The sequence below is a fragment of the Klebsiella sp. 10-1 genome (assembly GCF_009758445.1).
Taxonomy (GTDB): domain Bacteria; phylum Pseudomonadota; class Gammaproteobacteria; order Enterobacterales; family Enterobacteriaceae; genus Klebsiella; species Klebsiella scottii.
On the sequence record NZ_WQRE01000006.1, the window covers coordinates 308,787 to 366,457 of the forward strand.

Here is a 57,671-nt window from a genome sequence, read left to right on the forward strand (position 1 = left end):
TGTCGGGTGGTGATAGACCCCGCTACTGTAAGGCCACAGCCCGGAGAGTACCCTTAAGAAGGTGGTTTTCCCGCAGCCGCTGGCGCCGGTAATAGCAATAGCCTCGCCGTGCTGTAAGTCGAGATTTATGGGGTTAAACAGGGGCGCGCCATGAGCGTGGCGGGCGACCAGATTACGGCAGCGTAATTTTCCGGGCTGACGGAGATATTTCGCTTTCGCCGGCAGCGCGATTAGGCCTTGCTCAAACTGCCATAGCCTCTCTACCGTCGCTGACCAGGCCACTATCTGGCGGTAGGAGTCGATAAACCAGCCGAAGGCGTCAAGGACGTAGCCGAAAGCGGCGCGCGCCTGCATGACGCCGCCAAGCGAGATCTTTTTGGCGATGTACAGCGGCAGGACTGCAAAAATCGGGATCATCAGGCTCAGGCGGAAATAGGAAGTGGTGAACGTATCTAAGCGAAACTCGCGGGACATCAACAGCTGCCAGTTCCGCGCAATCGCCGAAAAATGACGGTGCACGCGGCGCAGTTCGGCACGCTCGCCGCCATAGAAGGCAATCTGTTCGGTATTTTCGCGGATACGCAGCAGGCTGGCGCGGTAGTCAGCCTCGGTTTTTTGCCGATCCATATTCAGCTGATGCAGCGGGCGGCCGATCCGGTGGGCCAGCAGGCTGCTAATGACCGCATATCCCAGCGCCACCCACACCAGATAGCCATGCAGCGTGACGTCGTGGCCAGCGACGGTAAGGCTGAGCGTGCCTGAGAGCTGCCACAGAATAAAAATGAACGATAAAAGTCCCGTGATGTTTTTTAGCAGCGATAAAAATAACCCAAGGCTCTGCTCAACCAGCAGGCGGATATCCTCGGCAATACGCTGATCGGGATTATCGGGTTCCGCATGGAGGCTCAGATGATAATGGTTGTGTCGTCGCAGCCACAGGTAGTGAAATCTCATGGTCATCTTCTGGCGCCAGCGGATGATCAATAATTTTTTCAGCCAGTTCGTACTGATAATAAACGACACAAACAGGGCGGTATATCCGGCGTAGGAGAGCGCCAGCAGGCCGATCGACGCATGCTGAAAATAGTCGGTGAGGGCATCGTAAAATTCCCGGCTCCAGTCGTTGTACTGCACGCTGACCCATACCACGCCTAACGTGAGGGCGATCAGCGTCAGCAATAAAAGCCATGAAAACCATTCGCGAGGGTGCAGCCAACAGGGGGCTATCAGCTGATAAAACCGTTTCAAACTTTGCATAAAGAAGGTCGCACAGAGTGTGTAAAAAGCGTGACAGCCGCCCTCGCGGACGGCCGTCCATTATCCTTTGCGCTTAATAAGCCCATTTCACGTTGAACATGAAGTTACGCGGATCGCCGTAGAAGTTGTTGCCCCCGCGGTGACGGTTGGAAACGCCGAGATAGTATTCTTTATCCGTCAGGTTGTTGCCGTTCAGGCTCAGGCTTATATGTTTACTGTACTGATAACCGATATTGGCGTTGAAAAGCGTGTATCCGCCCTGCGACACGTTGTAGTTGGTGGTGGTATCCGTCTGCGCCGTCAGCCCTGCGCCGACGGACCATTTATCCCATTCTCCCGGCAGGCGATAGCTGTTATACAAACGGAAAAGGTGCTGCGGCGTGTGTTTGCTGAAGTTGGTGCCTTTCTGCGTGGCGGCGGCTTCGAGATATTTGCTGTTATTAAGCGTGTACCCGGCGTAGACCTGCCAGCCCTGCGCAAGCTGCCCGGATATCTCCATTTCAATGCCCTGGCTCTGCACCTTGCCGTCAGCGACGTAGCAGTCATCGCAGTCCACCCCGCTCATGGCGTTATTGGCCTGAATAATGCGGAACAGGGCGACGGAGGCGTTCAGCCCGCCGTTAAAGAATTCCCCTTTGACGCCGGTTTCGTAGTTGCTGCCGGTGACCGGCGGCAGGAAGTTGCCGCTGGCATCCAGCGAGCTTTGCGGTTTGTAGATTTCGGCGTAGCTCAGATACCAGGTGTAGTCTTTGGCAAAATCCCACAGCAGGCCGCCGTAGGGGATGATTTTACCTTTCACCTTGTAATTGCTGTGCGCGGTCATCGCCCCGGTAGTGAGATTGGTGAAATAGGAGTCGTAGGTAAAGCTGCTGTAACGGCTTCCGAGGATCAGCTTCCAGTCGTCGGTCAGGCTCAGCCGCGTCGTGGCGTACAGGCCGCGCTGATAGACGTTGTACTGATAGCGCCGCGTGTAATCCCAGTCGGGTTCGGAGAGGCTTTCGGGGTCCCAGCTATAGATATTCACCTCGCTGGTATTGCTCAGCGAACCAAATAAATTATTGAAGTTCTCTTTCTGATAATCACCGCCGAACACCAGCTGGTGATCGCGATTCAGCAGCTGGAACGGCCCGCTCAGGTTGAGGTTAACGCCGTACTGGCTGCTGCGGTTGTGTCGTTGCAGGTAGTTGTTGAGTTTCGCGCTGCCTGAATCATCCACGCCTTGAGTGCCGTTGCCGTAAACGCCGATGAATTTTCCCTGCGCGCTGGCGGCCGTGTAGTTCAGCGAGCCTTTGGCGACCCATTCGTTATCAAAATAGTGTTCGAGCTCGGCGTAGGCGTTAGTTTTCTCGAAGGTGATGTTATTCCAGCTGGTGCCGAGAAAGCTCGAGCGGGGCAGACCCAGGCTGGAGTAGCTGGTGGACATCGGCACGCCGTAAAGATTGGGCACCGTATCGGTTTTTTGCCAGGAAATACCGGTGGTCAGCGTGGTCTGCGACGTCAAATCATAGGCCAGGGTACCGAAGAGTACCTGACGATCGCTGTGCACGTAATCGGTAAAGCTGTCTCTCTTTTGCAGTACGCCAACCGCGCGGCCGCGCAGCGAGGCATCGTCATTCAGCGGCCCGGAGATATCCATTTCGCTGCGGTAGTTATCCCAGCTGCCGGCGCTGGCGCTGATGGAAGAGCGAAAATCGTAAGTCGGCCGCTTGCGCACCATATTCACCGAGCCCCCCGGTTCGCCGCTGCCCTGAGTCAGACCTGACGCGCCGCGCAGGACTTCCAGATGATCGTAAATAGCCAGATCCGGCGATTCGGTGGACGCTTCGGCATACCCCATTCCGGCGAGGCTGTTCTGAAACGAGGAGCTGATACCGTCTTCCTGAAGGTTATCCATCGTGAAACCGCGCGACTGGTAACGGGTCTGATAGGAGCTTTCGTTGATGACGTTCACCCCTGTGACCTGGCGCATAGCGTCGTCCAGCGAGGTCATATTCTGATCGTTCATCCGCTGGCGGGTAACCACGCTGACCGACTGCGGCGTTTCCCGCGGAGAGAGATTCAGGCGAGTCGCCGCCGACATGCTGCGGGTGGTGTAAGAGCCGGTATCTTCAGTCATCGAGCCGTAGTTAATGTCACCGACCACCACCATTTCGTCCCCTTCAGGGATCTTTTTCAGGGTGTAGCTGCCGTTGGGCTGACGTTCTGCCAGCAGCCCCTGATCGGTCAACAGCCGGGAAAAGCCTTCGCTAAGGCTGTAGGTGCCGTTGAGCGCCGGAGAGGATTTCCCGGCAGTCAGCTGCGCATCGCTCGCCAGATAAATACCCGACTGCGCGGCAAACTGATTCAGCTGAGTCGCCAGCGGCGCGGCCGGGATCGCATAAACGTGCTTATCCGTCGCCGTTTCGGCGGCCTGAGCAGCCGGCGCGATGGCGGCGGCAAACGTCAGTACCGGTGCGCAGAACATCATGCGCAGGAGGGCGGCCGTCGGCGTACGACGGAAAATCCGCGGCTGGCTGGTGCGTGGTGATGATGACATAGATTCCCCTGATAATTCCCAAAAGTAAAAGTGCTGCATAGGGTTAATCGGATGAGGGCCCGTAAAGGGGAACCGATGAGGCGAATTTATTTGTTATTTATCGCGCGGGGCGACCGTCAGCCACCATGAGAAGCGGCGGTTGAGCTGCACAGGCAGCGCGTTGGTGAGCATATCCAGCGCCATATCGGTATCGTGCAGCGGGAACGTACCGGTAACGGTCAGCGCTGACACGGCCGGATCGCATCCCAGATAGCCGCGGCGATATGCCGACAGCCGTTCGATAAACTCACCGAGGGGAAGATTATCGGCCTGTAGCAACCCGAGCGGCCAGGCAGGCTCCGCATTGCGCAACGGCGAAACCGGGCCAAAGGCATCCCGCCGGAAGGTCATCGCCTGACCGGCCTGCACGATCGGTGCGTCGCTGATAGCCGCCGGGGAGACTTCCACCGCCCCCTGATACACCTGCAACACGGTGGTATCGCCGAGCGCCTGCACGCTGAAACGCGTGCCGAGGGCGCGCATTTTGCCCTGCGCGGTGACGATGGTCAGCGGGCGGCGCGGATCGGCGGCGGTTTCGATCATCACCCGGCCGTTCAGCAGCTGCAGCGCGCGCTGCGTCGGGGAGTAATCGACGTTCAGCGCGCTGTCGGTGTCAAGCCAGATCCGCGAGCCATCAGCCAGCGTGAACGACGTTATTTCGCCGTGGGGGCTGTGATAATCGGCGTGCCATGCCAGTACCTGATTGCGCAGCGGCGTATGACGCCAGCTGCCCCAGGCGAGCAGGGTGCCGACGGAAATCCAGGCCGCCATTTTCAGCACCTGGCGCCGCCCGGCGCTGTGCGTTCGCTGGGTCAGCGCGGTGAGCGCCGCCGCTTGTCGCTCACCGTTTTCCCGCAGCGGCGAAAAGCGCTGGCTGATGTTCAACACGTACTGCCACGCCAGCTGATTCTCCTGACTCTCGTCAAGCCAGCGTTGCAGTGCGGCGGGATATGTCTGCGGCGACGAGATGTCCTGGACTTCGGCGTACCAGTTTGCCGCCTGCTGCAACGCGGCGAAGCCGGGCTTATTGCTCATCGTATCTGCCCGCGGCGGGGGGTAATGCATCGAGATACTCGATTTCAAGGCTCAGGCAGTGGAGCATGGCCTGAGCCATATACTTCTTCACCATGCGCTCGGAGACGGCGAGTTCGGCGGCGATGTTCGCGTAAGTCAGGCCACCGATCTGCGACATCAAAAACGCCGCGCGGACTTTCTCCGGCAGCGCCTGCAGCATGGCATCCACCTGAAACAGGGTTTCCAGGACGATCGCGCAGTGTTCCGCTGAAACCGCGGTGGACAGCGGCTGCGCCGCTAATGTTTCCAGCCAGACGCGCTCAATTTCTTTTCTGCGCCACAGGTCGATACACATGCCATGAGCCATCGAACCGAGGTAGGCGCGCGCGCCGGCAAGAGTGTCAAAGCTTCGCGGTTTTATCAGCAACCGCAGGAATACGTCTTGCGCGAGGTCGGCGGCATCGCTGGCATTCCCAAGGCGTCGTCTGAGCAACTTTTGAAGCCAGTTATTATGCTCGGAGAACAGCAGCACCATATTTTCAGCTGAACTAAAACCAGGAGATGACATGTCGCTCTAACCGCCAGAGGAGGGTAAGTTAAGAAATATTTAGACATAAAAATTTACATGAGAATGATTTTCATTTCAACATTAGATACTAAAAAATTACCATCAGCGCATTACGCATAAAAGGGTTGTCCCCCGGAAAAGGGCCTGCTTCCGGGTAAACGCTCTCTCCGGCAATGGTCCGGTAAATTCTGCAACGGTAAAGAAAGCAGTCATCTCCGCAATTAAATATAGTGAAATTCATCCGGCAGCGGATAATTTAATGGGATGAAAACATTCCCCACCCACGCGCGAAAAAAAATAACAGGCGGATTGACGGTAAAGCTGTTAATAAATTAGTCAGGTAGTGAACGGCTTGCACCGAAAGTAACCTGCGGTATGGTGCAAGGTTAATCTCAGGCTACGTCAGATAAAAGAAAGGCAATGTCTCATTTTGGTGCTTTCCGGTATCGGTGATGCATCATGATGATCCGTGACCCATTGCGGGGGGCGCTCATTCATTCGGATATCTTATTGATAGTTAATGAATAAATTAATGGCATGCTTTGTGCTTATATCTACACACCAGCGTAAAAATCGAAAGGTATACACAGGTAAACTCAGGAACCAGCGACGATAATCTGCAGCTTGCATTATATCAGTACCGATACGACAGGCCGGCAAAGAATTTTCAATGCGGTCATTATTTAACTCGCAACCGATTTAATGTTCACGTTGACGATGATTTTCAAGGGGGCGTCCGGTACATAATATAATCCGCATTGATAAACCCAAAGTTCATGCAGAGATAACGGCATTTATTATGCTGGAATTGATTTGTGCTGCAAAAATAATACCTCCTTTGTTTTGCGAAACGAAAGGCAAGAGGCTTAGTTCTGTGAAAGTAAAGCATATACTGCCCCGATCGGCGGTTTGATAAGGATACAATGCTGATGCATAAACTCATAAAAAACTACGAAGCCGACATTTATTTCGACGAGCTAATTGACCACGAGGGCAACCCCCGCCTTTCCGCACAGCGCCTGATTCAATGCCTTGATTCTCTCCCGCCGGACGAACTGGAAAAACGTCGCCTGACCGCAGAGGCGACGGTACAGGAAATGGGAATTAGTTTTACGGTATATACCGACAAAGGAAATATCGACAGGACCTGGCCATTCGATATTATTCCTCGCACCATCGATGCCAAAGACTGGGCGATAGCGGAGACCGGCCTGAAGCAGCGACTTACCGCCCTGAACCGTTTTATCGAAGACCTGTATCATGAGCAACGCTGCATCAAAGATGGCATAATTCCTGAATATATTATTAAGGAATCAAAAAATTTCCGCCCTGAGTGTATAGGTATGTCGCCTCCCTATGGCGTATGGGCTCATATCTGCGGCACCGATTTAGTGCGTGATGAAACGGGGCAGTTCTACGTACTGGAAGATAATCTCCGGGTACCATCCGGCGTCTCCTATATGCTGGAAAACCGCGCGATTACCAAGCGTGTTCTGCCTGAATTGTTTGAAAGTGACGATATCAAGCCGATTGACGCCTATCCTGCACAACTCCTGGAAACCCTGACAGCCCTGTCGCCCCGGCAGGTTGCGCGCCCGGAAATCGTGGTGCTGACGCCGGGGATCTATAATTCCGCCTATTTCGAACACGCTTTCCTTGCCCAGCAGATGGGGGTGGAGCTTGTGGAAGGCGCCGATCTGTTTGTCGGCAGCGACGACTGCGTTTATACCAAAACGATCTACGGCCCGGAACGGGTGGACGTCATTTACCGGCGTATTGACGATCTATTTCTCGATCCGGAAGTCTTTCATCCTGAATCCGTTCTCGGGGTTCCCGGCCTGATGCGGGCGTGGAAAGCCGGAAACGTCGCGCTGGCCAATGCGCCAGGGGCAGGGGTTGCGGATGATAAAGTCGTCTATGCGTACGTTCCGGCGCTGATTCGCTACTATCTGGACGAAGAGCCGATTCTGCCTAACGTCAAAACCTACCTCTGTCAGAATGATGACGAGCGCGATTATGTCCTCCAAAATCTGGACAAGCTGGTGGTGAAACCGGCCAACGAATCTGGCGGTTACGGCATGCTGGTGGGGCCGCATTCGACCAAAAAAGAGCAGCAGCTGTTTGCCGAACTGATACAGGCTAATCCACGTAATTATATCGCTCAACCGACGCTGAAACTGTCCACCGCGCCGGCACTCATCGCTAAAGATTCTCTGGAGCCACGGCACCTTGATTTGCGCCCTTTTATTTTACAGAGCAAAGAGACGTACGTGACGACCGGAGGGTTAACGCGGGTTGCGATGAAAAAGGGCTCATTAGTGGTTAATTCATCGCAGGGCGGCGGGAGTAAGGATACCTGGATCGTGGAGAGCAAGAGATAATGAACATGCTATCAAGAGTTGCCGCGCGTCTTTACTGGAGCGCGCGTTATCTGGAGCGAGTGGAAAATATCGCGCGGTTAGTCAGCGTGTACGACGATCTGCTATACGATCTGCCACGGGATATTGCCGTTTCCTGGTATAACCTGATTGAAATTAACAGCGGGGTGGAGCTGTTTAGCCAGCGCTATAAAATTAAAGACGAACGCAATGTTCTGAAGTTTTTGCTGGCTGACGATACCAATCCCGATTCTTTACTTTCGTCATTAAAAATGGTCCGTGAAAATATCCGTACCAGCCGTGATGTTGTGCCGGGAGAGATGTGGGAACTGATTAATGAACTGGATTTATACGCGAGACAAAACATCCGCCTGGGTATTAACCGCTCTGAGCGGCATACGTATATTAATACCGTCATTGAAGGGTGCCAAAAAATTAGCGGCCTGCTTACCGGTTCTATGAGCCGCGATGCCGGCTGGCATTTTCTGAACATGGGGCGCTATCTGGAGCGCGCTGATATGAATACGCGCATTCTTGACGCGGCTAATTCGCTGATGATGCAGGCTCGCGAGGAGGAGAGCGTCAAGCTTGGGCAGGTAGTGTGGTCTAAAGTGCTGAAGTCGCAAAGCGCCTATCTAAGCTTTCGCCGGGTTATGCGCTGCTCGATTAAAGGCTCCCTGGCGGTCACTCTGCTGCTCACAGATGCTCATTTCCCCCGTTCGCAGCGCTATTGCCTGGAACAGATCAAGCTCGCCGCCGCTGAGCTGCCGCGGGCGGCGGTCGTTTCGGCGCACATCGATAGTCTGTTGCTTGCTACCCGAGGCGTCGATAATTCTCACGATCTGAATCAGGAATTTAGCCACTATTTAAATGAAATCCAGCTCAGCCTGATTGCGCTACATCATTTGATTACCGATAACTGGTTTCATTTCCTGCAAGGAGATGCTGCATGACTATCCGGGTTGCGATACAGCATAAAACTATCTATGAGTTCGATCGTGTTATTAACGTGGCGCCACATATTTTACGACTGCGGCCGGCCCCTCATTCACGCACGCATATTCATGGCTACTCCCTGAAAGTGACGCCGGAAAGTCACTTTATTAACTGGCAGCAGGACCCTTTCGGCAACTATCAGGCGCGGCTGGTTTTCCCTGAAAAAATGAACCGGCTGGAGTTTGAGGTGGAGGTGATTGCGGATATGACCGTGATCAACCCGTTTGACTTCTTTATTGAAGAGTATGCCGAGAATTTTCCATTTGTTTACGATGCCTTACTGCACGAAGAGCTTACGCCCTATCTGAAGACGTCTGAGCAGAGTCCTGAGCTGGAAGAGTGGCTGGCAACCGTTGAACGCAAAGAAAAGATGCCCATCGTGCCTTTTCTGGTGCAGTTAAATAGCCGCCTGGCGAACGAAATTGACTACGGCATTCGCCTGGAGCCCGGCGTACAGAGTTGTCAGGAAACGCTGACGTTGAAAAAAGGCTCCTGCAGGGACACCTCCTGGCTGCTGGTACAGATACTCCGGAATTTGGGCCTCGCGGCTCGCTTTGCCTCGGGTTATCTGGTGCAGCTGGCCGCCGATGTAAAAGCGATCGACGGTCCGTCTGGCCCGGAGCAGGATTTCACCGATCTGCACGCCTGGTGTGAAGTCTATCTGCCCGGTGCCGGGTGGGTGGGGCTCGACCCGACGAGTGGTTTGTTCGCGGGGGAAGGGCATATTCCTTTAGCCTGCACGGCCGACCCGCTCTCTGCCGCGCCGATTACTGGCGGAACCGACCCGTGCGAATGCGAGTTCAGCTACTCGAATATTGTTACGCGAATTCATGAAGACCCGCGGGTCACGCGCCCTTACAGCGAAGAAGAGTGGCTTAATATCAACGCCCTGGGACGCGCCGTTGATGCCGACCTGCAATCTGGCGATGTGCGCCTGACGATGGGGGGCGAGCCGACATTTGTCTCTACCACCGATATGGATTCCGCGCAGTGGAATACAGAGGCGCTGGGTAAGGATAAGCTACGGCTGGCCAAAGACCTGTTACTACGGCTAAAAGCGCAGTTCGGTCACAATGGTTTACTGCATTATGGTCAGGGTAAGTGGTATCCGGGCGAGGAAGTACCGCGCTGGGCGCTGGGCTGCTTCTGGCGCACCGATGGCGAAGCCCTGTGGCGCGATCCGTCGCTGTTTGCCCGTATCGATCGGGATTATGGCCATAGCGTCGAAGATGCCGAACGCTTTGGACAGGCGCTCTGTCGGCAATTAGGCGTTGCGCCAACCTACCTGCAGCCGGCTTATGAAGATTCACTCTACTATCTGTGGCTGGAGCGCTCGCTGCCGGAAGAGGTTGATCCGAGAACGGCGAATCTGACCGATGACCTTGAACGGCGGAGGCTGGCCAGTTTACTCAGCCGCGGTATGGAAAACGCAGCGGGCTATATCCTGCCTGTCGAATTTGATGGCATACGGTGGCAAAGTAGCCGCTGGTCAATGCGCGCCGGGCTTATTACGCTGATCCCCGGCGATAGCGCGATGGGTTATCGTCTGCCGCTGAATGCGCTGCCTCCGCTAGCCGAAGATGAGATAGCCGCCGAACGCGATCCTTTTGAACCGCGTGAACCGCTGCCTGTCTTTACTCCGGATAAATATACGCCAACGACTATCGCCCGGCAGGCGGTGCAACAACAACAGCCGGCACGAAATCGGCGCAAAAGTGTGATCCGCACCGCCCTGTGTCTTGAGCCGCGCGATGGCAAGCTACATCTGTTCCTGCCGCCGGTAACCCACCTGGAGCATTATGTTGCGCTGATTCATGCCGTCGAGGCGGCGGCCGGCGAGCTGCAATTGCCCGTGGTGATTGAAGGCTATGAACCGCCAAAAGATCATCGCTTGCAGAAGCTGCTGTTGACCCCGGACCCGGGCGTGATTGAGGTCAATATTCACCCGGCCAGCCGCTGGGATGAGTTGGTCCATAATATTGAAACCCTCTATGAACAGGCGCACCAGGCGCGGCTGGGGGCAGAGAAGTTTATGATCGATGGGCGGCATACCGGAACCGGGGGAGGCAACCACGTTACCCTGGGCGGCATCACACCTGCTGACAGTCCTCTACTGCGGCGTCCCGATCTCCTGCGTAGCCTGGTGACATACTGGCAGCACCATCCGGGGCTTTCCTACTTATTCTCAGGAATGTTTATTGGCCCAACCAGTCAGGCTCCGCGCCCGGATGAAGGTCGGGATGAAGCCCTTTATGAAATGGAGATTGCCTTCCAGAACATGCCGGAAGGGCTGGTTGATACCCCGTGGCTGGTGGACAGGCTGATGCGCAACCTGCTGGTGGATATCACCGGCAATACCCATCGCTCCGAATTTTGTATCGACAAACTCTACGCGGCGGGCAGCAGCAGCGGGCGTCTGGGGCTGCTGGAGTTTCGCGGCTTCGAAATGTCTCCTCACGCGCGCATGTCGCTGGTGCAGCTGCTGCTGCTCCGTTGTCTGGTGGCGCGTTTCTGGAAAACACCCTATCACAAGCCGCTGGTCCGCTGGGGGACACAGCTGCACGATAAATTTATGCTGCCGCATTTCGTCTGGCAGGACGTTAAAGAAGTGGTGGATGACCTGCAACAACATGGCTACCCGTTCAAGCTGGCCTGGCTGCTGCCGTTCGAGGAGTTTCGCTTCCCGCACTATGGCCGTCAGCAAATTGATGATATTGAGCTGGAGCTTCGCTGGGCGATCGAACCGTGGCATGTACTGGGCGAGGAAGTCACTCAGTCCGGGACCTCTCGCTATGTTGATTCCTCCGTCGAGCGCATGCAGGTGCGCCTGTCCGGTTTGACTGAAGGACGCTATGTGCTGGCGTGCAACGGCCGCCGCGTACCGCTGCGAGCGACCGGCAAAAAAGGGGAGATGGTAGGGGCGGTGCGCTATCGAGCCTGGGCGCCGCCATCGGCGCTGCATCCGACTCTTGGGGTGAATACCCCCCTGGTGTTTGACCTGATTGATACCTGGAACGGTCTTTCCATTGGCGGCTGCAGCTATCGCGTCAGCCACCCTGGCGGACGTCACTATGAGACGCTACCGGTCAACAGTAATGAAGCTGAGGCGAGGCGCGTCAATCGATTCTGGGATCATGGCTTCACCCAAGGCGTCCTGACCCCTCCACCGGCATTTAGCGCGTTAAGGACATTCTATGAGCATGAGCAGGTTCCACGCCCTATGGCTCCGCCGGAAGAAGAGCCCGGCGACGAATACCCGCATACTTTGGATCTTCGCAGGAAGTATACTAGGATTTAGCTTTGAGCCGGGTAATCAGAATACATGACAGCTTCTTTTTCTGAATCAATCACGCCGGCCTGTGAGCCGGCGTCTTTCTCTGTCGATCTCTCTGCGACAGACGTTTATAACGAAGCTTGCGATCCGGCGAACATCATCCGCCCGCAATGGACTGAGGTCATGAACAGCGTCAGCGAGATGGGCGTGGACGGGATGGAAAACCGTCTTCGTCAGGCCAGGCGTATTTTGCGCGATGATGGCGCAACCTATAACCTCAATGGCGATCCGCTGTCGCCGAACGTCTGGTCGCTGGACATCATTCCAAATCTGCTGGCGGAAGACGAGTGGTTAACCGTTGAACGCGGGCTGGCGCAGCGTTCGCTGCTTTTCGACCTGATGCTTAAAGATTTCTACGGCGAACAGCGGCTGCTAAAAGAGGGAATTGTCCCGTCAGAAATCGTGTTCTCTCACCCAGGCTTCCTGCGTCAGTGCCACGGTATACGTCTGCCGGGGGCGCACAATCTAATCTTCCACGCTGTCGATTTAGTTCGCAGCGGCGATGGACAGTTTGTGGCTATTGGCGATCGCACCCAGGCGCCGAGCGGCACCGGTTATGTTCTGGAAAACAGAATCGCAGTTTCTCGCGTGCTGCCGTCGCTGTTTCGCAACAGCAACGTCCGGCGGCTTTCCGGCTTCTTTCATGCACTACGACATACGTTAGCCAGCCTCGCCAGCCACAAAACCGATACCCCGCGGATCGTGGTGCTGACGCCCGGTGCGTACAGCAGCACCTATTTTGAGCATGCTTACCTCGCGAACTATCTCGGTTTTCAGCTGGTACAGGGAGGCGATCTGACCGTGCGTAACGGCAGGGTATGGTTGAAATCCCTTAATGGCCTGTCGGAAGTCGATGTGATTTTGCGCCGTATGGATGATGCTTATTGCGACCAAACGGAACTACGCTCCGACTCACGACTGGGCGTGCCGGGACTGCTGGAAGTGGTACGCAGCGGTAACGTCGTGCTGGCAAACCCTCTGGGCTCGGGGGTTCTTGAAGCGCCGGCGTTACTGGCGTTTCTCGCAGAAATTAGTCAGTGTTTGCTTGGCGAACCGCTATTGATCCCGACGGTTAAGACCTGGTGGTGCGGCCGCGCTGAGGATCGCGATTTTGTGATCCGTAACCTTGAGCATCTGATAATCAAGCCGTCCTGGCGTAGTTTTGATAGCAAAAGCATTTACGGCCATAGCCTGGATGACAGCAATCGGACGCTCATTATTCAGCAAATCATAGCCAACCCGCACAACTACGTGGCTCAGGTATATGTACCGGGCTCGCGCGTACCGGTCTGGGATAAGCAACAAATTGAGTATCGCCCCGGTATTTTCCGCGCGTTTACCGTTGCCACCCCGGAGGGCTACTGCGTAATGCCCGGAACGCTATCACGGGTGGCTGAGTCCGCTGATGAATTTATTGTCAGCGATTTATCCGGCGCCCGCAGCAAAGATACGTGGATACTGGGGGAAAAACCCGACATCGCGCAGCAGCCGCTGACGGATTCCATTCCTCGTGATGAGGGAAATCTGCCCAGCCGCGTTATAGAGAACCTGTTCTGGTTTGGCCGCTATGCGGAACGCGCTGAAATGAGCCTGCGCGTGATTCGTACTCTTTTCAAACAACTTAACGGAGTTGAGTTGTTTATGCCTGAAAGCCGCGAAGTCCTGCTGGGGGCATTATTCTCGCTCACCGGCACGTTGCCTGAAAGAGACGCTATCGGCGACCAGAGTCATGAGCTTTCTTCGCTGGTTTGCGATGGTCAACGCGTCGGGTCCATTAAATTTAATATCCAAAGCATGCTGACATGCGGCGAGCAGGTAAAAGAGATGCTCTCGGCCGATACCCGAATTATTCTCAATGAGTTACGCGATTGCATCCGGACGGTGGAGGTGGCGTATCAGGATGGGCTCCCGGAACTGCCGGAAGAGTCACTGGATAACCTGGTCACCTCTTTACTGGCATTGTCCGGGCTAAATCATGAGAGCATGCTGCGCGGAATGGACTGGCGTTTTCAGGAGATTGGCCGCCGCGCCGAACGGGCGCGTCTAACCGCCATTTTGTTAAAACACACGTTGACCCGCGCTCTTCCTGGCCTGCAGCAACAGCAAATTTTAGAATCGGTACTGATGAGCGTGGAGGCATTGATCTCTTTCCGTCGCCGCTATCGAGGACGGATGAACATCATTTCCGGTCTGGATTTATTGATGCTGGACGGTAGCAACCCGCGTTCATTGATTTATCAGATCGATCGGCTGCGTAAATATCTGCTCGATCTGCCGCGACAGGAGGGTCAGACTTCCAGCCTGACGTCCGACATGCGTCCGATAATGAAATCACTGACTGATATTCAACTGGCCGAGCTGGACATGCTGGCGCAGGTCGATGAACAAACGGAGCTGCGGGGACAACTGGATGCGCTCATGACGCAGATAATCAGCCAGCTGGAGCAATTCACGACCTTGCTGAGCGACAAGTATTTCGATCACGCAGATGGACCGCAGCAGTTGATTAACGCGCAATGGAAGACCGACTTATGAAATATCGGGTACGTCATCTTACGGAGTACCAGTACAATTCCCCCGTGACGTTATGCTACAACATGACGCATCTTCTGCCGCGCGATACGGCTAATCAACGCTGTTTGCTACGCCGAATTACAGTCACCCCGATGCCCGTTTATCAGAGCGAGGGGAGTGATTATTTCGGCAATCTGACGTTTTATTTCTCGATTCAGGTTCCGCACGATACGCTAACCATTGAGATGGAAAGCTACTTTGATATCGACGAAACAAACCACGCCGACCTGCTATATAACCACCCGCTGACCTGCGGAGAGTATCGTCGATTGCTGCATGAGTCTGGGACACCGGAGCTGCGGATGGCGAAAGAGTATGTGCTGGATTCCGATCTAATCCTCCGTTCCGAACGGCTGGCCAGCTATGCTGCCGATATTTTTCACGATAATGCCGGGGTAATTCAGGCCGCGATGGACTTTACGCATCGTATTTTTACGGAGTTCACTTTCGACCCGGTTGCGACCAGCGTCACTACGCCACCCGAGCAGGTGTTGCAGGAAAAGCGCGGCGTCTGTCAGGATTTCGCCCATCTGGCGATCGCCTGCCTGCGTTCCGTCGGGTTACCCGCGCGTTATATCAGCGGTTATATTGAAACGCTGCCGCCTGAGGGGCAGGAAAAATTAGCGGGGGCCGATGCGTCGCATGCGTGGTTTGCTATTTTTATCCCCGATTTAGGCTGGCTGGAATTTGATCCCACCAATGACCTCATGCCGCAGGGGCAGCACATCGTGACGGCATGGGGGAGAGATTACGCCGATGTCACCCCGTTACAGGGGGTTATTTTCGATGGTGGAGCAACGCTCGCCCTGCAGGTGGCGGTAGATGTGCAGCGCGAGTGCTCCCCTGATTGATCGAGATGCGATAAACGAACGCTTAAATACCCTCTCAACCTCGGCTGAGGGGTATTTAAGCTTGCGGCGTTCCTTGAGCGTTTAGTGAATAACCTGCGACAGAAACGCGCGGGTACGCTCTGATTTTGGATGGGCGAAAAACTCCTGCGGCGGGGCCTGTTCTACGATTTCGCCGCGGTCCATAAAGATAACCCGGTCAGCCACCGTGCGCGCAAAGCCCATTTCATGGGTGACGCAGAGCATCGTCATACCATCTTCCGCCAGACCAATCATGGTATCGAGCACCTCTTTTACCATCTCCGGGTCCAGCGCCGAAGTGGGTTCATCAAACAGCATGATTTTGGGTTTCATGCACAGTGAACGGGCAATGGCCACGCGCTGCTGCTGACCACCGGACAGCTGTCCCGGGAATTTATGCGCATGTTCAGCAATACGTACTCGCTGCAGATAGTGCATTGCCAGCGCTTCCGCTTCCTTCACTGGCATCTTACGCACCCAGGTCGGCGCCAACGTACAGTTCTGTAAAACGGTCAGGTGAGGGAAAAGATTAAAGTGTTGAAATACCATGCCGACTTCAGTTCGCACGCGTTCTATATTGCGAACATCATCGTTGAGATGAATACCATCAACGACGATACGCCCCTGCTGGTGTTCTTCCAGGTGGTTGATGCAACGAATTGTGGTCGATTTACCCGAGCCTGAGGGCCCGCAGAGAACAATACGTTCGCGGGGCTTCACCTGCAGGTTAATATCTTTCAATACGTGGAACTGACCGTACCATTTGTTCACATTTTCGAGCGAAATCATCATTGCGTCAGCAGAATTAGTCATCGTGTGTGTCATGTAAAACCTCAGTGCGATTTACGCCCGGTGTGAAAGCGCTTTTCCAGATACTGGCTGTAGCGCGACATGCTAAAACAGAAAATCCAGTAGACGAGAGCGGCAAAAACGTAGCCCTCTGTCGACATGCCAAGCCAGGTGGGGTCAACCGTCGCCTGTTGTACGCTACTGAAAAGATCGAACAGGCCGATGATGATCACCAGGCTGGTGTCTTTAAACAAAGCGATGATGGTGTTGACCAGTCCGGGGATGGTGAGCTTGAGCGCCTGGGGAAGAATGACCAGAAACTGTGTTTTCCAGTAGCCCAGCGCCAGCGATTCAGCCGCTTCATATTGCCCTTTGGGCAGCGCCTGCAATCCACCGCGCACCACTTCCGCGATATAGGCCGACTGGAACAGAATAACCCCGACCAGCGCACGCACCAGCTTATCGATAGTGGTTCCTTCGGCCATAAACAGCGGCAGCATCACCGATGACATAAACAGCACGGTAATCAGCGGCACGCCTCGCCAGAACTCGATAAAAATCACCGACAGAGTGCGAACGACCGGCATCGTTGAGCGGCGTCCCAGCGCCAGCAAAATCCCCAACGGCAACGCCCCGGCAATCCCGACGGAGGCGATAATCAGCGTCAGCGTCAGACCTCCCCACTGGCGGGTCTCGACGCGTTCGAGGCCCAAAAAACCGCCGTACATCAGGACCCAGACGATGATGGGATAGGCCACCGCCCAACAGGCGATATAGCGGCCTCGGCGCGGCATTGATTTGATAAACATCGGGATGATGGACAGCAGACCAATCACCAGCGCGAGGTTGATACGCCAGCGGAGTTCATGCGGATAGAGCCCATACATGAACTGGCCAAAGCGCGCATGGATAAACACCCAGCAGGCGCCTTCTTTGGTACAGTCGGCGCGGGTTGTACCCAGCCAGTTTGCCTTGAAGACCAGCCAGTTCAGCGCCGGGGGGATCACGGTCCAGATAATCCACAGACACAGCAGCGTCAGCAGCGTATTGAACCAGCTGGAGAACAGATGTTTACGTGCCCAGGCCCAGGCTTTACTCGCCGGGTTTGCTGGTGCCGGGGGTGTTTCATGTGTGGTAACAGACATAATCATTCCGTTCTCTTAACGCTCAACCAGCGCGATTTTGCGGTTGTAGATATTCATCAGCAGCGAAATAACCAGACTGATGATCAGATAGACCGCCATGGTGATAGCAATGGTCTCGATCGCCTGACCGGTCTGATTCAGCACCGTACCGGCAAACAGCGAGACCATATCCGGATAGCCGATGGCCGCCGCCAGCGAGGAGTTTTTCACGATGTTGAGATACTGGCTGGTCAGCGGTGGAATGATGACCCGCATTGCCTGGGGGATGATCACCTGCCGCATGGTCACAGGATTCGGCAAACCTAGCGAACGGGCCGCTTCACTCTGTCCATGCGGGACCGACTGGATACCGGAGCGAATCACTTCAGCAATAAACGAAGACGTGTAGATCGACAGCGCCAGCGTCAGCGAAGCCAGCTCCGGGATCATGACGAATCCGCCACGGAAGTTAAATCCGCGAAGCTGCGGGACATCCCAGTGGGTGGCGGCGCCAAACAGCGTATGGGCTATCAGCGGGAAGACGATAATCATCGCGGCGGCTGTGGGCCAGGTCCGCCGCAGCTGACCGGTCTTCAGCTGGTGCTGGCGGTTGTAATGCCGTAACCCGATGCTGCCTGCAATCGCCAGCGCCAGGGCGATAACGAATGGCCAGCTGCCTGGCGCATAGGTGGGCCACGGGATGTAAAGACCGCGGTTGCTGACAAACGCCAGATCGAATGCGCTTAATGCCTCGCGTGGGCCGGGGAGATTACGCAGAACGGCAAAATACCAAAAGAAAATCTGCAACAACGGCGGGATGTTGCGGAACGTCTCGATATAAATGGTCGAGAGCCTGCGCAGCAGCCAGTTATCAGACAGACGGGCGAGGCCGATAAAGAAACCGAGAATGGAGGCGAAAACAATGCACAGCGCGGAAACCAGCAGGGTATTGGTTAACCCCACAAGGAAGACGCGCGCGTAAGTATCGCCTTCAGTGTAATCAATCAGATGCTGGACGATGCCGAAACCGGCACCACGTTCAAGAAAACCAAAACCGGATGTAATACCGCGATTGGCCAGGTTGATCACCGTGTTGTGGATCAGATATCCCACAACAGCAAACACGGCCACAATGGCGACTATCTGGTAAAGCCAGGCGCGAACCGTGGGATTACCGAACGAAAAATCCCTTTTTACGGTTGGGCGTTGAGACATGTTGAAACCTCAATGAAAAAAGCGCATTGGGTACCGCAGGGTGCGGTACCCGACTGGAAGGCAGATTAGCGTACCGGCGGTGCGTACTGGATGCCGCCCTGGTTCCAGAGCGCATTCTGGCCGCGCGCGATTTTCAGCGCGCTGTCTTTACCGACATTGCGGTCAAAGCTCTCCTGGTAGTTACCGACCTGTTTAATAATGTTGAACGCCCATTTATTGTCGAGCTTCAGGTCTTTGCCAAAGTCGCCTTCAGAACCCAGCAGGTGAGCCATGTCCGGGTTGGAGGGTTTTGCCGCCAGCTGATCGACGTTTTTCGAACTGATCCCCATTTCTTCAGCGTTCAGCATTGCGTACAGGGACCATTTAACGATAGTGAACCAGTCGTCATCGCCGCGGCGCACAACTGGCCCCAGAGGTTCTTTCGAAATAACTTCCGGCAGAACGATGAATTCATCCGGTTTGCCCAGCTTAATACGCAGCGCGTACAGCTGAGACTGATCGGAAGCCAGGGTATCGCAGCGGCCGCTGTCGAGGGCCTTAGCCGATTCGTCAGAGCGGTCAAAGGTCACCGGCGTGTATTGCATTTTGTTGGCTTTGAAGTAATCGGCGACGTTCAGCTCGGTATCCGTACCTGCCTGGATACACACGGTGGCGCCATCCAGCTCTTTAGCGCTTTTGAGGCCAGCCTTTTGATGGGTCAGGAAGCCAATACCGTCATAATAGTTGACTCCCGCGAATAAGAACCCCATCCCGCCGTCGCGTGAAGAAGTCCAGGTGGTATTACGGGACAGAATGTCCACCTCACCTGATTGCAGGGCGGTAAAACGCTCTTTTGCCGTCAGCGGGGTGTATTTGACCTTGCTGGCATCGCCAAACACCGCCGCCGCAGTAGCGCGACAGACATCCACATCAATACCGGTGAATTTACCGTTCGCATCGGCGTAAGAGAAGCCCGGCAGACCATCACTGATACCGCATTGAACAAACCCTTTCTTCTTAATTGCATCCAAAGTGGTGCCAGCATGTGCTTGCTGCGCGACGGCGAACAGAGACGCCGCGGCGACCAGGGTGGAGAACATTATTTTTTTCATAAATCATCCTGTGTGGATAAATCGTGGTGTTATGTGGTTGTGTTGAGCACTGTACCGTGCGTTTTTTCCTGTGGCGGTCCGCCATTTCCGTTAAGGCAATTTTGATGCCATGTTTTCAGATCACTGAAATTTATAGGAAGAGTTCTTCATCATCTGAATCATCAAGAAAGTTACGGTTACTATTGAGCACTAAAAGGGAACAATACGAGTCATCGTGGGCAAAAATAGTGCAAAAGTTTCACGATAAGAAAGCAGCGGGCGTGGAGAAGAAGGGCGCATGCTGATGGGTTTGGCATTTGATGACGAAACGATTCACTCGCATACAGCCGCGGTCTCAAGGGATAGCAGGATGAGGGAAGGGGGACGAGTTGGGTAATATCCCTGACGGGAGTGTGAGATTTACCGGTAAAATCTCAAGGTATTAACTGCAACTATCGTTACCATCAAGCAGGTAACTGTTTCATTAGTTGCGAATGCAAACGTGGCAAAAGGAAACCCGTTAATGCTGAAAGCGCCAGGGTAATGTTTAATTCGTATTGGCAACGTTCAGCCCCGACTGGTAATAATACAGGTAGTGGATCGCAGGTCTCCGACAAGTGCGTGAGTTCAAAGGACGGCACTGGAATTCGGTTTGGATTGTTTAGCCTGGCGTTGGCCATCGTAATAATATGCTTTGGCCTGATAAGTATTTTTCTGTTTTTACGCACTAGCGAGGGAGTGAATCTATGCCGGTACAAGTCGGGATCTATATTTTTGATAATGTTGAAGTCCTCGATTTTGCTGGACCTTATGAAGTCTTCACCTGTGCTTCCAGGGTTCATCGGGGAGAAAAACCACTGTTTAACGTCTTTACGGTAGGCGAAACCCTGGAGACCATACGTGCGCGAGCAGGACTGAAACTTACCCCTGAAGCCACGATAGATAATCATCCACCAATAGATTGCTTGATTATTCCTGGCGGGGTTGTCGATGCGGAGCTTGCAAAGAATAATGTAATTGAATGGATATACCAGCAATCGTTAAAAACGGTGATTACCTCTTCAGTGTGTACCGGCTCTTTTTTACTCGCTAAAGCGGGTATTTTGTCCGGTAAATCCGCCACCACGCATTGGGAGGATATTCCCGATTTCCGAATGATGTTTCCACAAGTCTTCGTAAAAGAAGAATTACGCTGGGTAGATGAGGGACCAATTGTAACCTCCGCCGGGATTTCAGCGGGTATTGATATGAGTCTACATTTAGTCGAACGCTTTTCTGATAGAGCGCTTGCGGAGCTTACCGCGAAACAGCTGGCATTTGACTGGACCGGGAATAAACCCACGATTTAGTTAATTCAATGAAACAGGAGACGCGGAGGGCAGCCTGTTTAGCATCATAGTATTGCGCGAACCACAGAAGAAATAAGGGTCAGGTTAGCGCGATCGTATGGTTCAACCTTTAACTGCGGTTATTTTCTTTACCCGAAAATGGCGCGGCTCCTGACCTGCTCCCTTTTACAAGAAGGGAGCAGGGTCAACTCAGGAAAGGGCTTTAGCCCGGACGCGCTGCAGGCGGCGCAGCGTAATGGTACTGGCGCCAAGGTGGGCGTCTTTGATATGCAGAATAATCAACTCTACCGCTCGCTCCTCCAGCCGGCATTCTATAGCCTCCAGCAGTTCAGCATGCTCTTCATAGGTCTGCGCAATACGCGCCTCATACTCAAAATCGAGCCGGCGCATAATGCGGATCCTGTCAGTAATATTGGTCAGAATTGCCGTCAGTTCGCGATTGCCTGCGGCTTCCGTCAGGGCAATATGAAACTGCTCATCAAGTTCCAAAACTTTATCGCACTCTAATAGTCTCGCCTCAGGCGCGACGCACCAGACTGCTTTAAGTTCGGCGAGAACGGCCCGGTTCACTTTCGGCGAAGTTGAGTTGCACAGATGCCTGACCGTATTCGCTTCAATCAGCGCGCGCGTTTCGTACAGATCTTCATACGTATCGAAATCAATGGGAAATACTTCCCACCCGTTACGAACGCAGCGCCTGACCAGGTTTTCGTTTTGTAATATCAGCAGCGCTTCGCGCACAGGCGTACGCGAGCATCCAAGGCGACGGGCAATGTCCACCTCCGTGAACCGATCTCCTGGCAGAAGAACAAACTGGTAAATTTCCTGCCGCAGTCGAAGACAGACGCGCTCCGAATGCGGAAGAAGCTGTGTAGGTTCAGATGTCATTGCCGTTATTCCTGAAAAGTTCTGAGATTAGCTATGCTGGCGGATGAATCGTGCACGCCAGGGTTTTAAAACGCACAAGGCGAGAGCGGCGGTAACAAAATCCAGGCCAATTGCGCAACTGAAGACAACGTGCCATCCCTGAGTGTATTGATACAAGAGCGCCGCAAGCGGGCCGCCGAAAATCGAACCGATGCCTTGCGAAATGTACAGCCAGCCATAGTTTGACGCGGCATTTTCGCTGCCAAAGGTGTCAGTCAGGGTCGACGGGAAGAGTGAAAAGATCTCTCCCCAGCCAAAGAACACTACACCAGACAATAGCACAAAGAGCATTGGATCTTCTCGACACGCCAGCCATAACGTCATGGCAACGCCCTCAAGCGCGAATGCGATGAACATGGTTTGCTCGCGGCCAAAACGGTCGGAGATAAAGCCAAATAGCGGGCGGGTCAGACCGTTAGTGAAACGATCAATCGTCAGAGCCAGTGGCAAAGCTGCCATACCAAATACCACCGCCTTACTGATCCCGAAATCCTCTGCGAAAACCGCCATCTGCGAGGTAACCATCAACCCGGAGGTGGACATCATCGCCATCATGGCGAACATCAGCCAGAACAGCGGCTGGCGCAGCATTTCGCGTGAGGTGAATTGCTTGCTGCTCTGCGCCAGCTTCTGGCTGACGGGGATCGATACCGTGTTCGGCGGCAGCCTCAGCCCCTGACTTGCCAGAAAACCTATAGCGGCAAAAATGATGCCGAAAACGGTCATCGTTTGTTCAAGACCGTAGCTGCCAAGCGACATTGAGATGGGGAAAGTGGTTAATACGGCGCCCATACCGTATCCTGCGGCCACCGAGCCTGCGGCGAATCCACGGTGCTGCGGGAACCATTTCACCATCAGGCCGACAACGCCTATGTAAACAATCCCGGTACCAAGCCCGCCCATACAGCCATAGATCAACCACAGCGCGGTCAGACCATGAATATGCGCTGAAAGTACCCAGCTCATCCCGGCCATTACGGTGCCGATCGAAATCAGCAGCCTGGGGCCGAATTTTTCAACCAGCCGCCCCTGAAACGGTGAAAAGAAAGTCTGCAGTATGATTAGCAGAGAAAAGGTGACCTGCAGTTCCGGTAATCCCACGCCCAGTTTCGCGGCTAACGGCTTCGTCAGCAGCGTCCAGACATATTGCGGACTTGAAATGGCAGCCATACAGATCAAACCAAGAACGAGCTGTCCCCATTTCCCATATTTAGGTGTGATAAAGGGTTCGCTGAGAGTAGTCATAATAATCTCCGATCGCAGTGTAAAATCATTCGGTAGAGGGCGCCCGTCAGGGGATATCGCCCGCCGTTGAAAAATGTCGAATAGAAAAAATGAGCGTTACCAGATCGCCACGCCGCCGTCGCTGCGCGGATCGCTCCCCCCCTCAAGCATGCCGTTGCGGCGGCGGATGATGGCGCCGGCATGACCCATGATGTCGTCATAAGGGGGATAGATTTCGACGTCATGGCCGTAACGCCTGAGGATGTCGGTTGTCGTCGGGCTTAAGCGGCTCTCAATCTTGAGCGTGTCGCTGCTTTCGCCCCAGGTGCGGCCCAGCAGCCAGCGCGGCGCGGCTACCGCTGCCTGCGGAGACATGCCTTGATGAAGAATACGGTCGAAAACGGCGGCCATTGTCTGCGGCTGGCCGTCGCCGCCCATGCTGCCGTAAACCATCACGTCACCGTTTACCAGGCGCACCAGCGCCGGGTTGAGCGTATGGAATGGCAAACGACCTGGTTGAAGCGGGTTAGTCGCGGCGGGGTCAAGCGAAAAACTGCTGCACCGGTTCTGCCAGATAATGCCGCTGTCCGGCAGAATAACGGCGCTGCCGAATTCATGATAAATACTCTGGATATAGCTCACTGCCGTACCGGAACTATCGACGACCCCCATCCAGATCGTGTCCGCCGGACCGCGGCCACCTTCCCACGCTCGCGTTCGATCGGCCGCGATTTGTTGGCTGAGCATTTCGATGTTTTCCGGCGCGAGCAGGGATTGTGGATCGACTTTCATATGCGCCGGGTCGGTGATATGACGATCCCGCAAATCAAACGCGAGCTTGATCGCTTCCACGCACTGATGAATGAAATCAGCTTCGTCAACAATGGCGCCTTTTTTACGCTGATATTCGATGACCCCGGTGATAAGCAGCGAGACCAGGCCCTGGGACGGCGGGGGCAGGTTATAAACCGTGCCGGCATCTATTTCCAGCGCCAGCGGTTTGACCAGAGAAGCGCCGAAGCTATCCAGATCGCTGAATTGCAACAGGCAGCCGGCGGCGTTAAGTTCACTGGCAATAAGACGAGCGATATCACCGTGATAGAAATCATCCAGGCCGTTTATGGCCAGCTTTTCCAGCGTGTTGGCTAACGCAGGCTGGTGCAGCAATTCATCCGTGTTCAGCGCCTCGCCTGAGGGAGCGAATAGCGAGGTAAAGCCGGGGAATAACCGCAGCTGGTTTAGCCTGGATGCGATTTGCTGGTGCAGCCCATCACTGACCGGAACGCCATAACGAGCATAGTGAATAGCATCCTTCAGCAGACGGGATAACGGCAGGCGCGCTGGCTCAGTGAGGTTCTGTTCCGCCCATTCCAGCGCCAGGCTCCAACCTGCCACCGCCCCGGCCACGGTATTGGCGGCATGCGGACCCCGCGACGGAATTTGCTGAAAACCCGCATTTTTATAAAAAGGGATATCAGCTTTTTGTGCCGCATATCCACATGCCTGAATCGCTACCGGCTCTTTACCCGGCGCCGAGATCAACCAGAAACCATCGCCGCCAATGCCGTTCATATGCGGATAGACAACGGCGATAGTGGCTGCGGCGGCAACCATCGCTTCAATAGCGTTGCCACCGTCTCTTAAAACAGCGACAGCGCTTTCTGCTGCCATCGCGTGCGGCGCAACAGCCATCCCCTGCGTGCATTTTACTGACTTCATCTGATTCATTGCATAACACCTTGTCGACATATGTGTATACACATACCAATGCAACAAATAAGCCAATTATAAAACATGATTATAATCAACAGGTTAAACTGAAATCGAATGGAGGTGGCGGGTGGGATTTCGTCGTGCGGTGGCACTGCAAAGGTGCAAATGTCAGATCCAGGTGCGTTGCATATAAAAGAACCAGACAGGCGGGGCAGGGAAGAGGACTCCCGTTAAGTCGGGGCTCTTTTCGCCCATCCGGAGCGGTTTATCACCGCAGCCCGGCGATAGCGTGGCTGCTAAATCACTCTTTGCCTGGATTGATCGCCTTCGCTGACACTGGGTGAACCTTACCGGGCGCAGGAGTGGGATGCTAAAAAAGAATGTAAAGAATGATCCGCGGCGATAAATAGCGGATCATTCTTTTCCCCGCCTTTTATATTCTCTCAACAGTTTGAATATGCCAGTTTCAGGAAAAATGCCCTGTGTCGGAAATGTGTTTTTCAACTTTGGATATGTGTTTTTCTTGTTTGTCTTTATAGACCCCGCAGCAATATAGTTTTAGTAAAGAAATAAATGCCAGTGTTGCGCATTTATCAGGGATAGCTCGCTGCGAAAATAAAATAATGATTGCTATTGATAAGATCAGTAAAAGTTTTACTGGCGAACAAATACTAAAAGAGGTTTCGCTTTCCATTAATACAGGGGAAGTTATCTGCATTATTGGTCCAAGCGGCTCGGGGAAAACGACATTATTGCGCACCTTAAATTTTCTGGAGCCTGCCGACAGCGGGAAAATAGAAATCGATGATGCGGTTGTTGACTGCGCGAAAGCCGGAAAAAAAGAGATTGAAAAAATACGCGCGAAAACCGCGATGGTCTTTCAATCCTGGAATTTGTTTCACAATCTCACCGCATTGCAAAATATTACCGAAGGCCTGATTTATGCGCAAAAACGCCCTCGTCAGGAGGCAGTGGCTGTAGCCGAGCGTCTGCTAAAACAGGTCGGGCTGTTGCATAAAAAAGACCATTACCCGAACAGCCTTTCTGGCGGGCAGAAACAGCGTATCGGCATAGCCCGTGCGCTGGCAATTAACCCGGCAGTGCTGTTACTGGATGAACCGACATCAGCTCTGGACCCGGAAAAAGTAGGCGAAATCCTGACGCTGATTCAGAACATTGCCGCCAACGGGCAAACGATGATTATCGTGACTCATGAAATGGAGTTTGCCCGCCAGGTCGCCTCCAGGGTGGTGTTTATGGAAAACGGGGAGATCGTGGAGCAGGGGCCGCCTGAGCAAATTTTTGGCGCGGCGTTGCACACGAGGACCCAGGCGTTTCTTGCCCGATTACGTTACCACGCCTGAGGCCACGCTGATGAATCCACATCCGTTATTGAGTTCCGACGATCTGCTTTTCATTGTGCCGAAATTACTGGAAAACCTGCCGATCACGCTGGGTATTACGCTTGCATCTCTGCTTCTCGGCCTGGCGCTTGGCCTGCTGGCTGCGGTATTGCAGTTTAGCCGTTCACCGGTGTTGAGTGTGTTTGCGAAAGCGTACACCGATGTGCTGCGCGGAGCGCCGCTGGCTCTGCTGATCCTGCTCTTTTTCTTCGGCGGAAAACTGATTCTCTCAGCGCTGGAACTACCGGCGTTACTGATTAGCGATATGACCTTTGCCATATTGTCTATTTCTGTTGGCATTAGCCCCTATTTTGCCGAAATGATGCGCTCGGCATGGAATGCCGTGGATCCAGGACAAAAAGAGGCCATACGCAGCCTGAATATTCCCTGGCATATTGGGATCGCGCGCATCATTTTCCCGCAAGGACTCATTATCGCCATTCCGAATTTTGGCAATATTTTAATCAACCTCGTTAAGATGACGTCGCTGGTTAATATTATTGGCATTGTCGATATTTTTGGTCGGGCGCAGAAAATCTCGCAAAACAGCTATGGTACCAAGCAGGTTGCGGCATTTATTAGCGTTATCCTCATTTACTGGTTTCTTAACATAATTATCTTTTATCTCACTACCCGTATTGAGAAAAAGTATCAATATTTACTGGAGTAAAATACGACTATGTTTAGCATCGATTTTATCCGGGATAATTTCACCTTTATACTAAGTGCACTACCGATCACGTTGCTGATCACCATTTTATCGTTATTTTTTTCGACGCTATTAGGCGGCGTCCTGGCCTGGGTGGTCATTCGCGATGTGCCTTACGTGAAATATCTGGTTGCGGTGTTTATCTCTTTTGGGCGCTCCATCCCCATGCTGGTGATGCTCTATTTTATTTTTTATGTCTGGCCGTGGCTTGCCAGCGGGCTTTTTGGCGGTCCGCAGGAGACGCCGTTCACCTACAAGCTCTCGCCTCTGGTAGCCGCAGTAGCTGCTTTTTCAGTGGTGTTCAGCGCGTACTTCGCAGAGACGTTTCGTTCGGCGTGGAATGCGGTGGAAAAAGGGCAACGAGAAGCTGCATGGTCGATTGGCCTGACCGGTTTTACCCAGTTTCGACGCATTATTTTGCCGCAGGCGGCGGTATCCGCTTTACCTAACTACACCAGCGTCCTGATTGACCTGATCAAGGATACGTCGCTGGTTTATACCATCACCGTGATCGATGTGATGGCAAAGGCGAATATCGCGGCGGCACGTGGTTTTCATTATGTGGAGGCCTATTGCATCGTCATGATTATTTATATTGCGCTCTGTCTGGTCCTTACCCGGATATTGCGACATATCGAGGCGTATCTCAGTAACCGGTGGAAAAGCCATGCACGAAAAGTGGTTCCATCTCACTCATTTTGGGGAAAGAAGTATGTTCAAAAATAAGGTGTTAATGATCGGTTCGTTGCTGTTAGCAATGCAGGTAGCGGTGGTTCAGGCGGTCGAAAAAAGCCCGAATGCAGAAACTGTTGAAGTGGTGGTGAATGCGAACGGGTTCCCGTTTAGCTTTGTGGATGATAATAACAATATTACCGGTTACGATGGTGAGTTATTAAAAGTCATTGACCAGAAGCTCGCCAACTATAAGTTCCATTTTAATGCGGTCTCTCGTGATGCGATGATCATCGGGTTATCCACCGGCGCGTATACTCTGGCGGCTGACCATTTTTATCTGACGAAAGAGCGCGCGGCACAATACGCGTACTCTGGCCAGCCTTCGGGCATCAGCGACCTGCGTTTAATTATACGTAACAATGAAAATGATATTCATACGCTGGGAGATCTGGCGAGCGGTAAGAAAAAACTGGTGCCGATCCATACGTCTGACGCACGCTATACCGTTATTGATAACTACAACAAAAAGCACCCAGGTCAGCAAATCAATCTGCAGCCGAACGGTGAGCAATCTGCGGCGGACATTTTCAAAGCCGTCGCCTCCGGAGAGTACGATGCGGCTATATATCCGATTGGCGCATTACTGGCGTTAAACAAAGCCCTGAATCTGAACCTGAAAGCCTCCGGGTCGGTCGGTTTGTTCCCCAACGTCTATTTATACAAAAAGAATGCCGACCCGAAACTGATTGAGGCCATCGACCACGAGCTTGAAGCCCTTAAAAAAGACGGCACGCTGGCCGCACTGTCTCGCAAGTGGTATGACGAAGATGTTTACGGTCTGCCGGGTGCGGAAAGCGTCAAAGTAAACACCGACTGGGAATAGTCGTTTAAGGGGAGTGCTGTCTGATGAATACAAAACAGCCCGCTTCGGCGCACAACGCGCCGACCCTGGACGACGAGGTTACTCTTGCGCTACGGGCTATCACCGAAAAGCGCGCCGCGACGCTTGGCTATTTACTTGATGAATCCCGGCTACGCAATCAGCCCGACGATTATGCGCGCGACGCTATCCGCCGTTATGGCCGTGATATCGGGCGTTCCGTACGCGCGAAGATGCGTTGTGACAACGATTTGCAGGAATTTGCTGCTGTGTTTACCCGTGGGCTGGAATCGCAGGTTTACGAAATGGAGACCGTATCGACCAGCCCGTCAGAGTTTATTGTGCTGTTCCATTATTGCCCTTACGTCAATTGCTGGCGTCAGCAGGGACGCGATGCCCGGCAGATTGAGACGCTGTGCGACATCTGCATGGAAGGGGATCATGCGTTAACCGATGCATTCGAGGGCATGCAGTTAGCGGTTGAGACCGCGCTGGCGCGGGGGGATGCCGCCTGCCGGCTGCGTTTCTACCAGACTCAGGAGGCTTAATGACAACACTAAAATGGGATCACGCCGTTCAGTTTGTGAACCAGCCGGACGAAGCGATTGCCGCGTTTGCCGGGCAGCAGCTCAGAGCGCTTGCCGGTGGGCGTCACCCTGGCTGGGGGACCTGGAATGCGCTCAGCTATTTCGGACTGACCTATATCGAATTTCTCGCCATCTACGATCGCGCCGAGCTAGCGTCGGCGCAGGCCGATTTTTTGCTCTCCCGTGACGCGGCGCAGCTGTTGCCGGAAAACCAGGCGCTGCATCGGGTGGCGCTGCGCACGGATGATATTGACCAGACGCATGCCGACCTGCGCAGCAAGGGGCTGAATGTCTCCCCGATTGTCGACGGCCGGCGTAACGATCCGCAGGGTAATACCATTAGCTGGCGTATTTTCACTATCGATGGGGATTTTAACGGTCTGCCGTATCCCTTTATTTTGCAATGGGGAGAGGGCGATAGCGCGCGGCTGGCGCGGCTACATGCTCAGGGGCTCGACGGGCCACATCCCGCAGGCGAGGTAACGTTGCAGAGCGCTATTTTTGCGGTGCAAGACCCGCAGGCCGCGCGTGCGCACTGGCACGCGCTATTTGGGTTCAATGAACTGTCGGAGGGGCTGGCAGTGGGCCAACAGCGCTTTGTTTTTCTCCAGGGGCAGGCCAACCGCTTAGTCGAACTGGTCTTTAACGTCGCTGACCCGGCGCTGAAAGGCCAACGTTTTCGCGTAGGCAACGGCGAATATCGCTTTCAATAAGGAGTCACTGCGCATGGCAAATGTACATTTTATTGGTGCCGGACAAATGGCGGAGGCCATTATTCGAGCCTCGCTGGCGGCGGGGACGCTTCGCGCGGAAGAGATTTCGCTGGAGGATATCGATTCGGGTCGCATCGCAGCGCTCACTGAACGTTATGGCCTGGCGCAGCAGCAGCGCGAGGATGTGTTGCGCGAGGCCGCCCTGGTGGTGCTGGGGATCCGCCCACAGGACGATTTATCGAGTGTGGCAGAGCGTATTCGGCCCCATCTTTCTGCCGCAACGACGGTGATCTCCCTGATTGCCGGGGTGACGCTGCACAAACTCGAAACCGTATTGGGGACGGGAAAAACCATTGCCCGGGTTATCCCTAATACGCTTACCGATACCGGATTTGGCTACAGCGGGGTGGTTCTGAACGCGCAGGCGCTTCCCGAACAGGTGGAGCCTTTTCTGAGCGGTTTTGGCAAGGTGCTTTACCTGCCGGAACGGCTTATTGATATCTTTACCGGCTTCGGCGTCGCCGGGCCGAACTATATTTATTACTTTATCGAGTCGTTTACCGATGCGGGCGTGCTGGCCGGTCTGTCGCGCGCGCAGGCAGCTGAGGTGGTTCTGGAAAATCTGCAGGGGGCGATAGAGATGCTGCGCCTGAGCCAGAAACACCCGAGGCAGCTACTCGATATCAACAACTCCCCGGCGGGAGTCGGGATTCATGGGTTGTATGAGCTTAACAACAGCGATTTCGCTGCAGGCCTGCAACGCAGCGTGCTTGCGGCGGTGAAACGCACCCGTGAGTTGGGTGAGGCACAGTAAACGTTATCAGGAGCGATCGCTATGAAGAGAAAAAATACACTATTCCTCGCCGGACTGCTCTGCGTGATGGGGACGTTGAGCACCTCTGCGGCCTGGTCGGTCACCCCTCAATCCCCCATAGCCTGGGGGGAACGTTGGAAAAATCTGCCGCGAACACCAGCGCCTGTCGCCGCGCTGAAACCGGCGTATGCCAGCGTAAACGGAATACAGCTCTATTACGCCACCACCGGAGAGGGAACGCCGGTGGTTTTGCTCCACGGCGGGCTGGCGAATTCCGATTACTGGGGTCAACAGGTTGCAGCGCTGGCGAAGCATCATAAGGTCATTGTGGTTGATAGTCGGGGCCATGGACGCAGCACGCGTGACGAGCGCCCTTACAGCTACGACCTGATGAGTGATGATGTGGTTGCGCTGCTCGATCATCTGAACATTAAGAAAGCGGATATTGTCGGCTGGAGCGATGGGGGAATTATTGGTATCGATTTGGCTATTCGCCACCCGACCAGAGTGAACCGCATTTTCTCCTTTGCCCCCAATACGAAAACCAGCGGCGTAAAACCTGATACCGAGAAAAACCCGGTCTTTGCCAGCTATATCGAACGGGCGGGCAATGAATATCGCAAGCTTTCAAAAACTCCCGACCAGTACGATGCCTTTGTCGATCAGATAAGCCATATGTGGGCAACACAGCCCAACTGGAGCGATGACGATCTCAAGAAAATCACAACCCCGGTACTGATTGTCGATGGCGACCATGACGAGGCCATTGTGCGGGAGCATCTGGAATATATTGCCAACACCATCCCGAATGCCGGATTGTTGATTTTACCAAACACCAGCCACTTCGCGTTTATTCAGGCGCCGAAAGAGTTCAACGAGGCCATCCTGAGCTTTATCGATTACAGGTGACGAGGCATGGAGGTGCAAAAATACGGCGCAGCAAAAGCAGACAGGTTGATAAAGAAACAGTGGAGAAGGGCGTGCGAAATTCATTCTGTTTTTTTGAATAACATCCACAAATTGTTTCGATTTTAATCACTCTATGGTCGTCTTATCATTTATCACATCAGGTCAACATCGCCCAATACTGAACAAATGACTTAAGGAATACGACCATGAAATCCATCAAAACTTTAGTTGTAGTTTCTGCTTTTTCCATGATGTCTTTCGGCGCTTTTGCCCAGAGCGTGACCGCCACGGCATCAACGATTGACAGCGCTGAAGCACAGATCGCCGCACAGGCAAAACAGAGCGGTACGTCGTACAAAATTACCGAGGCCAGCTTCAATAACGGCGTTCATATGACGGCGGAACTGACCAAATAATCGAGGGAACTACCGGACTGGTCGCCGTAAGAGTAAGACCGCAGGCGTTGTTCTTAATCTTATTAAAGCCCCTGAAGGGGCTTTTTTTGTCCTCAGAGCCCGGTTTTTATCATGAGACGTCTGAGCGTTTCCTTACCAATGACAATGCCGTGATTTTCAGCCAGCTTTTCTCGCGCCAGTGTGGGGCCAAAATCTGAGTAACGTTCCAGAATGATACTCAGCGCCAGTTAGGTCAGTGATTCGGGCAACAGGCGATTGAGCGATTACCAGCGCGGCCGCGACTTTGGTTATTCATTCCAGGCGGCCCGCATTGATGGTAGCGTTGCAGCAGCCGGTTGCAATGGCGCGGCGTGATACCGGAGCATTTTCGCTGCCTGACCAGGACGTGAGCTGCGATTGATAACATCGTGAAGTGAAGGATTTTGAGGCAGTTGATTTCTTTCACGGAGAAAACCTCGGCATCAGGTATAGCCATAGAAAATGCCTCATCAGGAAAAGTGAGTCGTTGACCAGACATACAGGTTTGAAAACTATAGCCAGGTATTCCTATATAGATATAGAGAAAGAGAGTTACGCCAGTTAGCCGCAAACAGACTTAGCATTGAGCCCCTACAACTTAGGTGCGCATAATGTATATTATGTTAAATTTCCTACGAAGTTCCTTTACTTCACCATTCACATCCACACACAGATAAATCAATACGTTGTGATTTCTGACTTCTCTCCCGTTTCTTTCGTTATGTTCATAGTACATTCTCTTCATATCCATGTTAATCATAAGGTCAAAGCTGTGTATTCACTAAATCAGTTGGTTATCTCGGGTTACAAACGGCAATGGATCCTGATGGACATGGAAAGCTGTCTGCCATTGTTGTATCCCCTCAGATACCACATTGACCATCTGGCTCACCGCTCCTTGTCCACACAGTCAGCTTCGCTTCAGTCTGTGAAGTTTTTTTACGAATTCTGGAAGCAAAAGTATGGCGTCACGTTTTGCTATAGCTTCTTTTCATCTAACCACAATCCAGACATTGCTGTCGGGGAAATGCCATCATTTTTGCTGTACCTTGAAAATGGTCGGGGCGTCCAGTCAAATGTTTTGTCATTATCACGAGTCCCAGGATCCAGTTGCTCAACTCAAGCAGCCAGAGTTCGTGCAGTGATTCATTTTATTTCTTTTTTGATTAGCACTTACATATCACCCGCGTACCGGGATGACTCTCCCAAAGCGTTATCACTTTTGGCTTCACGATTACACACCCGTTTGCGGCTTTGCCGGGACAATTATCGAACGCTGACACCAAACAAATCTTCGCTACGCAGTTACAACAGCCTGGGATTTCAGAGTTTGTCTGGCCCAATGGTGGTCAGCCTGTATGGGATTATAGCCCCCTCTTCTACCCAAAAACACAACCCGCTAAACCCCTTCTCTTCCGGGCATCTTCAGTTCCGCAATTTTTTGATTATTCGACTGTTATTAAATTATGGTTTACGAATAGGTGAGTTATTGTTGTTAGAGTGCAGTTCTATTAAACCAAATATAAAAGGTGATAAGTTTAGTTTGATCGTGACAACTGTCGAAGAGGGATTCGATCCTAGAAAAAATGCGCCAGCTCTCAAAAATTCATGGGCAAATCGTGTGCTGGAACTCGATAAGCAGGATTATATTTTTCTGAGCATCTATGTAGGAAAAATCCGACCAAAAACTGTTAAGCATGATTTCATCTTTATATCGAGTCAGCGGTCAGGCAAACCATTGTCATACACATCTGTTCATTCTATTTTTTTGAAAGTTGATAAGGTCTTTACTGACAAGTACCCTGAGTACAAATCGCCCTTGTACTATGACTCGTTGCAACGATTGACACCACACACAACCCGACATACCTGGGCCTTTTTGACATTACAAAAGATATGGCATTCAAAATACTTGAGAAATCAGTTAAACAGAAAACACTTTATTGCTGGCGCACCTTCTCTCTCAGGGTTAATGGAAGAAGCTAAAGATGAGCTACGACTGATGGGAGGGTGGAGTCCGACAAGTCAAATGCCTGATCTATATGCAAAACGTTTTCTTTCTGAGCAGGCTAATTCAGCCAATATACAACGTATTACTCAAGACAATGCTGCTCTGGATGATACGTTAAATACCATAATAGATGAATATAATGATGACTTCATTTGAAAATGCGCTAAAGTCTGATGAAGAGATTTTAACTTATCCTCCCGATTTGGCTCAATCTATCCTTGCTCTTGATATTCCTGAGCGAATTTATCTGAAAACAGCAATGGAGTTTGATGATAGATACATAATTAATAAAGAAAATAAATGGGCTTTCGATTATGCAGGTAGCCGTCGGTATCTTGTTTTCAATCAAGACGATATTACAAATAAATTAAATAAATACATCTGTTTCAAATATGCTTCGACGAGGTTTCCAACACTTCTTCCATTGCTCCTGCTTGACTGGAAACATGCGATTGATTACTGCAAAAAGAATTGCATATTTTCATTTTCTATACTTCGTAGTTACCTGGAAAGCGACAGTGTCAACAGAAGAGCTTTTTATTCCGTTATGTTTGGACTTAAAATTCTTTGTGCTGAAGAATTTCCGGGTTTCAACCTCGAAGAATACGAAGATCTTGAGTTAATCCCTCGACCGTATCTCGATCATTGGGGAGTTTATCAGGAAATCGATAATGTTCTTGATCCTCTTGAAAAAAACATGATCAGCAATGGACTGTTTGAAATGGCTTCGTTGTTACGCCATGGCAAAAGTTTCGGTCAAAGCGAAGTGCGAAACGCAGCTATCCTTGGCCTGGCTTATGTAACAGGAGCGCGCCCTGTACAGCTCGCCAGGCTGGCTGTCAAAGATGTTCGTATCAATCGTGAAAGCAGTTAAAATTAATACAGTCATCCCGGTAGAACATTTTCTGGCTCCACATCTGATTACGGAGTTACACGACCAGAAAAAGAATCAATGAGCTAAGATAATTAAGAGTAGACACCATGTTCTATACGCAAAATGAGCGTGGCAACCATCAACGCCCCCTCTTCTGAATCCATTATCTCTGATGGAGGCTTCCACTGTAATGCCCTGTTTGGTTCGTTAAACCAGTTTAACGCTGCACTTTCATTGCCTTCAAAAAGTTCAGTAGCCTTTTGTATAACATCATTTTTTGTCAGCATGTTTTAAACCTGAAGACATTTTGAGTGCTTCGATAAGGTTACTTCGCTCTTCCTCTGTCATCCGGGATATGAGTAATGCAAGTTCTGCTGTTGTCTGATCATCACAAAAAAAGTAGTTCAACGGCACGTTTAACTCTGCCGCCATCCGTCGAAGTGTATCAATATCGGGGACATGGCGTCCTTTCTCATAATGATTCATACGACTGCTAGCCGATGCGGGATCAAAGCCAACAAGGAGACCCAGAGAGCGCTGTGATAATCCCGCCCTGCATCTCGCTTCCTTAAGTCGTTCTGGTATCGGATTTTTTTCAGACACTGATTCATCTTCATTTGCCTCGGGTGCTTAGATTGTCTAAGTATCTGCCATTGTTGTATACTTAGCAATCCTAAGTTAACAGCCTTGTTTTAGTCATATGAATAGTCGAGTAACCAACCCTGATTCGTACATATTTTCTGCAATCATCTATATTGGCAAAGATACCTTCACGAGTAACGATGTAGCAAAAATTCTTATCGAGCGATTTTCATTTCCGAAAACGTATTTAAAAGCTAAAGCTTTTACTTATAATCAAATTCAACATTTGGTCAGGAAAGGATTATTAAACAAGGTAAGAAAAACAGGGGTATATCAATATTTATATTCAACCACATCTGAATTCAATGTCGCAATCGAACACGTGGAGTTAATTGAGGCAACCCCCGGGACTTCCTGTCAACTTGTTTCAAGTGCTATCAACCATGAACACAGCAATGTAAACATCCAAATAAAATCTCTTATTGAAAAATACAGCAGTGAGTTGGCAAAAGTATCAGGAGCAAAGGAGATTTATGAAGAATTGATAATTGCTGTGCCGAGCAGGGAGAATGAATTCAGAAAGCTTTCTCTCGAGCAAGAGAAAAAACATATTAAGATAAATGAAAAAATAAATACGTTGATTGGAATTGTTAATAACACTATTGCAGTCAGGCAATGAGTTTTAGAAAGGATTTTAATTTTAATCGATTCATGAAAAAGAGAGGGCAAAGCCGAGTCCGCCCTCTCCCTTCATGCACTGACAAGCCTCATTAAAATGAGAATAACAGCGCGCACCACTATATGCTAGACATCATGAATATAATCTCAGTCAGTCCCAGATGCAACATTTAAAATTTCAATGCTGCAAACTAAACAATGTGTTCATCCTTACACCCTGTAGGTTGTAAAGTAATAAAACACCCTACAGGCTGTTTTTACTCAGAGTGAACTTATTTTGAAGTAATCGACATGGCCACCTACTTATGGATACTGTTTTTCCAGTTAGACTTCTTAGCCAGTTACGCCCACTTTTAATTGGTTTTCGTAAATCAAAAGGATTAACTCAAAGAGAATTATCTGCCAGGTTGGGTGTAACTCAGCAGACTTATGCTCGCCTTGAGTCAAATCCTTCAAAAGCAAGTTTTGAGCGTCTATACAAAGTGTTAAATATTTTAGGGGTGAAAATTTCGCTTAGTTCTGTACTACGTTCAACTTATACAAAGCCTGCAAATTTTGTAGAAAATGAGTTTGATTCACCGGTAAGGCGTGAAGAATGGTGATAGAAGCCAGGCTATTTGGACTGACCCCACACCCGTAGACATATCCTGTCCTCACGACGAGGCCTGTTCAAAGGCCTCCGGACTGACGCCGCCGAGATGACTATGACGCCGGGCCCGGTTGTAGAACACTTCTGTGTAATCGATGATATCAGCCCGGGCCAGATCCCGGGTTTTATAGATGCGCTTTCTGATACGCTCCTTTTTCAGTGAACTGAAGAACGACTCTGCCACAACATTATCCCAGACGTTGCCACGCTGGCTCATACTGGGAGCAAGGTTATGCGAACTCTTGGTTGAAAGTCCAGGCATGTTTTAGCGCCGTTTTAAATTCATCAGACTCTATCTTTTCGAGCTCATCTCTGAGCATTTCATTCCAGTCATCTTCGTCAAACTCTTCGAGTAGAGAATACAAATATTCGACATTAGGCATGATTGCTTGCACTGCAGTTCTGCGACTGCCAAGCAACTTTATGTCACCGTTCAGGTTAAAAACACGGATAGTTTCTTGCGCTTTTTTAAGCGCTCTCCCCGTGAGTCCGGTAGCCGGTACTACCTCTCCAGTAGTGAGAAATAGCAGGTAGTCGTCAGGGTTTTCTTCATCAGGTTTTATAAGATCATCAGCATTGTAGGCGTCAGCACTATTGTCCTTATATATACCGCAACGTGACCACCCGCCACTTTTTCTTGAATCGCCACAAGAACCAAACAGGTTATTCCAGATAAACGTCAGAGCAGGAAACTTTCCCCTTGGCCTGAAATGCTCAATATGACATCTGTTCAACCGGCACTCACAATAGGCACAAAATCCACCCTGCATTTCAGTTAATTTCGGCCATACCGCAGACTGATCTATCTCCATCCAGTCATTTTGACCGGCTGTATACTGATCCAGAATCTCCGGCCTTTCCAGCCGAGCTAACTCTTTCATTCCTATTTTCCCTTCTCGGCCCTTATCTTGTTTATTTTATTCTTCATCTTATTAATGCGAATAAGGCTGTCTGCTTTCTTCAACTCAGCACTATCGATGCCAAAGTGCTCCTTTATTTGGTCGTAAAGCACTTGAGACTGGTTATCAAGCTCTCCTGAATTATCTAAAAGCAATAGTTCAAAATTACCTAACCAATGAGATTCCGCAATACCAGGCGGTGTAGGATGTACGTTCATTACCTGCTCAAGAATTTGAGCATTCTCACTTCCCTTTGTTTGCATATCGGGAGAATCAAGGAATGATTGGTCGCCATCATTGTGGGGATCAAACTCACGAATACAGCGTTTCTCAATAGTAGAAAGAACAATGGGACTGTGTGTTGTAATAATAAATTGAATGTTAGGGAATGCACTGCGCAGGTTCAGGATAACTTCCTGCTGCCACTTAGGATGAAGGTGAAGTTCTATTTCATCAATTAAAACAATGCCACGTCCCTCTAATGGATTTTCCAGTAGGGGATTCAGCATAACCATTCTTCGCGCAAGATCGGCCACCAACGACAGAAATACACGCTGCCCGTCAGACAATTGGTCAATAGTGACATCATGACCATCATTGGTAACTTTGACTAAATCAGAACCCGTTATCATTTCAACCCATATATTGCTGATACTAGGGACAACCGAGCAGATTGCTTTCTCAACAATACTTTTTTGAACAGACTCAGTTAACATTTTCGAGGAAACCGCAGCATCATTTCTTTCTGTAGCTTCACTAAGCTTTACCTTCATCTGTTCCAGAAGTGATTTTACCGAAACCATACCGCCATCAACGGAACGCTGTAAGTCATTAACCTGTTGTTCAAGTTCTTTAATTGAACTTGAGATATCTGATACAGTACGCTTATGCAGGTAAATGTACCACTCAACGAAATGATCGAAACGACCTGCGCCACCGAGCGCTTGACTATAGGCATCAAAACGCTCTTCTCTGCGTCCGGTATTATCTTTTGTGTTGCGGTTAAAGGGTTGCGATCGCTCAACGTTGTAAAGAGCAAACGTCGGCAAGTTGATCGTCTTCACCTCATTGATGACTCGCCATATATCAGCTAAATCCCTGGCAGGTTTAACCTCGCTGTCCCGCCTTTCCGCTGTACCAAGGGCTGAGCGTGACAATCTAATCGGCACACTCTTAAGTCCTTTGCCAAAGAAGAAAGTGCTACTGACATCTGAATACCTGTCTTCAGCGTCATTTTTTATGTCAGTCAGTTCGCTTAACCTTTGTCCACTACCGCCTTCCTTCAGGATGTTCGCGACGAACCAACTCAGCGTTTTTGCGATCGCATATAAGATGCTTGTCTTCCCTTTACCATTGTTGCCAATAATGACTGTCAGATCTTCTTCGAGTTTGATTTCCAGAAGAGAGAAACGGCGAAAGTCCTTTAACGTCAGTCGGCGAAGATAGAACGCATTCTCTGGACGAAATGTTCCTGACTCATCAACATGTCCATCCTGAATGTAATCCCTGCAGATTTCGAACCACTCATCCACCAACATTTCACCCAGACCAGGCACTTCATCAGTATTATGTTGGTAAAGTTCGAATGCTGACAGTAAATTTCCACCCTTTGCTTTTCTTTGATATTGTTTGGTCATCTCTGTCCTCTCAGGCGCTCCATGAGTTCTAATGAGTATTTTTCGTTCATCCGTATGATGAACCCGGGCTCAATATGGTTGGCAAATGCTAACAGCCCGGTCAGATAAGCTTTATCCTCATTATCAAGGAGTCCATACTTATACTGGTTAATCAGATGCTTGATAAATCTTTTTCTATCGCGCCCTAGTGACAGTGTTTCTTCATTATTTATTGTTACACCAGTCACATGCCGGTTATGTGCTTTTGATGAGAAAACCGTTTTGCTGTGATTAAGTCTGAGCGCGCTTCCGAATAAATCCTTCAGTAACGCCTCAAGTATTGAAGGAACTGCTTTCAGTACATCAGGGATATTAGACGAGAACGTGAGGTCATCTGCATAGCGTGTGTATGTTATCTCCACCTTCTTACAAGCCGCATGAATTCGATTATCGAACTCATACATACAGAAATTGGATATGACTGGTGAAGAAGGCGCACCAACACTCAATATCAATTTGGTTTTGCGAAGCTTTATCGGTTGCCAGAAAAGGATCTTTTCAATAAAAAGCTTATCCTGAGGTTCAAATTGAGGTGTCTGCACAGATGACATTTCAATGCACCGCCAAAAAATTGCCGGTGTAATTGAGTTAAAAAAATTCTCCAGATCCGCCTTCAGGAGATACTGGTTGCCAGCATGTGCTGCAGCATTATCACGAATTCCCTTCCCTTTCATATAGGCCATTGAAGCATCATGAACAGGGAAGCTATAGAGCTGAACAAAGGCTCGTTGGATATCTTTTAGCCCTTTGGCTGGCTGGGCAATGACTCTAAATCCCGTCGTACGCTTAGGGATTTTGTAAACTTTGTACTTTCTCGGGGCGGTCACAAGAAAGGCGCTGATATCAGAGTCACTTTGACGTAAAACCGAAGCTAATCCACGAATAACAGACATAACAGTACCTGAAAATGGCCCGGCGCATTTGCGCCGGGCTTCACTCTTTACTAGAGGAAGCGAAAGTGTCGCAACCCGAGAGAGGAACGATCTCGGGTTGCGACACTTTCGCAACCCTTAATACGTTCAATAAGTTAGAGTCTGGCTAATCACCCGACTAGACGTAACCGTCCAACGCTAAAGAGTATTGAAAGCTTATCGCAAACAGCCATACTTAACAACTCGGCATGACCGGCCCATGAAGGAAGCTAACCGACTGTCACTTCAGAATTTATAGACAAGCAGACAGTTCCGGCAGTCACTGCGGCGGTATCGGACAGACAGAGTATGAGTCGGCGTGGAAACTGCTGGGATAACAGTCCAATGGAACGCTTCTTCCGGAGTCTGAAGAACGAATGGGTGCCAGTGATGGGTTACGTAAGCTTCAGCGATGCAACTCACGCCATAACGAACTATATCGTTGGATATTACAGCGCGCTCAGACCGCATGAATATAACGGTGGGTTACCACCAAACGAATCGGAAAACCGATACTGGAAAAACTCTAAAACTGGCCACCGTGTTAGAGTTTTTCCAGAATAGCTAGTGCTGCCGAAGATACTCAAAAGAAACATCATTTACCGTTGATCGCACGGCAACATATCATCAGTCATTCTCCCTCCAAATAATTCGGCCATTATCATAGCATTCTAATCTTCAGGTGGATAAGGGTGAACAGCTTTCTCAATATGACGAAATTTACTTTTATCACTTTGCTGATAATTTTGTGCAAATGTTTGAGTAAGCGATGTTATACGCAGTTTGCTTAGAGGGTTAGACCGTGGTGAAGGTAATGCATCATAAACATCCTCAATTATAACCGCCTTGATAGTCTTAATTCCTTTGGTGTAATAATAGAATAACCTTGCGTTCCCTTCAATCACATAATATTTATCATGGATCTTCTCTAAAATCGGTGGCGTAATAATAGAAGTCGCCCCATCGTTCAACTGGACTTTAAGTAACTCCTGAATATCAGCGCCAGATTTAGTTATATCATCCATTAGGCTTTTGATTTGTGAGACCTTATATTCCTTCACTGAATCTGACATTGTATAAATCTGGTCACTCACATCAAGCCTTTCTATCGTAAATTTAGCACGTTTATATTGGCGAACATTTCTAAGCCTGGTGAAAAACTCCATGTCTGAACATTGAGTATATGTAAGTACATTTAATTTTTTTTCTAAGTTAAGCGATAAGGAATCGATTTTTTCTCTTAAGAGATCAATTATTGGTGCATCTGAGTAATAGCTATATATCTTGACTTTTTCATCTCTATAAATATCATTGCTATCTTTGGTGGTTGTAAGAACTGCAGTACTATGCTCTTCAAATGGTGAAAAGAAAAATCCATTAAATGGTAACTTATCTAAACAAACAATCTCTACGCCTAATTTATCAAGTAAATAATGAAATCTTTCTTCTTTTTCCTCTATTTTATTTAAGGTTAAACATTTTACTTGAATACCTCTCTTAAGCGCAATGAATATAGTTGGAAATAAAAAGTCCAACCAAGAAAAAGACACCCCAGAAAATATGAAATTATCATGGCAATCTCTTATTTGTTGCATTAGCAAGAGCATCTTCTCATCAAATCCTTGAGATACAGCATTTTGATTCCCTTGTTTTATTAAAGCTCTTTCATTCGCAATGAATTCACGTACTGCATCACCTCCCGCTCGATATAGCATACTCTTTGACTCAGATGTTATTTTTGCAAAATCAGTGGAACCAATCTCACCCGTATCTATTAAAATATTGTATATTGATGTTTGTAATGTTTTTTGAACCTCAGTAGCGCCAGATACAACGGCATTTGATAATTTTTCAAAGTATTCAATTATATTATTGGGCTTTTGCTCCGAGCTACTCTCTTGTACTAATCTAAAGTTTATTATATTTGGTCTTTTGGTATATGAAGACATCCCTTCCAGCAATTTAGAAAAGACAAATGATGGTAAATTGCTGACAACACCTCCGTCAACTAATATAGAGTTTTTTTCGGAAATTGCCTGAAAAAAAAATGGGATACTGCATGAACATCTTACTGCATATGATACACTTTCCTCAGGAGTTGATTCAATAGACCAAATCTGTGGCAAACCATTGGAAAGATTCGTCGCAACTAAATGTAACGGTATTTTTAGTTCTTTAAACAAGACCTTTCCAGAAATCCCTTTTTCACGTTCAGGTTGTACTAATTCTCTTAACTTTTCTTCGACCCAATCTTGTAGTTTAGATGATGAATGTACTCCAGAATAAAAAATGATATCTTTAATTGGCTTGAACTTCTTAATTGGTATATATTTAGCTAATCCAAGCAACGTATGATTGTTTTTATAAATCGCATCAATCTCTTTGGCTGGGCTTAACAAACAGTTAAGGTCAGTTTCATTTAAAATCTTCGAGATATATTCTGGGGAGCCTCCTGCTGCTATAAGTGATGCAACAATTGATCCTGCTGAAGTTCCTGCTAGTCTTTCAAATTGCACACCTGAGTCTTTTGCAGCTTGATAAGCACCTGCATGCGCAGCGCCCCTAACGCCACCGCCTTCAAACACACCCCAACAGTGAGAGAAATAACTAGTTTCCATATGTATGCCTTATTGTTTTTTAGATAGTACAGAATCAAAAATTTTCAAAGCCTTATCTTTATACTCTGAACTACAAAATTTGATGATCCCTTTTTTAACTTCATTAATGCTTTTTTCATCCTGACAATTTGCTTTAATAAAATCACTAATTGTATTAGAAATCTCAAATCCGAATCTGGCTGAAAATATAGAAGCCCTTGCTGATTGAATTAAAGGAAATGCAACTTCGTCAGCCAAGAAATCCAATTCTTTATTATCAATAGAATTCAGACAACCGTTTTCTAAAAGATATGCAATTTTTCCATTTTGGTTTGGGTAATAAATAACCGCATTAACAGTATAATCTGAAGTAATTAATAAAGATGAAAATTCATTTGCTAATTTATTTTTTTCAATTAAATATGTTTTATCTAGCTCCCATAAATCTATATGCATGGTAGGATAATCTATAAAATAACCACCAAACATATTTTTTTGTACTAAATCGGTATCAAGCATGTTTTGGGTGAGTCTACTCTTCCCTTTGCAAACAAAATCTATGTCTTTAGATTTAATGGATTGCCCCGTTCTAAGCTCAATTATTCTATCCCTTACCCATCCGCCAAAGATAACTCCTTCGAATCCCTCGTTGAAAAGATCATGAAATATTTTATGAATGAACGGGTCTTTGTTCATAAGCTGATTGAAGCACTTAGTAACATAACGCTCAGCTTCATTGTTTTTTGAAACATCAGTCGATGCAATATGAAGCTTGGAACGATCACTAGGTAAAAACTTACTGTGGATTGACATATTATCCTTCATGTTTAATTATTAGAGACCATAAAGTCATTAAAAAACCTTCCTTATGAATCAACAATAAAAAATAATCAGTAAAGGGCAGAAATAAATAGATATTTAATTTCACTCGCTTCATTCAGGGTTCTGAACAGATAAAAAACCAAAATTTCTGTCCGGTAGATCCGGTTAAAACGCTCAATAAAGGTATCATTTGTTGTTTGTGGTTCCAGATGTGCAATAGCCTGCAAAGCACCTGACAAAACGTTTTAATTCCATGTTAAGCATGGCCAAGTTAGCAATATATTTAATGTTAATAACCACAAGCTAGACAGTTACTGTATCCGACTGAATATACAGGGTTTTCTATGATACATTCGATTACGAGTCGAACCATGGGTGACTTTAATCGAATTACGGGGCAGAAAGTGTCTCAAGAGCACCCAAAGAAACACGGATGCTCCCTGATGCGAAACCATCAGTGTCGATACTGTGGCAGTTACTGAAACAGGTAAATCAGTCTATGAATGCGGCATCTCCGTTCCCGGGCAATCAACATGGCCTGACCAAAGTGGAGCAGTAATATGAGAAGTTATTTAGTTCATCCATGATTTCTTCCTATAATAGAAAACCATGATAGAGCCCTCTTACCCGACAAATACGCCTCAGGCAGCCGAGCCAGTCGTGACAACGCTACCGCCCTCAGAAAGGGCAGTTCTGATTGGGTTTTGTGGCATATCTAAATGTTACCGTAACTCATAAATTACTCAAGAAGACAATCAGATATCCCCCTGAACATTGATGTGCTTGGTTATGCGATTAAGTTGGAAAATGGTGAAGCAGAGCAAGCTGCTAGAAAATGCTCATAAGATACGCATTTCCTTTTAGTTCATGAAGTTCTTTGGAGGTGAATTCATTTTTATATCAAAAAAACATAATTAAAACAATTGGATATGAATATTTATTTTATGAACTGGCTTTTTACTAAACATAAGTTAAATTGACTGCGAAGGTTTATGACTTCACATACAGCATGCAGGCATTGATAAATAAATACGTTGATATTTCTGACTTCCCTCTCATTTCCTCCGAGTTCATTTTCTTCATGCCGTCGTTGTATCTCCTCAGATACCATATTGATCATCTGGTCCTCTGGCAGCAAAAGCATCGGGTCACGTTTTGCCGCAGCTTCTATTCATCTGGCCACAATCTGGAATTGCTATCGGGCAAATGCCCGAATTTTCACTGTATCTTGAAAACGGCCGTGTCATTCAGCCAAACCTGTTGCTATTTACTCATGTGCAGTTAAAGCATCCCTCACCTTTTCATTGTTTAAGAAGCCGGCCATCCGCCGCTAGCGCGGCGGTTGACGACCCTTACGACAATTTGCTCGAGGCTCTGACCACCAGTTCCGGCATCTGCCCGCGGCTGCCGATCACGTTATGTCCGGCCAGCACTTCGAACAGTAGCGTGACGGCCTGACGGGCAACCTCATCAAGGTGCATGTTCACCGCCGTCAGCGGCGGCAAGGATTCCCGGGCGCGAATACCGTCATAACGGGTGGCTAAGCGCATCCGCTGCGGCATGGCGATCGCCGCATCGTGAAAAGCGCGCACGGCGCCGCTGGCAAAGGTATCAACCAGTACCAGGACGCCATTGATTTCGGGATGTTCCTGCAACATCTGACGCGCCGCCTGATAGCCAGCCGTTTCCCCTTCCTGCTCATCAAGGTAATAGATCACCGGCGCCTGCCGCCCTTCGCACCAGTGGCGATAAGCGGCCTCCGTTTCCAGCGCGGAGGTCCGCGGCGTATGCCCGACAAAGAGCGCGCAACAATCGGCGCCTTCTGTCTGCAGGTGGCTCAGCAACAGTTTCGCCGTCGCTTCCGAATGCAGATCCACCCACGGTACCGGCGTCGGTGTTCCAGGCGTGCGGCCAATAGTGATACATGGGATCCCCGCCTGTTGCAGAGCCTGCAGCTGCGGATCGTTTTCGGCGGGTTCCAGCAGAATGGCGGCATCAAAGGTCACCATGTCCAGCGGGTTCTTCCCGGGCGGGACCAGGATCAGCGCATGCTGCTTCTCCAGCGCCATAATCGCCGCCGTAAGCGCGACCTCCATCATAAAACCCAGCTTCGATGCTCCGGAAGCGATGGTCAGCGGCAAGGAAGAAAGAAGCGCAATAGTGTTAGTTTTGCCGGTACGCAGCTGGCGGGCGCGAATATTCGGCGTGTAGTTCAGTGCCTGAATCGCCTCCTCAATACGTTGCCGGGTCTCAGGTTCGACAAAACGGGTGTGATGTAACGCATTAGACACGGTGCCAGGCGATACGCCGGCAAGGCGTGCAACATCAATGAGTCTGGCGCGTTTTTTATCTTGAGCAGTCATCTGGCTGGCGTTCCCTCCCGAGAATTTACGCTCAGGGTAGCACATTTCCAGGGTATGAATTTCGGCACTATTACATAACAAAATCATATTAAAAAAGTGGCCGTTTACCGTAGCTCTCTGGCGAGCATTCCTATCTAATGTTGTTTCATTAAAACGTTTTAATGGCGTATTTTGCCAGAAAATAATCGCTTCAGGAGGCTACGTGGCACACTTATCTCAGGATCCTGCATTCACCCTCGGGCGTCGTCCGAGCGGGCTGACCTTCTCCGATATGGGGAAAAGCTTCGGCGGCTATACGCTCTTCGCCCCACAAACTGCCGAAGGCCGGGTATATCTGGTTGATGAGCGTGGAAAAGAGGCGCACCAGTGGCAGCTCCCGGTTCGTGCCGGACGCGATGCCGTGCTGCTGCCTAACGGTAACCTCGGCTATAACGGTAGCCACAGCATCTCAGCCAACCTCTATCCGGCCTGGGATCTCTGGCACGGCGGCGATTTTTATGAAGTCACTCCGGATAACGAAGTGGTCTGGCATTATGAGGATATCTTCCATCACCACGACGCGCAGTGGCTGGCGAACGGTAACCTGCTGTATACCGCGGCGGCGCCGCTGCCGGCGGAAATTGCCGCTCGCGTCACCGGCGGCGATCCGCGCCGCGATGCGCCGGACGGAGTCATACAGAGCGATATCGTCAAAGAGGTCAATCGCGACGGTGAAGTGGTATGGGAATGGCGCGCCTGGGAGCATCTGGCCCCGGAAGATTTTCCGGTTCATGAGATCTTCGACCGCCGCCACTGGCCGATGATCAACGGTCTGTCGGTCACCCGCGACGGCCTGGTGCTGATGAGCCTGCGCACCACCTCCGGGGTAATTGCCGTCAATAAAGAGACCGGCAGCAAGGTCTGGCACGTGGGGCCGGATGTCGTCGCCCAACAGCACACCCCGATTGAGATGGAAAATGGTTCGATTCTGGTGTTCGATAACGGTAACCTGCGCACCGGCGTAACCTCGCCACACTCCACGGTGCTGGAGTTCGACCCGCACACCCAGGCTATTCGCTGGCAATATCGCGATATTTTCCCGCCGGCCTTTTTCTCACCCTATATGGGCAGCGCTCAGCGCCTGGCCAACGGCAATACCTTTATCTGCGAATCCGCCTTCGGCCGCCTGTTTGAAGTGACTCCACAGGGGGAGACGGTATGGGAATACATTATTCCTTACTTCAATGAATACCCGGAGCATCTTAGCAAGGGGATCATCCCCGGTAAGCAAAACAGCGCCTTCCGCGCGCACCGCTACGCGGCCGATGCGCTACCGTGGCTGAAATAATCGCTCTTCGCCGACGCGGGTCGGCGGGGATGTTCTCACGTCTTTGGGAGGAATTTATGCCGTATTCTGACTCCGCCGTGCCGGAAAACGAAGCCTTGCCCTGGCAAACTAAGCTGCTGCTGGCCCTTCAGCATGTGCTGGTTGTGGCCGCTACGCCGATCACCGCCGTTTTTCTTATTGCCCAGGCGCTTCACTTCAGCGATGGCGTCACCACATCGCTGCTAAGCGCCACCTTTCTGATGTGCGGGCTGGGGGCCATCCTGCAAAGCCTCGGTATCGGCAGCTTCGGCGCGCGCCTGCCGTTTATTATGGTTCCGGGCGGTGCCCCTATCGCGATCTTCATCGCTATCGCTTTACAGACCAATATCCAAACGGCAATTGGTGCGGTGATCTTAACATCGCTGTTTTATTTTATTGCCCTACCCGTTTTTCGCCGTTTTCTGCACCATTTCCCGCCGTTTATTATCGGGATTATGCTGCTGCTGGTCTCCATCAACCTGATTCGCCTGTACGGCGGGCTCATTATCGGTCAGCCGGGCAGTAGCCACTTTGCGCAGCCCACGAACATTATTCTGGCGCTGGTCACCATCCTGATTACACTGATCTTCGCTCTGGCGTTCAGCGGCATCCTACGTCAGCTGTCGGTCATGTTCGGCCTGCTGGCGGGCACGCTGCTTGCAATGCTGCTGGGCAGCGCCGATTTTAGCGGCGTCAGCCACGGGCCGCTGTTCAGCCTGCCGCAGCTGTTTCCGTTCGGCTGGCCAATCTTCAATCTGTCAGCGTCGCTACCGCTGCTGATTTATGCGGTGATTTCTATGGCTGAAGCAACCGGGCAAACGATTGCCACCGCAGAGATCGTCAAATCGACACAAAACGTCCATCAGGCCATTCCCCGCACCATCCGCGGCGACGCCGTTATCTCGCTGCTGGGCGGCGTTTTCGGTACTTCGTTGATCATCACCTCCGGCGAGAATATCGGCGTGGTTCGGACCACTAACGTCAAATCACGCCACGTCACGGCGATTGCCGGATTGCTGTTAATCCTGATTGCGTTATTCTCGCCGCTGGTGCGCCTTGCCACCTGTCTGCCCGGTCCGGTGGTCTGCGGGACGGCGGTGATTGTCTTCAGCATCATCGGGGTCATCGGCATCGATATGATTGCCCGCGAGCCGCTGCACAAGCCGGGGAAAACCTATGCCTTAGCCACTGGTCTGGCGATGGGGATGCTGCCGATCCTCGTGCCTGGCCTGTACCAGAATTTCCCCGTCGGAGTGCAGATGGTGCTGGGTAACGGCATGGCGGCGGGTACCCTCACCGCGATCGTCGTCAACTCGTTATTCCTGGTGAGCGAAAAGCGGGCCGCCGTGCGCCTAAAAGGCTGAACCGATACGCCGCTTTGACCCGTTAACGGTAGTGATGTTTGTTCAGACCAAACTTTTTCATCCGCAGATAGAGTTTTTTGCGCGGGATCTGCAGATATTCGGAGACATCGTTAATTCGGCCCTGGTGGATATTCAGGGCCTCGACAATAATCTGCCGCTCGTAATCTTCGACCCGCTGGTCGAGCTGAACGGGCTCAACGGAGTGCAGCATGGGGTTCGGGATGTCGGCCAGCGGCATCACCCCGACGGCAAACAGTTTGGCGGCATTGGCCAGCTCGCGGACGTTATTCGGCCAGGGACGCGCGATCAGTTTTTTAGCCAGCGCCGCTGGAAGTTCAGGTACAGGGTTATTCAGGCGCAAACAGGCCTGTTGCAGATAGTGCATGAATAGTGGCTCGATATCGTCAAGCCGCTGCGCCAGCGGCGGGCAATACTGCTGGGTCATGGCGAAACAGTAGTAGAGATCGGGGATAATGCGGTTATTGCCGGCCATGGCAATCAGCGGCTGTAGCCCGATGCCGACCAGGCGAAATGGCAGCTCATCTTGTCCCTGCAGGTGCGCCAGCATATGCTGCTGCGCCTGGGTCAGATACTCGATATTGCGCAGGACCAGCGTCCCGCCCTGCGCCTGCGCGATCCATTCATTGAGCGGCGTGTCCTGCTCTTCGAGGATATCGCCGAAGATAATCGGCTGCGAATGACGTGAGCTAAGGCGATGCATATAGCACGCTGCCAGCGTACGCCCGGTGCCCCGTTCACCATGGAAATAGACCGCGATATCGGTTTCTGCCAGTTGCTGGAGCGTATGCCGCATCTGAATGACCCATTCGCTACGGCCGATCAGGTTGTCTTCCAGCTGCTCCTTTTGCCATTGCCGACGCACGACCTGCGTCTGGCGCTGGGCCAGCGCTTTATCGACCAGGCCTAACAGCTGCTCCGGGTTAACCGGTTTTTGCAAAAAATCCCATGCCCCTTTTTTGACGGCATCGACGGCCATCGGGACGTCACCGTGGCCGGTAATCAGCATCACCGGCAGATGGGGGTCATGTTTCAGCAGGATCTTCAGCAAATCGATACCGGAACAATGCGGCATGCAGACATCGCTCAGCACGATCCCCCCCCACTCCTCGCTCACCAGATCCTGCGCCATCAGCGGATCGCGACAGGCATACACCCGGTGTCCGGCCTCCGTCAGCAGCTGAGTGTAGGCGTCCAGCACGTCGCTGTCGTCGTCAATCAGCAGAATATTATGTTGATGAGTGAGCATGGTTGACATCCGTTGGTAAAAATTGCAAAACAACGCAGGCATGATGGCTCAGCGTCGACGCCAGCCGTAAATGCCCGCCCATCTGTCGCATCAAGGATTCGCTGATTGACAGGCCGATCCCCAGCCCCAGCTGCTTGCTGGTGACAAACGGTTTCAGCAGAGAGTCGGCCAGCTCCAGCGGCCAGCCGCAGCCGTTATCCGTGATGGTTACCGTCCAGCCTTCGGCTGACTGCACCCATGCAACTGTAATGCTGGGTGCACCCTGTGCCGCATCCAGCGCGTTGGTCAGCAGGTTGACCAGCACCTGCAGGATCCGCACCTCATCTCCCAGCACCTGCACTGCGCCAGGGGGCAGGTGCAACGAGCCGCGCAGCGGCTTATGACGCAGGGATAACAGCTCCCAGGCGGCGACAAAAGCATGGCGCAGATCGACGGGGCTGGCGGGAGCATCAACCTCCGGCCGCCGCGTAAACTGCCGCAGATTGCGGATAATGGCGTCAATGCGGCCAATCAGTCCCTCGGCTTTGCTCAGCGTCTGACCGGCGTTATCCGCTTGTCCGTTTCTGATGGCGCTACGTGCGCTGTAGAGATACATCGACAGCGCGTTGAGCGGCTGGTTTATTTCGTGCGCCAGAGTGGTCATGGTCTGCCCAACCACCGCCAGCTTGGCGGTCTGAACCAGTTCATCCTGGGTGGTGCGCAGATGCGTTTCCACCCTTTTTCGCTCAGTAATTTCCCGCTCCAACAGCTGACGCTGCTGATTTAACTGGCCGAGGGTATGGCGCAGGAGTTTACCAATGCGCCCCAGTTCATCCTCGCCGTAAACCGGAATGTCGGCGTTAACGTCGCCTAACCCGATACGGACTACCGTCTGGTTAAGCTGGTTAAAGCGTTTAACCAGCCGCGAGCGGATAAAATAGTGGTTGAGCAAATAGGCAAGGATCAATGCCAGCAGCGTGGCAATCAGAATCAGGCTACCGCTGAACCACATGGTATGTTCGAGGCGCTGATTAAAGGCGCGCATTTTGCTGTGGCTGTCGCTGAGCTGGGACTCCAGCTGGGCGCGAAAGCGGGCCAGCGTCGTTTCTTTGTCTTGCGTCACCTGCGATAGCGAGTCCTGTGCCTGAATATATTCGCGGATCGCCGCCGGCATTTTATTTTCGGCAATACCGATATCGAGTAGCTCATCAATCGTCTGGCGCAGGGTTATCGTACTGGGATAGCTTTCCAGCAGATGCATATTGTCGCCAGCGGTTTTTTTCAGATAGGCCAGATAGCGAATATGCCCTTCAATATTGCCATTGCCCTCTGTGCTGGACTGCACCTCGATCAATCGGTCGCGCAGGTCGCTGATAATCTGATTTTCAATACGCGCCAGGGTATAGACCTGCTGCTGCTCCCCCTGCACCGCACGAAGATTGGCCTGTAGTCGGGGGATGGCATTCCCCGGTTTTGCCTCCATCTGATCGAGCAGCGCGCCCTGCTGCCAGCTGAAATCCTGCACCAAAGAGTTCATCTCGGTGGTGAAATCTTCATGCAGCCAGTTAATCCGCGCGGTGGTCTCATTGACCTTCTCACGGGCGATGAACATGTTGTACAGCGAACGGTCAAGCCTCGCGAGGAGCTGGCGGCTGTCCCGCAGCGTCAGTTCAATTTGCTGGCGCTCCGGTGTGTCGAGACGCTGGCTAAGAGTGGCGATTTGATCGAGGTGCTGCAGGATCTGGTTGCGCAACTGCAGGCGTGAGGTGGTATTGGCCGCCAGCAAAAATTCGTTGAGCTGATCGACCACGGTATTCAGGTTGTTTTCAATCAGAAATGAGGTCTGTATCCGCGGAAAATAGTCATTCAGGGCATAGCGGATTTGCGAACTTTGCTCGTGCCAGGAATATAGACTGACGCCGCTGACAATCAGCGTCAGCAGCGCCCCGGTGAGAAAGGCGCCGCGCAGGCTGGCGCTGATGGTCAGGTTTTTAATAAAACCGGGGAGCCTCATTTCAGATTCTCCAGTTTCTCAATCGCTTGTCGCTGCTGCTCCTGAAAAAACAGCTGCCATTCCATCATCAACTGCTCGGCCTGATCTTTGTTATCCAACTGCTGGAGGTAGCGCCGATCCCGACTTTGCTGAGCGCTCACCGGCATGGCGGTCAGCAAGGCGCGGATCTCCGGCAGCGGCGTCTTAAGTCGGGATTCGGCATTATGCAGCGCGCGCCAGGCGTCTTTCAGCTGGGACAAGCGAAAACTGATGGCGGTGTCGAACAGCTTTTGCACCAGACGCTGACGTTGCAAAATCAGCTGATAATTGAGAGAGGGTTCGCTCAGTAGCTGATGCTGTTGCCGCGCACGCGCGCCGTTGCCAGGGGCGGGGATAATCGAATACTTCCCGGTATTGTTATCCGACAGCGCCTGCTGCCCTTCCGGGCTCAGCAGAAACTGAATAAAGCGCCGGGCTTCCGCCGGGTACGTGTTATGGCGGATCAACGCCACATAGGTTGGCGAGGCTGCCGAGTGGGGAAAATAGTGGAACGTCAGGTTCGGGTCGTCAAGCAGCAGGTTCGCGTAGTTATCGATGACCGGACCGACCGACCCCAAACCGCTTTTGATTTTATCCGCCACGCCAAAACTGCGGCTGGAAATAGTGATCAGGTTCCCTGCCACGCTCAATATGGTTTCCCACCCCCGCTGCCATCCCTCCTGTTGCAGCAGCGACTCCACCATCAGATGGTTAGTATCGGAACGGGAAGGACTGCTCATCAACAAGGTTCCCTGATAGCGCGCCTGCATCAGGTCATCCCAACTGGCGGGCAGCGGCAGGTGGCGTTCGCTGAGATTACGCTGGTTGATTAACAACCCAAAGCCGGAGATGGCCACGGCGACGGCTGTGCTGCGGATTGATTCCGGTACCAGCTGCTGGGACTGCGCTGGCGCATCCGGGTAGGCCGCCAGACGTTGATGTTCCTGCAGATGCTGCAGCAGCATCGGCGAAGAGGTCAGCACCAGATCGATATTCTCACCCCCTGCACTATCCAGCAGCTGTTCCAGCGATGCGCTGGTACGGTTGAGGGTACGGATAATCACCGACTGCGGCTGAGTTTGCCAGCGGCTGATGATATAGGCGGTGGCATCGGGCGAAAACGTTGTGGCAATCACCAGCTCACTCTTTTTGGCCTGAACAGAAAATACCGTTATCAGGCTGAGAAATAAACCGACGACCATCATACCTCGCTGCTGTTTATTTGACCGCTTATCCATGCTACGTCCTTTTCGCTGCAATTGTTTTGTGATCATTTTCATAAAACAGGAAAAATAATAAATAAAACCCCGCCCCGGTTTGTGACAAAAAAGTTCATTTATGGATAACGCCTCGATTAAACCGCGGAGTAAGTCAACATTCTGTTTAATCCCCGGAAAGAGATAATAGCTTATAACCCTCATTAAAATCATAGTGTTAAGATGATCAAGCTAACAAGCGCCGACTGTTTCCCGCAAGGATATGACGGAGCGCTGAATCCGGACCAATTATCACCGAATTATAGAGTGAAGGCAAAAATACATTTGAGTCAAAAAATAGATATCCGATTTTGTATTTGAGTCAAATCTGACTCAAATACACTGAATTGTTTTGTTGGTTTATTTTTACCACAATCTATTTCGCATGCCACACCGCCAAATTTGCACGCCATGATTCACTACCGATAACATAATATAGGTACTTAAACATGTTTTCATTATTAAAACAAAAAGTCGCCGCAGCTGCGGTTCCTGCGCAACAAATAAGACCCACTTACCAACGCTATCGTCTCCAGGCGTTATTAAGCGTATTTCTCGGCTACCTCGCCTACTACATTGTGCGCAATAACTTCACCCTGTCGACGCCGTATCTGAAAGAGCAGCTCGATCTCAGCGCCACCCAGATAGGGATGCTCAGCAGCTGTATGCTGATTGCCTACGGTATCAGCAAAGGCGTGATGAGCAGCCTGGCAGACAAGGCCAGCCCAAAGGTCTTTATGGCCTTTGGCCTGGTCATGTGCGCCATTGTTAACGTCGGTCTGGGTTTCAGCAGCGCGTTCTGGATTTTTGTGGTGCTGGTCGTGATCAACGGGCTGTTTCAGGGGATGGGCGTAGGGCCCTCATTCATTACCATCGCCAACTGGTTTCCACGCCGCGAACGCGGCCGTGTAGGCGCGTTCTGGAATATCTCGCATAACGTCGGCGGCGGAATTGTCGCCCCTATCGTCGGCACCGCGTTTGCGCTACTGGGTTCAGAACACTGGCAAACCGCCAGCTATATCGTACCTGCGGCGGTGGCGGTACTGTTTGCGCTCGTGGTGCTGGTTCTCGGTAAAGGCTCACCGCGCAGCGAAGGCTTGCCGGCACTGGACGAAATGTTGCCAGAAGAGAAAGTGCTGCTGAATACCGGTAATATCGACAAAGCGCCGGAAAACATGAGCGCATGGCAGATTTTTTGTACCTACGTGCTAAGGAATAAAAACGCCTGGTATGTATCGATGGTCGATGTCTTCGTCTATATGGTGCGCTTTGGCATGATCAGCTGGCTGCCAATCTACTTATTGTCGGTGAAACACTTCTCCAAAGAGGAGATGGGCGTCGCGTTTCTGTTTTTTGAATGGGCGGCCATTCCGTCTACCCTGCTGGCCGGCTGGTTGTCGGATAAGGTATTTAAGGGCCACAGGATGCCGCTCGCAATGATTTGCATGACGCTGATCTTCTTCTGTTTGATTGGTTACTGGAAAAGCGACTCACTGTTTATGGTCACGGTTTTTGCCGCCATCGTCGGCTGCCTGATTTACGTGCCGCAATTTTTGGCTTCGGTACAGACCATGGAGATTGTTCCGAGCTTCGCGGTCGGCTCCGCCGTAGGTCTACGCGGTTTTATGAGCTATATCTTCGGCGCCTCGCTGGGCACCAGTCTGTTCGGGGTAATGGTGGATAATCTGGGCTGGCACGGCGGTTTCTATCTGTTAATGGGCGGCGTCATTTGCTGCATCCTGTTCTGCTATCTGTCGCATCGCGGCGCGCTGGATCTGGAACGCAAGCGTCAGCAGGCGGCCAAAGAGCAGGAGCTGGCGCTGGCATAATCATTCATCAAGCAGGCCCCGACGACGGCGATAGCGGGTCGTCGGGGAAGCGATGCCCAGCGGTTCCAGCAGCATACCAATATCTTCTCCTGGCTTGTCGTTTCGCATTGAGCGCGGCTAGCGTCTTGAACATTACAGCTGCCTGATCGGCATGACTTAACACGTACGGCTGATTTTTATTTAACAATAAGATTATTAGCCCAACGGCTTACTACATCACGGTGGTAAATATTAATACCATACGCATATTCACGTCATTCAATCAGGAGCTGACGGCTCAGCATGATTTTTATGCGCGATTAATCCTTCTGAAATAAAACAGCAATGTTACTTAATAATAATCTGGCGTGCAGATCGCTTTAAAAGCATATGTGGGCGTGATTTTAAAAAGGTAACTTATGAGTGATAACAGCGCTATTCAATCTAAAATGGAAACCGCCAGCGGCCTTCCTAAAATACATCAGAAGAACAGCAGGTTAGCTGTTCTTTTTTTTGTTTTATTATTAGTTATAGGCATAGCATTTGCAGGGATAAATTTATTTAATGATGTACATGACGCCGGCGCAGTATATACAAGTTATATTCCTTTCCTGTTGCTCGGATTAGCGCTCCTGATTGCATTAGGCTTTGAATTTGTTAACGGTTTTCACGACACGGCTAACGCAGTGGCGACCGTAATTTATACCCACTCGCTGTCGCCAATGGTGGCGGTGGTCTGGTCCGGCTTCTTTAACTTTCTCGGCGTGCTGCTGTCCAGCGGTGTGGTGGCCTTCGGCATCATCTCGCTGCTGCCGGTTGAGTTGATCCTGCAGGCCGGTACCGGCAACGGCTTCGCGATGGTGTATGCCCTGCTGTTCTCCGCCATCATCTGGAACCTCGGCACCTGGTGGCTCGGGCTACCCGCCTCCTCATCGCACACGCTGATTGGCTCGATTATTGGCGTCGGCGTGGCGAATGCCCTGATCCACGGCCGTACCGGCACCAGCGGCGTTGACTGGGGGCAGGCAATAAAGGTGGGCTATGCGCTGTTGCTATCGCCTGTGATCGGCTTTGTGTTCGCCGCCCTGCTGCTGCTGGTGCTGAAAGCGTTCGTTAAGAACCGTCAGTTGTACACCGCCCCTAAAGGGAATATGCCGCCTCCCCTGTGGATCCGCGGCCTGTTGATCCTCACCTGCACTGGCGTTTCCTTCGCTCACGGGTCCAACGACGGCCAGAAAGGCATGGGGCTCATCATGCTGATCCTGGTGGGCACCATGCCGATTGCCTATGCCCTGAACCGTTCGATGCCTCCGGAGCAAATTCCGCGGGTGGCGGCACTGGCAGAAGTCACCAAAAACGATTTGCTGCAGCAATTTCCGGCGGTCGGCCAGCAGCCTCCACGCGAGGTACTGACCAGCTACGTGCGTACCAGGGAGCTAACCCCGGAAGTGGTGCCGGCCCTGGCCCAGCTGACCGGCGCTATCGGCGATCAGATCCGCCAGTACGGCTCGGTCGATAAGATCCCCGCGCAGTCGGTATCCAACACCCGTAACGATATGTATCTGGCGTCGGAAACCATCAAACATCTTAAATCTGAAAACCAGCTGCAGATTTCCACTAATTCACAGCACAACCTCGACGCGCTCAAGGGCGAGCTGGACAGCGCCACCCGCTTTATCCCGTTCTGGGTAAAAGTGGTGGTGGCTATCGCCCTGGGCCTCGGCACCATGGTCGGTTGGCGGCGGATCGTCGTGACCGTTGGTGAGAAAATCGGTAAATCCCACCTGACCTATGCCCAGGGCGCCAGCGCCGAGCTGGTCGCCATGACTACCATCGGCGCGGCGGACGCCTTCGGTCTACCGGTTTCAACCACCCACGTGCTCTCCTCTGGCATCGCCGGCACCATGGCAGCCAACCGCTCCGGCTTGCAGATGTCCACGTTACGCAACCTGTTGATGGCCTGGGTGCTCACCTTGCCGGTCTCAATATTGCTGTCGGCAACGCTTTACTGGGTCTTCACCAATTTCTAAAAAGACTAAGACGGAAAACGATTATGTCTATGCATGAATTTGACCGCGACGAAACCTTCAACCAGCGCCTGCTGCAGGAGTTCTACGACAGCTATGATGAAGAGCTGGAGATGGAACTGGACGATTTGCGTTTTAACAACGCCGAAGTCGACAGCGATCAGAAAAAGGCCTGGCGCAAGCAATACTTCCGCGAATTGCTGCGTCTGCAGGGCGAACTGGTAAAATTGCAGGACTGGGTCATGCGCACCGGTCACCGACTGGTGATTGTCTTCGAAGGGCGCGACGCCGCCGGCAAAGGCGGCGTGATCAAGCGTATAACTCAGCGCCTGAACCCTCGCACCTGCCGCGTGGCGGCATTGCCGGCACCGAACGATCGCGAACGCACGCAGTGGTATTTCCAGCGCTATATCGCCCACCTACCGGCGGCC

General features: G+C 51.3%; 46 protein-coding genes and 3 pseudogenes (2 of these 49 cut by a window edge). 25 read left to right on the top strand and 24 right to left on the bottom strand.

The annotated features are described in order from the left end of the window. From GO007_RS21415 to GO007_RS21430, 4 genes are all read right to left on the bottom strand, one after another. Positions 1 to 1,257, bottom strand: partial view of an ABC transporter ATP-binding protein/permease gene (locus GO007_RS21415; RefSeq protein WP_095103498.1) — the 5' portion only. 405 nt of this gene lie to the left of the window's left edge; 1,257 of the gene's 1,662 nt are visible here — the first part of the coding sequence; the start codon lies at positions 1,255 to 1,257; its stop codon lies beyond the left edge, outside the window. 73 nt (positions 1,258 to 1,330) lie between these two features. Further along, complete coding sequence (locus GO007_RS21420; RefSeq protein ID WP_095103500.1) at positions 1,331 to 3,793, bottom strand: TonB-dependent siderophore receptor; 2,463 nt, start codon at positions 3,791 to 3,793, stop codon at positions 1,331 to 1,333. A gap of 93 nt (positions 3,794 to 3,886) precedes the next feature. After that, entirely contained in the window at positions 3,887 to 4,867 is a 981-nt protein-coding gene (locus GO007_RS21425; RefSeq protein WP_095103501.1) for a FecR domain-containing protein, read from the bottom strand. Next, positions 4,857 to 5,414 carry a sigma-70 family RNA polymerase sigma factor gene (locus GO007_RS21430; RefSeq protein ID WP_189339905.1) on the bottom strand — a complete coding sequence of 186 codons (558 nt, stop codon included), beginning with the start codon at positions 5,412 to 5,414 and terminating at the stop codon, positions 4,857 to 4,859. Before GO007_RS21430 ends, GO007_RS21425 begins: the two co-directional genes overlap by 11 nt. A gap of 929 nt (positions 5,415 to 6,343) precedes the next feature. Here GO007_RS21430 and GO007_RS21435 point away from each other — a divergent pair. The 5 genes from GO007_RS21435 to GO007_RS21455 all read left to right on the top strand — a co-directional run bounded on the left by GO007_RS21435 (position 6,344) and on the right by GO007_RS21455 (position 15,547). Further along, the gene (locus tag GO007_RS21435) at positions 6,344 to 7,795 is read left to right on the top strand and encodes a circularly permuted type 2 ATP-grasp protein (protein ID WP_095103588.1); all 1,452 of its coding nucleotides are present in this window, start codon (positions 6,344 to 6,346) and stop codon (positions 7,793 to 7,795) included. Next, positions 7,795 to 8,745 carry an alpha-E domain-containing protein gene (locus GO007_RS21440; protein WP_223261808.1) on the top strand — a complete coding sequence of 317 codons (951 nt, stop codon included), beginning with the start codon at positions 7,795 to 7,797 and terminating at the stop codon, positions 8,743 to 8,745. Before GO007_RS21435 ends, GO007_RS21440 begins: the two co-directional genes overlap by 1 nt. After that, entirely contained in the window at positions 8,742 to 12,086 is a 3,345-nt protein-coding gene (locus GO007_RS21445; RefSeq protein ID WP_095103503.1) for a transglutaminase family protein, read from the top strand. The genes GO007_RS21440 and GO007_RS21445 overlap by 4 nt, the downstream gene beginning before the upstream one ends. A 159-nt stretch (positions 12,087 to 12,245) precedes the next feature. After that, positions 12,246 to 14,657 (top strand): circularly permuted type 2 ATP-grasp protein, encoded by a 2,412-nt coding sequence (locus GO007_RS21450; protein WP_198389060.1) that lies wholly within the window; start codon positions 12,246 to 12,248, stop codon positions 14,655 to 14,657. Beyond that, positions 14,654 to 15,547: a transglutaminase family protein gene (locus GO007_RS21455; RefSeq protein ID WP_095103506.1), complete on the top strand. Its 894-nt coding sequence runs from the start codon at positions 14,654 to 14,656 to the stop codon at positions 15,545 to 15,547. Before GO007_RS21450 ends, GO007_RS21455 begins: the two co-directional genes overlap by 4 nt. Before the next feature lie 81 nt (positions 15,548 to 15,628). Here GO007_RS21455 and GO007_RS21460 read toward each other — a convergent pair whose 3' ends face one another. From GO007_RS21460 to GO007_RS21475, 4 genes are all read right to left on the bottom strand, one after another. After that, a complete protein-coding gene (locus GO007_RS21460) occupies positions 15,629 to 16,390 on the bottom strand; it encodes an amino acid ABC transporter ATP-binding protein (RefSeq protein ID WP_095103507.1) in 762 nt (253 codons plus the stop codon). A gap of 8 nt (positions 16,391 to 16,398) precedes the next feature. Next, a complete protein-coding gene (locus GO007_RS21465; RefSeq protein WP_095103509.1) occupies positions 16,399 to 17,499 on the bottom strand; it encodes an amino acid ABC transporter permease in 1,101 nt (366 codons plus the stop codon). Between the two features lie 15 nt (positions 17,500 to 17,514). After that, on the bottom strand, positions 17,515 to 18,693 hold the full coding sequence (locus GO007_RS21470) for an amino acid ABC transporter permease (RefSeq protein WP_095103510.1): 1,179 nt from the start codon (positions 18,691 to 18,693) through the stop codon (positions 17,515 to 17,517). Between the two features lie 65 nt (positions 18,694 to 18,758). Then, positions 18,759 to 19,784: an amino acid ABC transporter substrate-binding protein gene (locus tag GO007_RS21475; protein WP_095103512.1), complete on the bottom strand. Its 1,026-nt coding sequence runs from the start codon at positions 19,782 to 19,784 to the stop codon at positions 18,759 to 18,761. 725 nt (positions 19,785 to 20,509) lie between these two features. Here GO007_RS21475 and GO007_RS21480 point away from each other — a divergent pair. Beyond that, complete coding sequence (locus tag GO007_RS21480) at positions 20,510 to 21,112, top strand: DJ-1/PfpI family protein (RefSeq protein ID WP_095103513.1); 603 nt, start codon at positions 20,510 to 20,512, stop codon at positions 21,110 to 21,112. A 189-nt stretch (positions 21,113 to 21,301) separates the two neighbouring features. Here the strand turns inward: GO007_RS21480 and GO007_RS21485 are convergent, their stop codons facing one another. The 3 genes from GO007_RS21485 to GO007_RS21495 all read right to left on the bottom strand — a co-directional run bounded on the left by GO007_RS21485 (position 21,302) and on the right by GO007_RS21495 (position 24,982). Beyond that, positions 21,302 to 22,000: a GntR family transcriptional regulator gene (locus GO007_RS21485; RefSeq protein ID WP_095103515.1), complete on the bottom strand. Its 699-nt coding sequence runs from the start codon at positions 21,998 to 22,000 to the stop codon at positions 21,302 to 21,304. Between the two features lie 27 nt (positions 22,001 to 22,027). Then, positions 22,028 to 23,284 (bottom strand): oxalate/formate MFS antiporter, encoded by a 1,257-nt coding sequence (gene oxlT, locus GO007_RS21490; RefSeq protein ID WP_095103516.1) that lies wholly within the window; start codon positions 23,282 to 23,284, stop codon positions 22,028 to 22,030. Positions 23,285 to 23,380: 96 nt separating this feature from the next. Further along, on the bottom strand, positions 23,381 to 24,982 hold the full coding sequence (locus GO007_RS21495) for a gamma-glutamyltransferase family protein (RefSeq protein WP_223261813.1): 1,602 nt from the start codon (positions 24,980 to 24,982) through the stop codon (positions 23,381 to 23,383). A gap of 617 nt (positions 24,983 to 25,599) precedes the next feature. Between GO007_RS21495 and GO007_RS21500 the strand changes: the two genes are divergently transcribed. The 11 genes from GO007_RS21500 (at position 25,600) to GO007_RS21555 (ending at position 34,985) form a co-directional block, all read left to right on the top strand. Further along, positions 25,600 to 26,340: an amino acid ABC transporter ATP-binding protein gene (locus GO007_RS21500; RefSeq protein WP_095103518.1), complete on the top strand. Its 741-nt coding sequence runs from the start codon at positions 25,600 to 25,602 to the stop codon at positions 26,338 to 26,340. A 10-nt stretch (positions 26,341 to 26,350) separates the two neighbouring features. Then, a complete protein-coding gene (locus GO007_RS21505) occupies positions 26,351 to 27,049 on the top strand; it encodes an ABC transporter permease subunit (protein ID WP_095103594.1) in 699 nt (232 codons plus the stop codon). A gap of 9 nt (positions 27,050 to 27,058) precedes the next feature. Continuing rightward, positions 27,059 to 27,814 (top strand): amino acid ABC transporter permease, encoded by a 756-nt coding sequence (locus GO007_RS21510; protein WP_095103519.1) that lies wholly within the window; start codon positions 27,059 to 27,061, stop codon positions 27,812 to 27,814. Next, positions 27,801 to 28,646: a transporter substrate-binding domain-containing protein gene (locus GO007_RS21515; protein ID WP_095103521.1), complete on the top strand. Its 846-nt coding sequence runs from the start codon at positions 27,801 to 27,803 to the stop codon at positions 28,644 to 28,646. Before GO007_RS21510 ends, GO007_RS21515 begins: the two co-directional genes overlap by 14 nt. A gap of 23 nt (positions 28,647 to 28,669) precedes the next feature. Then, complete coding sequence (locus GO007_RS21520; RefSeq protein WP_095103522.1) at positions 28,670 to 29,191, top strand: L-2-amino-thiazoline-4-carboxylic acid hydrolase; 522 nt, start codon at positions 28,670 to 28,672, stop codon at positions 29,189 to 29,191. Beyond that, positions 29,191 to 29,943, top strand: a complete 753-nt coding sequence (locus tag GO007_RS21525; protein WP_095103523.1) for a VOC family protein — start codon at positions 29,191 to 29,193, stop codon at positions 29,941 to 29,943. The genes GO007_RS21520 and GO007_RS21525 overlap by 1 nt, the downstream gene beginning before the upstream one ends. A gap of 13 nt (positions 29,944 to 29,956) precedes the next feature. Further along, complete coding sequence (locus GO007_RS21530; RefSeq protein WP_095103527.1) at positions 29,957 to 30,757, top strand: pyrroline-5-carboxylate reductase family protein; 801 nt, start codon at positions 29,957 to 29,959, stop codon at positions 30,755 to 30,757. Positions 30,758 to 30,778: 21 nt separating this feature from the next. Continuing rightward, on the top strand, positions 30,779 to 31,666 hold the full coding sequence (locus tag GO007_RS21535) for an alpha/beta fold hydrolase (protein WP_223261810.1): 888 nt from the start codon (positions 30,779 to 30,781) through the stop codon (positions 31,664 to 31,666). A 206-nt stretch (positions 31,667 to 31,872) separates the two neighbouring features. Further along, on the top strand, positions 31,873 to 32,082 hold the full coding sequence (locus GO007_RS21540) for a YdgH/BhsA/McbA-like domain containing protein (RefSeq protein ID WP_095103531.1): 210 nt from the start codon (positions 31,873 to 31,875) through the stop codon (positions 32,080 to 32,082). An 844-nt stretch (positions 32,083 to 32,926) separates the two neighbouring features. Continuing rightward, positions 32,927 to 34,267 (top strand): site-specific integrase, encoded by a 1,341-nt coding sequence (locus tag GO007_RS21550; protein WP_095103597.1) that lies wholly within the window; start codon positions 32,927 to 32,929, stop codon positions 34,265 to 34,267. Beyond that, positions 34,251 to 34,985, top strand: a complete 735-nt coding sequence (locus GO007_RS21555; RefSeq protein WP_223261811.1) for a hypothetical protein — start codon at positions 34,251 to 34,253, stop codon at positions 34,983 to 34,985. Before GO007_RS21550 ends, GO007_RS21555 begins: the two co-directional genes overlap by 17 nt. A gap of 92 nt (positions 34,986 to 35,077) precedes the next feature. Here the strand turns inward: GO007_RS21555 and GO007_RS21560 are convergent, their stop codons facing one another. Both GO007_RS21560 and GO007_RS21565 read right to left on the bottom strand, forming a co-directional pair. Next, complete coding sequence (locus tag GO007_RS21560; RefSeq protein ID WP_095103533.1) at positions 35,078 to 35,272, bottom strand: MbcA/ParS/Xre antitoxin family protein; 195 nt, start codon at positions 35,270 to 35,272, stop codon at positions 35,078 to 35,080. Next, positions 35,256 to 35,588: a helix-turn-helix domain-containing protein gene (locus tag GO007_RS21565; protein WP_095103535.1), complete on the bottom strand. Its 333-nt coding sequence runs from the start codon at positions 35,586 to 35,588 to the stop codon at positions 35,256 to 35,258. The genes GO007_RS21560 and GO007_RS21565 overlap by 17 nt, the downstream gene beginning before the upstream one ends. 97 nt (positions 35,589 to 35,685) lie before the next feature. Between GO007_RS21565 and GO007_RS21570 the strand changes: the two genes are divergently transcribed. After that, on the top strand, positions 35,686 to 36,246 hold the full coding sequence (locus tag GO007_RS21570; RefSeq protein WP_095103537.1) for a hypothetical protein: 561 nt from the start codon (positions 35,686 to 35,688) through the stop codon (positions 36,244 to 36,246). Between the two features lie 304 nt (positions 36,247 to 36,550). Beyond that, positions 36,551 to 36,847: a helix-turn-helix domain-containing protein gene (locus GO007_RS21575; RefSeq protein WP_095103539.1), complete on the top strand. Its 297-nt coding sequence runs from the start codon at positions 36,551 to 36,553 to the stop codon at positions 36,845 to 36,847. A 51-nt stretch (positions 36,848 to 36,898) separates the two neighbouring features. Here the strand turns inward: GO007_RS21575 and GO007_RS21580 are convergent. The 4 genes and pseudogenes from GO007_RS21580 to GO007_RS21595 all read right to left on the bottom strand — a co-directional run. Further along, positions 36,899 to 37,132: pseudogene (locus GO007_RS21580) on the bottom strand (IS3 family transposase); the annotation flags it as partial. Next, positions 37,125 to 37,775 carry a retron Ec78 anti-phage system effector HNH endonuclease PtuB gene (gene ptuB / locus GO007_RS21585; protein WP_095103541.1) on the bottom strand — a complete coding sequence of 217 codons (651 nt, stop codon included), beginning with the start codon at positions 37,773 to 37,775 and terminating at the stop codon, positions 37,125 to 37,127. The pseudogene GO007_RS21580 and the gene ptuB, both read right to left, overlap by 8 nt. Before the next feature lie 2 nt (positions 37,776 to 37,777). Beyond that, a complete protein-coding gene (gene ptuA, locus GO007_RS21590) occupies positions 37,778 to 39,430 on the bottom strand; it encodes a retron Ec78 anti-phage system effector ATPase PtuA (protein WP_095103543.1) in 1,653 nt (550 codons plus the stop codon). Beyond that, entirely contained in the window at positions 39,427 to 40,362 is a 936-nt protein-coding gene (locus GO007_RS21595; RefSeq protein ID WP_095103545.1) for a retron St85 family RNA-directed DNA polymerase, read from the bottom strand. Before GO007_RS21595 ends, ptuA begins: the two co-directional genes overlap by 4 nt. Positions 40,363 to 40,639: 277 nt before the next feature. Here GO007_RS21595 and GO007_RS21600 point away from each other — a divergent pair. Then, positions 40,640 to 40,944, top strand: a pseudogene (locus tag GO007_RS21600) (integrase core domain-containing protein); the annotation flags it as partial. 107 nt (positions 40,945 to 41,051) lie between these two features. Here GO007_RS21600 and GO007_RS21605 read toward each other — a convergent pair. The 4 genes and pseudogenes from GO007_RS21605 to GO007_RS21625 form a co-directional block, all read right to left on the bottom strand. Then, positions 41,052 to 42,998: a patatin-like phospholipase family protein gene (locus GO007_RS21605; RefSeq protein ID WP_095103547.1), complete on the bottom strand. Its 1,947-nt coding sequence runs from the start codon at positions 42,996 to 42,998 to the stop codon at positions 41,052 to 41,054. 9 nt (positions 42,999 to 43,007) lie between these two features. Continuing rightward, complete coding sequence (locus tag GO007_RS21610; RefSeq protein ID WP_095103549.1) at positions 43,008 to 43,790, bottom strand: hypothetical protein; 783 nt, start codon at positions 43,788 to 43,790, stop codon at positions 43,008 to 43,010. Positions 43,791 to 43,891: 101 nt separating this feature from the next. Further along, a pseudogene (locus GO007_RS29745) lies at positions 43,892 to 43,993 on the bottom strand (integrase core domain-containing protein); the annotation flags it as partial. A 1,158-nt stretch (positions 43,994 to 45,151) separates the two neighbouring features. Further along, positions 45,152 to 46,162, bottom strand: a complete 1,011-nt coding sequence (locus GO007_RS21625) for a LacI family DNA-binding transcriptional regulator (RefSeq protein WP_095103599.1) — start codon at positions 46,160 to 46,162, stop codon at positions 45,152 to 45,154. A 202-nt stretch (positions 46,163 to 46,364) separates the two neighbouring features. Here GO007_RS21625 and GO007_RS21630 point away from each other — a divergent pair, with 202 nt between their 5' ends. Further along, on the top strand, positions 46,365 to 47,489 hold the full coding sequence (locus tag GO007_RS21630; RefSeq protein ID WP_095103551.1) for an aryl-sulfate sulfotransferase: 1,125 nt from the start codon (positions 46,365 to 46,367) through the stop codon (positions 47,487 to 47,489). A 56-nt stretch (positions 47,490 to 47,545) separates the two neighbouring features. Continuing rightward, a complete protein-coding gene (locus tag GO007_RS21635) occupies positions 47,546 to 48,871 on the top strand; it encodes a uracil-xanthine permease family protein (RefSeq protein ID WP_095103553.1) in 1,326 nt (441 codons plus the stop codon). Positions 48,872 to 48,893: 22 nt separating this feature from the next. Here GO007_RS21635 and pgtA read toward each other — a convergent pair whose 3' ends face one another. The 3 genes from pgtA to GO007_RS21650 are packed head-to-tail and all read right to left on the bottom strand — an operon-like array spanning position 48,894 to position 53,354. Further along, positions 48,894 to 50,138 carry a two-component system response regulator PgtA gene (pgtA, locus tag GO007_RS21640; protein WP_095103555.1) on the bottom strand — a complete coding sequence of 415 codons (1,245 nt, stop codon included), beginning with the start codon at positions 50,136 to 50,138 and terminating at the stop codon, positions 48,894 to 48,896. Further along, a complete protein-coding gene (gene pgtB / locus GO007_RS21645; RefSeq protein WP_095103557.1) occupies positions 50,119 to 52,131 on the bottom strand; it encodes a two-component system sensor histidine kinase PgtB in 2,013 nt (670 codons plus the stop codon). Before pgtB ends, pgtA begins: the two co-directional genes overlap by 20 nt. Beyond that, on the bottom strand, positions 52,128 to 53,354 hold the full coding sequence (locus GO007_RS21650; RefSeq protein ID WP_370525583.1) for an ABC transporter substrate-binding protein: 1,227 nt from the start codon (positions 53,352 to 53,354) through the stop codon (positions 52,128 to 52,130). The genes pgtB and GO007_RS21650 overlap by 4 nt, the downstream gene beginning before the upstream one ends. A 500-nt stretch (positions 53,355 to 53,854) precedes the next feature. Between GO007_RS21650 and pgtP the strand changes: the two genes are divergently transcribed. From pgtP to ppk2, 3 genes are all read left to right on the top strand, one after another. Next, positions 53,855 to 55,234, top strand: a complete 1,380-nt coding sequence (pgtP, locus tag GO007_RS21655; RefSeq protein WP_095103559.1) for a phosphoglycerate transporter PgtP — start codon at positions 53,855 to 53,857, stop codon at positions 55,232 to 55,234. Positions 55,235 to 55,632: 398 nt separating this feature from the next. Continuing rightward, a complete protein-coding gene (locus GO007_RS21660; RefSeq protein ID WP_095103561.1) occupies positions 55,633 to 57,243 on the top strand; it encodes an inorganic phosphate transporter in 1,611 nt (536 codons plus the stop codon). A gap of 23 nt (positions 57,244 to 57,266) precedes the next feature. Continuing rightward, positions 57,267 to 57,671, top strand: partial view of a polyphosphate kinase 2 gene (ppk2, locus tag GO007_RS21665; RefSeq protein ID WP_095103563.1) — the 5' portion only. The gene runs 510 nt beyond the window's last position; only the first 405 of its 915 coding nucleotides appear in the window; it begins with the start codon at positions 57,267 to 57,269; its stop codon lies beyond the right edge, outside the window.

What these genes read in the sequence shown, in the direction of transcription:
- GO007_RS21420 (WP_095103500.1), bottom strand. Translation starts at nt 3,793, where the DNA reads ATGTCATCATCACCACGCACCAGCCAGCCGCGGATTTTCCGTCGTACG.
- GO007_RS21425 (WP_095103501.1), bottom strand. Translation starts at nt 4,867, where the DNA reads ATGAGCAATAAGCCCGGCTTCGCCGCGTTGCAGCAGGCGGCAAACTGG.
- GO007_RS21430 (WP_189339905.1), bottom strand. Translation starts at nt 5,414, where the DNA reads ATGTCATCTCCTGGTTTTAGTTCAGCTGAAAATATGGTGCTGCTGTTC.
- GO007_RS21435 (WP_095103588.1), top strand. Translation starts at nt 6,344, where the DNA reads ATGCATAAACTCATAAAAAACTACGAAGCCGACATTTATTTCGACGAG.
- GO007_RS21440 (WP_223261808.1), top strand. Translation starts at nt 7,795, where the DNA reads ATGAACATGCTATCAAGAGTTGCCGCGCGTCTTTACTGGAGCGCGCGT.
- GO007_RS21445 (WP_095103503.1), top strand. Translation starts at nt 8,742, where the DNA reads ATGACTATCCGGGTTGCGATACAGCATAAAACTATCTATGAGTTCGAT.
- GO007_RS21450 (WP_198389060.1), top strand. Translation starts at nt 12,246, where the DNA reads ATGAACAGCGTCAGCGAGATGGGCGTGGACGGGATGGAAAACCGTCTT.
- GO007_RS21455 (WP_095103506.1), top strand. Translation starts at nt 14,654, where the DNA reads ATGAAATATCGGGTACGTCATCTTACGGAGTACCAGTACAATTCCCCC.
- GO007_RS21460 (WP_095103507.1), bottom strand. Translation starts at nt 16,390, where the DNA reads ATGACACACACGATGACTAATTCTGCTGACGCAATGATGATTTCGCTC.
- GO007_RS21465 (WP_095103509.1), bottom strand. Translation starts at nt 17,499, where the DNA reads ATGTCTGTTACCACACATGAAACACCCCCGGCACCAGCAAACCCGGCG.
- GO007_RS21470 (WP_095103510.1), bottom strand. Translation starts at nt 18,693, where the DNA reads ATGTCTCAACGCCCAACCGTAAAAAGGGATTTTTCGTTCGGTAATCCC.
- GO007_RS21475 (WP_095103512.1), bottom strand. Translation starts at nt 19,784, where the DNA reads ATGAAAAAAATAATGTTCTCCACCCTGGTCGCCGCGGCGTCTCTGTTC.
- GO007_RS21480 (WP_095103513.1), top strand. Translation starts at nt 20,510, where the DNA reads ATGCCGGTACAAGTCGGGATCTATATTTTTGATAATGTTGAAGTCCTC.
- GO007_RS21485 (WP_095103515.1), bottom strand. Translation starts at nt 22,000, where the DNA reads ATGACATCTGAACCTACACAGCTTCTTCCGCATTCGGAGCGCGTCTGT.
- oxlT (WP_095103516.1), bottom strand. Translation starts at nt 23,284, where the DNA reads ATGACTACTCTCAGCGAACCCTTTATCACACCTAAATATGGGAAATGG.
- GO007_RS21495 (WP_223261813.1), bottom strand. Translation starts at nt 24,982, where the DNA reads ATGAAGTCAGTAAAATGCACGCAGGGGATGGCTGTTGCGCCGCACGCG.
- GO007_RS21500 (WP_095103518.1), top strand. Translation starts at nt 25,600, where the DNA reads ATGATTGCTATTGATAAGATCAGTAAAAGTTTTACTGGCGAACAAATA.
- GO007_RS21505 (WP_095103594.1), top strand. Translation starts at nt 26,351, where the DNA reads ATGAATCCACATCCGTTATTGAGTTCCGACGATCTGCTTTTCATTGTG.
- GO007_RS21510 (WP_095103519.1), top strand. Translation starts at nt 27,059, where the DNA reads ATGTTTAGCATCGATTTTATCCGGGATAATTTCACCTTTATACTAAGT.
- GO007_RS21515 (WP_095103521.1), top strand. Translation starts at nt 27,801, where the DNA reads ATGTTCAAAAATAAGGTGTTAATGATCGGTTCGTTGCTGTTAGCAATG.
- GO007_RS21520 (WP_095103522.1), top strand. Translation starts at nt 28,670, where the DNA reads ATGAATACAAAACAGCCCGCTTCGGCGCACAACGCGCCGACCCTGGAC.
- GO007_RS21525 (WP_095103523.1), top strand. Translation starts at nt 29,191, where the DNA reads ATGACAACACTAAAATGGGATCACGCCGTTCAGTTTGTGAACCAGCCG.
- GO007_RS21530 (WP_095103527.1), top strand. Translation starts at nt 29,957, where the DNA reads ATGGCAAATGTACATTTTATTGGTGCCGGACAAATGGCGGAGGCCATT.
- GO007_RS21535 (WP_223261810.1), top strand. Translation starts at nt 30,779, where the DNA reads ATGAAGAGAAAAAATACACTATTCCTCGCCGGACTGCTCTGCGTGATG.
- GO007_RS21540 (WP_095103531.1), top strand. Translation starts at nt 31,873, where the DNA reads ATGAAATCCATCAAAACTTTAGTTGTAGTTTCTGCTTTTTCCATGATG.
- GO007_RS21550 (WP_095103597.1), top strand. Translation starts at nt 32,927, where the DNA reads ATGGACATGGAAAGCTGTCTGCCATTGTTGTATCCCCTCAGATACCAC.
- GO007_RS21555 (WP_223261811.1), top strand. Translation starts at nt 34,251, where the DNA reads ATGATGACTTCATTTGAAAATGCGCTAAAGTCTGATGAAGAGATTTTA.
- GO007_RS21560 (WP_095103533.1), bottom strand. Translation starts at nt 35,272, where the DNA reads ATGCTGACAAAAAATGATGTTATACAAAAGGCTACTGAACTTTTTGAA.
- GO007_RS21570 (WP_095103537.1), top strand. Translation starts at nt 35,686, where the DNA reads ATGAATAGTCGAGTAACCAACCCTGATTCGTACATATTTTCTGCAATC.
- GO007_RS21575 (WP_095103539.1), top strand. Translation starts at nt 36,551, where the DNA reads ATGGATACTGTTTTTCCAGTTAGACTTCTTAGCCAGTTACGCCCACTT.
- ptuB (WP_095103541.1), bottom strand. Translation starts at nt 37,775, where the DNA reads ATGAAAGAGTTAGCTCGGCTGGAAAGGCCGGAGATTCTGGATCAGTAT.
- ptuA (WP_095103543.1), bottom strand. Translation starts at nt 39,430, where the DNA reads ATGACCAAACAATATCAAAGAAAAGCAAAGGGTGGAAATTTACTGTCA.
- GO007_RS21595 (WP_095103545.1), bottom strand. Translation starts at nt 40,362, where the DNA reads ATGTCTGTTATTCGTGGATTAGCTTCGGTTTTACGTCAAAGTGACTCT.
- GO007_RS21605 (WP_095103547.1), bottom strand. Translation starts at nt 42,998, where the DNA reads ATGGAAACTAGTTATTTCTCTCACTGTTGGGGTGTGTTTGAAGGCGGT.
- GO007_RS21610 (WP_095103549.1), bottom strand. Translation starts at nt 43,790, where the DNA reads ATGTCAATCCACAGTAAGTTTTTACCTAGTGATCGTTCCAAGCTTCAT.
- GO007_RS21625 (WP_095103599.1), bottom strand. Translation starts at nt 46,162, where the DNA reads ATGACTGCTCAAGATAAAAAACGCGCCAGACTCATTGATGTTGCACGC.
- GO007_RS21635 (WP_095103553.1), top strand. Translation starts at nt 47,546, where the DNA reads ATGCCGTATTCTGACTCCGCCGTGCCGGAAAACGAAGCCTTGCCCTGG.
- pgtA (WP_095103555.1), bottom strand. Translation starts at nt 50,138, where the DNA reads ATGCTCACTCATCAACATAATATTCTGCTGATTGACGACGACAGCGAC.
- pgtB (WP_095103557.1), bottom strand. Translation starts at nt 52,131, where the DNA reads ATGAGGCTCCCCGGTTTTATTAAAAACCTGACCATCAGCGCCAGCCTG.
- GO007_RS21650 (WP_370525583.1), bottom strand. Translation starts at nt 53,354, where the DNA reads ATGATGGTCGTCGGTTTATTTCTCAGCCTGATAACGGTATTTTCTGTT.
- pgtP (WP_095103559.1), top strand. Translation starts at nt 53,855, where the DNA reads ATGTTTTCATTATTAAAACAAAAAGTCGCCGCAGCTGCGGTTCCTGCG.
- GO007_RS21660 (WP_095103561.1), top strand. Translation starts at nt 55,633, where the DNA reads ATGAGTGATAACAGCGCTATTCAATCTAAAATGGAAACCGCCAGCGGC.